Source organism: Faecalicatena orotica (assembly GCF_905197545.1).
In the GTDB taxonomy this organism is placed as follows: Bacteria; Bacillota; Clostridia; order Lachnospirales; family Lachnospiraceae; genus Faecalicatena_A; species Faecalicatena_A orotica.
Genome location: NZ_CAJJZH010000010.1, coordinates 1 through 57,671 on the forward strand (window position 1 = coordinate 1; position 57,671 = coordinate 57,671).

General features: G+C 45.4%; 50 protein-coding genes and 1 other RNA gene (1 of these 51 running past the window's edge). 46 read left to right on the forward strand and 5 right to left on the reverse strand.

What is annotated here, in order from left to right; all coding sequences use genetic code 11:
* Positions 1 to 129: 129 nt before the first annotated feature.
* The 3 genes from ABIN22_RS18645 to ssrA all read right to left on the reverse strand — a co-directional run bounded on the left by ABIN22_RS18645 (position 130) and on the right by ssrA (position 1,378).
* On the reverse strand, positions 130 to 549 hold the full coding sequence (locus tag ABIN22_RS18645; protein ID WP_346910447.1) for a hypothetical protein: 420 nt from the start codon (positions 547 to 549) through the stop codon (positions 130 to 132).
* Positions 509 to 856 carry a hypothetical protein gene (locus ABIN22_RS18650; protein WP_346910449.1) on the reverse strand — a complete coding sequence of 116 codons (348 nt, stop codon included), beginning with the start codon at positions 854 to 856 and terminating at the stop codon, positions 509 to 511. Before ABIN22_RS18650 ends, ABIN22_RS18645 begins: the two co-directional genes overlap by 41 nt.
* Before the next feature lie 177 nt (positions 857 to 1,033).
* Positions 1,034 to 1,378, reverse strand: a transfer-messenger RNA (tmRNA) gene (gene ssrA, locus ABIN22_RS18655).
* A 399-nt stretch (positions 1,379 to 1,777) separates the two neighbouring features.
* On the opposite strand from ssrA, the gene ABIN22_RS18660 reads away from it, so the two are divergent.
* From ABIN22_RS18660 to ABIN22_RS18705, 10 genes are all read left to right on the forward strand, one after another.
* The gene (locus ABIN22_RS18660) at positions 1,778 to 2,599 is read left to right on the forward strand and encodes a zinc dependent phospholipase C family protein (RefSeq protein ID WP_109731286.1); all 822 of its coding nucleotides are present in this window, start codon (positions 1,778 to 1,780) and stop codon (positions 2,597 to 2,599) included.
* A 61-nt stretch (positions 2,600 to 2,660) separates the two neighbouring features.
* Positions 2,661 to 3,911 (forward strand): MFS transporter, encoded by a 1,251-nt coding sequence (locus ABIN22_RS18665; RefSeq protein ID WP_346910452.1) that lies wholly within the window; start codon positions 2,661 to 2,663, stop codon positions 3,909 to 3,911.
* 212 nt (positions 3,912 to 4,123) lie between these two features.
* Positions 4,124 to 4,828 (forward strand): ABC transporter ATP-binding protein, encoded by a 705-nt coding sequence (locus ABIN22_RS18670; RefSeq protein ID WP_118621527.1) that lies wholly within the window; start codon positions 4,124 to 4,126, stop codon positions 4,826 to 4,828.
* Between the two features lie 9 nt (positions 4,829 to 4,837).
* A complete protein-coding gene (locus tag ABIN22_RS18675; protein ID WP_109731283.1) occupies positions 4,838 to 7,924 on the forward strand; it encodes an ABC transporter permease in 3,087 nt (1,028 codons plus the stop codon).
* Positions 7,925 to 8,035: 111 nt separating this feature from the next.
* A complete protein-coding gene (locus tag ABIN22_RS18680; RefSeq protein ID WP_109731282.1) occupies positions 8,036 to 8,716 on the forward strand; it encodes a response regulator transcription factor in 681 nt (226 codons plus the stop codon).
* Entirely contained in the window at positions 8,713 to 10,209 is a 1,497-nt protein-coding gene (locus ABIN22_RS18685; RefSeq protein ID WP_346910455.1) for a sensor histidine kinase, read from the forward strand. Before ABIN22_RS18680 ends, ABIN22_RS18685 begins: the two co-directional genes overlap by 4 nt.
* A 168-nt stretch (positions 10,210 to 10,377) precedes the next feature.
* Entirely contained in the window at positions 10,378 to 11,805 is a 1,428-nt protein-coding gene (locus ABIN22_RS18690) for an alanine/glycine:cation symporter family protein (protein ID WP_346910457.1), read from the forward strand.
* Positions 11,802 to 12,407 carry an imidazole glycerol phosphate synthase subunit HisH gene (gene hisH, locus ABIN22_RS18695; RefSeq protein WP_346910459.1) on the forward strand — a complete coding sequence of 202 codons (606 nt, stop codon included), beginning with the start codon at positions 11,802 to 11,804 and terminating at the stop codon, positions 12,405 to 12,407. The genes ABIN22_RS18690 and hisH overlap by 4 nt, the downstream gene beginning before the upstream one ends.
* An 11-nt stretch (positions 12,408 to 12,418) precedes the next feature.
* On the forward strand, positions 12,419 to 13,180 hold the full coding sequence (gene hisF, locus ABIN22_RS18700) for an imidazole glycerol phosphate synthase subunit HisF (protein WP_109731279.1): 762 nt from the start codon (positions 12,419 to 12,421) through the stop codon (positions 13,178 to 13,180).
* 44 nt (positions 13,181 to 13,224) lie between these two features.
* A complete protein-coding gene (locus ABIN22_RS18705; protein ID WP_109731278.1) occupies positions 13,225 to 13,893 on the forward strand; it encodes a uracil-DNA glycosylase in 669 nt (222 codons plus the stop codon).
* Positions 13,894 to 13,943: 50 nt separating this feature from the next.
* Here ABIN22_RS18705 and ABIN22_RS18710 read toward each other — a convergent pair whose 3' ends face one another.
* Entirely contained in the window at positions 13,944 to 14,921 is a 978-nt protein-coding gene (locus tag ABIN22_RS18710; RefSeq protein WP_346910462.1) for an aldo/keto reductase family protein, read from the reverse strand.
* Between the two features lie 127 nt (positions 14,922 to 15,048).
* Here ABIN22_RS18710 and ABIN22_RS18715 point away from each other — a divergent pair, with 127 nt between their 5' ends.
* The 13 genes from ABIN22_RS18715 to ABIN22_RS18775 all read left to right on the forward strand — a co-directional run bounded on the left by ABIN22_RS18715 (position 15,049) and on the right by ABIN22_RS18775 (position 31,861).
* On the forward strand, positions 15,049 to 15,456 hold the full coding sequence (locus ABIN22_RS18715) for a MerR family transcriptional regulator (RefSeq protein WP_346910464.1): 408 nt from the start codon (positions 15,049 to 15,051) through the stop codon (positions 15,454 to 15,456).
* The gene (locus ABIN22_RS18720) at positions 15,449 to 17,176 is read left to right on the forward strand and encodes a sensor histidine kinase (RefSeq protein WP_346910466.1); all 1,728 of its coding nucleotides are present in this window, start codon (positions 15,449 to 15,451) and stop codon (positions 17,174 to 17,176) included. Before ABIN22_RS18715 ends, ABIN22_RS18720 begins: the two co-directional genes overlap by 8 nt.
* Positions 17,164 to 18,681: a response regulator transcription factor gene (locus tag ABIN22_RS18725; RefSeq protein ID WP_346910469.1), complete on the forward strand. Its 1,518-nt coding sequence runs from the start codon at positions 17,164 to 17,166 to the stop codon at positions 18,679 to 18,681. The genes ABIN22_RS18720 and ABIN22_RS18725 overlap by 13 nt, the downstream gene beginning before the upstream one ends.
* Before the next feature lie 129 nt (positions 18,682 to 18,810).
* Complete coding sequence (locus ABIN22_RS18730; protein WP_346910471.1) at positions 18,811 to 20,124, forward strand: extracellular solute-binding protein; 1,314 nt, start codon at positions 18,811 to 18,813, stop codon at positions 20,122 to 20,124.
* Between the two features lie 64 nt (positions 20,125 to 20,188).
* Positions 20,189 to 21,061 carry a carbohydrate ABC transporter permease gene (locus ABIN22_RS18735; protein WP_346910473.1) on the forward strand — a complete coding sequence of 291 codons (873 nt, stop codon included), beginning with the start codon at positions 20,189 to 20,191 and terminating at the stop codon, positions 21,059 to 21,061.
* Positions 21,061 to 21,900, forward strand: a complete 840-nt coding sequence (locus tag ABIN22_RS18740; protein ID WP_346910475.1) for a carbohydrate ABC transporter permease — start codon at positions 21,061 to 21,063, stop codon at positions 21,898 to 21,900. The genes ABIN22_RS18735 and ABIN22_RS18740 overlap by 1 nt, the downstream gene beginning before the upstream one ends.
* A gap of 5 nt (positions 21,901 to 21,905) precedes the next feature.
* A complete protein-coding gene (locus tag ABIN22_RS18745) occupies positions 21,906 to 23,450 on the forward strand; it encodes an alpha-L-arabinofuranosidase family protein (protein ID WP_346910477.1) in 1,545 nt (514 codons plus the stop codon).
* Positions 23,443 to 24,822 (forward strand): carboxylesterase/lipase family protein, encoded by a 1,380-nt coding sequence (locus tag ABIN22_RS18750; protein WP_346910479.1) that lies wholly within the window; start codon positions 23,443 to 23,445, stop codon positions 24,820 to 24,822. The genes ABIN22_RS18745 and ABIN22_RS18750 overlap by 8 nt, the downstream gene beginning before the upstream one ends.
* Positions 24,819 to 25,670: an alpha/beta hydrolase fold domain-containing protein gene (locus tag ABIN22_RS18755; protein WP_346910481.1), complete on the forward strand. Its 852-nt coding sequence runs from the start codon at positions 24,819 to 24,821 to the stop codon at positions 25,668 to 25,670. Before ABIN22_RS18750 ends, ABIN22_RS18755 begins: the two co-directional genes overlap by 4 nt.
* A 13-nt stretch (positions 25,671 to 25,683) precedes the next feature.
* Complete coding sequence (locus ABIN22_RS18760; RefSeq protein WP_346910483.1) at positions 25,684 to 27,804, forward strand: glycoside hydrolase family 3 C-terminal domain-containing protein; 2,121 nt, start codon at positions 25,684 to 25,686, stop codon at positions 27,802 to 27,804.
* 458 nt (positions 27,805 to 28,262) lie between these two features.
* On the forward strand, positions 28,263 to 28,985 hold the full coding sequence (locus ABIN22_RS18765; RefSeq protein WP_346910485.1) for an ABC transporter ATP-binding protein: 723 nt from the start codon (positions 28,263 to 28,265) through the stop codon (positions 28,983 to 28,985).
* Complete coding sequence (locus ABIN22_RS18770; protein ID WP_118621543.1) at positions 28,972 to 30,477, forward strand: COG1361 S-layer family protein; 1,506 nt, start codon at positions 28,972 to 28,974, stop codon at positions 30,475 to 30,477. The genes ABIN22_RS18765 and ABIN22_RS18770 overlap by 14 nt, the downstream gene beginning before the upstream one ends.
* Positions 30,446 to 31,861: an ABC transporter permease gene (locus ABIN22_RS18775; protein WP_109731264.1), complete on the forward strand. Its 1,416-nt coding sequence runs from the start codon at positions 30,446 to 30,448 to the stop codon at positions 31,859 to 31,861. Before ABIN22_RS18770 ends, ABIN22_RS18775 begins: the two co-directional genes overlap by 32 nt.
* Positions 31,862 to 31,893: 32 nt before the next feature.
* Here ABIN22_RS18775 and ABIN22_RS18780 read toward each other — a convergent pair whose 3' ends face one another.
* Positions 31,894 to 32,160, reverse strand: coding sequence for a hypothetical protein (locus tag ABIN22_RS18780; RefSeq protein WP_118621545.1), 267 nt, complete (start codon positions 32,158 to 32,160; stop codon positions 31,894 to 31,896).
* Between the two features lie 132 nt (positions 32,161 to 32,292).
* On the opposite strand from ABIN22_RS18780, the gene ABIN22_RS18785 reads away from it, so the two are divergent.
* From ABIN22_RS18785 to ABIN22_RS18895, 23 genes are all read left to right on the forward strand, one after another.
* Positions 32,293 to 32,682 carry an RrF2 family transcriptional regulator gene (locus tag ABIN22_RS18785; protein WP_346910488.1) on the forward strand — a complete coding sequence of 130 codons (390 nt, stop codon included), beginning with the start codon at positions 32,293 to 32,295 and terminating at the stop codon, positions 32,680 to 32,682.
* 99 nt (positions 32,683 to 32,781) lie between these two features.
* Positions 32,782 to 34,665, forward strand: a complete 1,884-nt coding sequence (gene cooS, locus ABIN22_RS18790) for an anaerobic carbon-monoxide dehydrogenase catalytic subunit (RefSeq protein ID WP_346910490.1) — start codon at positions 32,782 to 32,784, stop codon at positions 34,663 to 34,665.
* Positions 34,666 to 34,680: 15 nt separating this feature from the next.
* Positions 34,681 to 35,127, forward strand: a complete 447-nt coding sequence (locus ABIN22_RS18795) for a 4Fe-4S dicluster domain-containing protein (protein WP_346910492.1) — start codon at positions 34,681 to 34,683, stop codon at positions 35,125 to 35,127.
* 4 nt (positions 35,128 to 35,131) lie between these two features.
* Positions 35,132 to 36,355, forward strand: a complete 1,224-nt coding sequence (locus tag ABIN22_RS18800) for an NAD(P)/FAD-dependent oxidoreductase (RefSeq protein WP_346910494.1) — start codon at positions 35,132 to 35,134, stop codon at positions 36,353 to 36,355.
* Positions 36,356 to 36,489: 134 nt separating this feature from the next.
* Positions 36,490 to 36,651, forward strand: a complete 162-nt coding sequence (gene rd, locus ABIN22_RS18805) for a rubredoxin (RefSeq protein ID WP_109731258.1) — start codon at positions 36,490 to 36,492, stop codon at positions 36,649 to 36,651.
* A 115-nt stretch (positions 36,652 to 36,766) separates the two neighbouring features.
* A complete protein-coding gene (locus ABIN22_RS18810; protein ID WP_346910496.1) occupies positions 36,767 to 37,441 on the forward strand; it encodes a response regulator transcription factor in 675 nt (224 codons plus the stop codon).
* 16 nt (positions 37,442 to 37,457) lie between these two features.
* The gene (locus ABIN22_RS18815) at positions 37,458 to 38,318 is read left to right on the forward strand and encodes a sensor histidine kinase (RefSeq protein WP_346910498.1); all 861 of its coding nucleotides are present in this window, start codon (positions 37,458 to 37,460) and stop codon (positions 38,316 to 38,318) included.
* A 232-nt stretch (positions 38,319 to 38,550) separates the two neighbouring features.
* Positions 38,551 to 39,327 (forward strand): ABC transporter ATP-binding protein, encoded by a 777-nt coding sequence (locus tag ABIN22_RS18820; RefSeq protein ID WP_346910500.1) that lies wholly within the window; start codon positions 38,551 to 38,553, stop codon positions 39,325 to 39,327.
* Complete coding sequence (locus tag ABIN22_RS18825; RefSeq protein ID WP_346910502.1) at positions 39,242 to 41,863, forward strand: ABC transporter permease; 2,622 nt, start codon at positions 39,242 to 39,244, stop codon at positions 41,861 to 41,863. Before ABIN22_RS18820 ends, ABIN22_RS18825 begins: the two co-directional genes overlap by 86 nt.
* A 387-nt stretch (positions 41,864 to 42,250) precedes the next feature.
* The gene (locus ABIN22_RS18830; protein WP_109731253.1) at positions 42,251 to 42,934 is read left to right on the forward strand and encodes a response regulator transcription factor; all 684 of its coding nucleotides are present in this window, start codon (positions 42,251 to 42,253) and stop codon (positions 42,932 to 42,934) included.
* Entirely contained in the window at positions 42,931 to 43,863 is a 933-nt protein-coding gene (locus tag ABIN22_RS18835) for a sensor histidine kinase (RefSeq protein ID WP_346910504.1), read from the forward strand. The genes ABIN22_RS18830 and ABIN22_RS18835 overlap by 4 nt, the downstream gene beginning before the upstream one ends.
* Positions 43,864 to 44,041: 178 nt before the next feature.
* Complete coding sequence (locus ABIN22_RS18840; protein WP_109731252.1) at positions 44,042 to 44,719, forward strand: ABC transporter ATP-binding protein; 678 nt, start codon at positions 44,042 to 44,044, stop codon at positions 44,717 to 44,719.
* A complete protein-coding gene (locus ABIN22_RS18845) occupies positions 44,719 to 47,175 on the forward strand; it encodes an ABC transporter permease (RefSeq protein ID WP_346910656.1) in 2,457 nt (818 codons plus the stop codon). The genes ABIN22_RS18840 and ABIN22_RS18845 overlap by 1 nt, the downstream gene beginning before the upstream one ends.
* Before the next feature lie 159 nt (positions 47,176 to 47,334).
* Positions 47,335 to 48,390 carry a PTS sugar transporter subunit IIC gene (locus tag ABIN22_RS18850; protein WP_109731250.1) on the forward strand — a complete coding sequence of 352 codons (1,056 nt, stop codon included), beginning with the start codon at positions 47,335 to 47,337 and terminating at the stop codon, positions 48,388 to 48,390.
* Between the two features lie 183 nt (positions 48,391 to 48,573).
* Complete coding sequence (locus tag ABIN22_RS18855) at positions 48,574 to 49,311, forward strand: GTP pyrophosphokinase (protein ID WP_109731249.1); 738 nt, start codon at positions 48,574 to 48,576, stop codon at positions 49,309 to 49,311.
* A 178-nt stretch (positions 49,312 to 49,489) separates the two neighbouring features.
* Entirely contained in the window at positions 49,490 to 51,883 is a 2,394-nt protein-coding gene (locus ABIN22_RS18860; protein ID WP_346910507.1) for a heavy metal translocating P-type ATPase, read from the forward strand.
* Positions 51,884 to 52,099: 216 nt separating this feature from the next.
* On the forward strand, positions 52,100 to 52,459 hold the full coding sequence (locus tag ABIN22_RS18865; protein WP_109731247.1) for an ArsR/SmtB family transcription factor: 360 nt from the start codon (positions 52,100 to 52,102) through the stop codon (positions 52,457 to 52,459).
* A 66-nt stretch (positions 52,460 to 52,525) separates the two neighbouring features.
* The gene (locus ABIN22_RS18870) at positions 52,526 to 54,382 is read left to right on the forward strand and encodes a heavy metal translocating P-type ATPase (RefSeq protein WP_346910509.1); all 1,857 of its coding nucleotides are present in this window, start codon (positions 52,526 to 52,528) and stop codon (positions 54,380 to 54,382) included.
* 12 nt (positions 54,383 to 54,394) lie between these two features.
* Positions 54,395 to 54,952, forward strand: coding sequence for a tetratricopeptide repeat protein (locus tag ABIN22_RS18875; protein ID WP_118621558.1), 558 nt, complete (start codon positions 54,395 to 54,397; stop codon positions 54,950 to 54,952).
* Positions 54,953 to 54,972: 20 nt separating this feature from the next.
* Entirely contained in the window at positions 54,973 to 55,539 is a 567-nt protein-coding gene (mnmM, locus tag ABIN22_RS18880; protein ID WP_346910511.1) for a tRNA 5-(aminomethyl)-2-thiouridylate-methyltransferase MnmM, read from the forward strand.
* A 136-nt stretch (positions 55,540 to 55,675) separates the two neighbouring features.
* The gene (locus ABIN22_RS18885; protein ID WP_109731243.1) at positions 55,676 to 56,089 is read left to right on the forward strand and encodes an RrF2 family transcriptional regulator; all 414 of its coding nucleotides are present in this window, start codon (positions 55,676 to 55,678) and stop codon (positions 56,087 to 56,089) included.
* A gap of 55 nt (positions 56,090 to 56,144) precedes the next feature.
* Positions 56,145 to 57,386, forward strand: coding sequence for a GTPase HflX (gene hflX / locus ABIN22_RS18890; RefSeq protein WP_109731242.1), 1,242 nt, complete (start codon positions 56,145 to 56,147; stop codon positions 57,384 to 57,386).
* Between the two features lie 10 nt (positions 57,387 to 57,396).
* On the forward strand, positions 57,397 to 57,671 hold the 5' portion of the coding sequence (locus ABIN22_RS18895) for an MATE family efflux transporter (protein WP_343828385.1). It continues 1,078 nt past the right edge of the window; the window shows 275 of its 1,353 coding nt (coding positions 1-275); the start codon lies at positions 57,397 to 57,399; the stop codon falls past the right edge of the window.

The window sequence follows — 57,671 nt, forward strand, 5'->3', positions numbered from 1 at the left end:
TAAGCAAACAAGTTTTTATTATTTCACTTGTCTACCTAGAAGGGAGCATATCAATTGATGCGACAGCCCCTTTTTGAATGGGTATATCTTAAGCTGTTCCTATGGGTGCAGGGACGCTTTAGTTTATATTTATTCTCCTACAGGAACTAATTGTATGGATGCACCAGAAACAGAAAGTACAGTACCTTCTTCAAAAATTGCATTATTATATTGTGATATGCTAAACCCTGCTTCTGCTGGATTTCCCATAATTTCATTCAAACCACCCTGATACATATTATCGGAACTTACATTTCCACTGCCGCTGGTAGCAATCAGATTATATGTCCCGGCAGGAAAATCAGTTCCTGCCGTATAGTTTCCAGCACCTAAATCAATTGGAGTAGCATCGGCAACAGTCCTTGGAGTAACTGAGGAAACTTCGGCATCTTCAGAAACTAAATGAATAGTTACAGTACTGCCCAGTGTTAATGTGACACCAGATTCCATTTTCAATCCGTTAAAAGAATCAATGGAATACCCTTCTTCGGCAGGAGAGCCCATTCTCATTTAAACCTCCGGTAAACATATTAGATGAAGAGACATTACCGGATCCCCCGGTTGCTGTTATATTGTATGTACCTACAGGGATATCGGTACCTGCGATATAATTTCCGGCAGATAAATCTATTTCATAATGTTCTTTCGCTACATCTGCTGGTTTTTCCTCCTCTTTTCCAGAAAGGTCTTTCAGTGTATCCCCTAACTTTTCTTTGACATCTTCAGCGGATGTTGATTTGCCATCTGAAGTTCCGCATGCAGTAAATGAAAATGCCATAGCAGCGGCCATAATAATTGCTAATAATCTCTTTTTCATAAAATTCCTCCCTTATCCATAATCTAATTATACAATAACATATTTGAATTAACAAAGTAAATGGAAAGTTATGCAAAAGAATAAAAGGAGGTGAGTATGAAGCCATATCTGGTCTAATTATAAAATAGCTAAAATCTTAAAAAGGGGGAACAGGCGAATGTTCGCCGTTCCCCGCAATAGTGGACCTGGCGGGAATCGAACCCGCGTCCAAAAACCTATCCCATGTACTTCTACTATCATAGTCAGTTCTTTTTCATTCCCTCTGCCGCACGGGAACTAACACCCTTACGGTTTCAGTAGCTTCATGATACGCCTATCGGCTCAAAGCTTTGCCAATATCGTTTCTCACATCGTTGATGCCGGATTTCCGTGGTGTGAGTGCCACAGAGCCGACATGCGGCAATTAGGCCGCAGCTAATTCGAAATTATCGTTAGCGTTTAATTTTAAGTTTGCGATTTAACGCATCAGCCTGCGGATAGCTTCTCCATCTTCAAGATCCCTGTCGAAACCAGTACAAGCCCTTAGATGTTTCTGCATATCCATTCTATAGAAAAGGTCCCGTAAAGTCAAGGCATTCAGGGAAAATTACATTTCTTTCCTTAATGTGACAATTTTTAGAGCGTTATAGTTTACCTGAATTTTACATAAAATAGTGGTTTCATGAACAGAAATGTGTGATAGTATGTAAAAGGATTTACTTTGCGTTATATTTGTTGAACTATTATCCTTATATAAGGTATAATGATGTAGACAGTATGAAGTTTTTGGAATGAAGTTCTGTCAAGAGGGGGACAACTGAGAATAGAAAGCTGTGGATACTGCTCACATGCCGGATATTTTTTACATAGCATGAAGATGCCGCGAATAAGGGCATTAAGTGCTTACAATGATAATAATAAGAGGAAAAGAGGTCTTTTACTATGCCAACAACGTATGCACATTACAAATTCGGAAAAGATGTAATCAGCGCCCTTCCGAGACCGCTTGAGACATCGGTTGAGAACAACAGGGCACTGTTTGATATAGGGCTGCACGGGCCGGATATTCTGTTCTATTATAAAGCGCTTTCTGAGAATCCGGTGAGTGCGCAGGGGTATGCACTCCATGATAAGATGGCCGATGAGTTTTTCAAAAATGCAGTGGATGTGATCGAAAAGTCTGAGAATCCTGCGGCGGCAAGAGCTTATATGTATGGTTTTATCTGTCATTTTGCACTGGACAGTGAGTGCCACAAGTACATTGAAAAGATGATTCAGGTCAGCGGAATCAGTCATTTTGAGCTGGAGATGGAGTTCGACCGTTATCTGCTGACAGAGGACCATATCAATCCTCTCACATATCTTGGGACGAAGCATATACATCCGGATATGGAGAATGCGAAGGTTATCGCTCCGTTTTTTGACGGACTGGAGGCAGAGACGGTCAAGAAGGCATTGAGCTCCATGATTACGTTTCATAAGCTTCTGATGGCACCGACCAAAGGACGGAGAAAGGTACTCTTTACGGCGATGAAGGCGGCCAGATGTTATGATTCCAAGCATGGCATGGTCATGAGTGAGGAGCCGAATCCGGCATGTGCAGAGTACTGCCTGCTTCTGAAGAAGCTTTATGCAGGAGCGGTGCCTCTGGCTGCAGGACTGATCATTCAATATCAGAAGACACTGTTTCAAAAGGCAGAACTGCCGGGACGGTTCCATGAGACATTCGGTGCCGGAGACAACTGGGAATCACTGCCGCTATAGGCGGGGATGACCGGAAGCATTTGTTTTTCAGGAAGACTCAAATGATGTGAGGGGGAAGGCTATGAAATTTAAAATGACGGCTTTGGAGAAGAAGTGGGTACTGTATGATGTGGGGAATTCAGCATTCGTTATGCTGGTAGCAACGATTTTCCCAATTTATTTTAACCACCTTGCCGATCAGGCAGGGATATCATCAGTCAATTATCTGGCATACTGGGGATATGCAACATCGATCTGCACCCTGCTTGTTGCAATTTTGGGTCCTACACTGGGAGCTGTTGCGGATACGAAGAATTACAAGAAGGTTATTTTTTCTGTCTGTCTGGGTGTGGGTGTCATAGGATGTGTTGTTATGGGGTTTATATCCTCCTGGATCTGGTTTCTCGGTATTTTTATTCTGGCTAAGACAGGATATTCCTCCAGCCTCATTTTTTATGATGCCATGCTTACAGACGTGACCGAGCCGGAGAGGATGGACATAGTATCCTCACAGGGGTTTGCATGGGGATATATCGGGAGCTGTATTCCGTTTGTGGCGAGCCTCGGGGTGGTGCTTGGCGCCGGAAAGCTCGGGCTTGGGATGCAGACGTCGATGGCCATCGCCTTCCTGATTACGGCGGTCTGGTGGCTGCTGTCAGCCTTTCCGCTGCTTAGGTCTTATAAACAAAAGTATTTTGTGGAGACAACAGAACATATTGTGAAGAACAGCTTCAGCCGTCTGGGGCATACATTTAAAGATATCGCGAAGGAAAAGCATATTCTTATTTTTCTGATTGCATTCTTTTTCTATATTGACGGCGTTTATACAGTAATTGATATGGCTACGGCCTATGGTCAGGCACTGGGGCTGGACAGCACGGGGCTGCTGCTTGCACTGCTTTTAACGCAGATCGTTGCTTTCCCCTGTGTACTTATTTTCAGCAGGCTGTCAAAGAAGATATCATCCACAACGATTATCACAATCTGTATTGCGGCATATCTGGGGATCGCTATTTATGCATACTGGCTGGATACGCAGCTTGATTTCTGGATACTGGCAGTGCTTGTCGGAATGTTTCAGGGGACGATTCAGGCCCTGTCACGTTCCTATTTTGCCAAGATCATTCCGGCGGAAAAGTCGGGGGAATATTTCGGTATCTATGATATCTGTGGGAAAGGGGCTTCTATATTCGGAACTGCATTTGTATCTGTATTGAGCCAGCTTACCGGCAATGTGAATATTGGGGTGAGTGCGTTATCTGTCATGTTTTTGGTGGGACTTCTGCTGTTTCGTAAGGCTGTAAAGGCTAACGGGCAGCTTACAGGGAATTAAATCAGAGACGGAGGATATTCTGCCTGATCTGGGGACCGGCTGCTAATTGAAAATAAAAGGATTTAGAATCAACCGTTTAAATAGCTGAACGGTTGATTTTTTTGCTTAAATTTTTTATTAAATAATAACGAATTCACACTCTCTTTTGCAACGGTTCATGTTATAATATCAATATTTAACGGGGGAATATCAGACAGACGAGGAGAAGCATTATGAATGATTTCGTAAAACTTGAAGAAATAACGAAAGTATACAAAATGGGGGAAGTGGAAATCCGCGCAGTAGATGGCATTAACTTTGCAATCAACAAGGGGGAATTTGTCATAATCGTAGGTCCCAGTGGTGCCGGAAAGACGACGGTACTGAATATTTTGGGCGGAATGGATACGGCCACGGACGGCAGGATTACTGTCGACGGGGAGGATATCACAGGTTTTAATTCGAGACAGCTTACGGGATACCGCAGGAATGATATTGGTTTCGTGTTCCAGTTTTATAATCTGGTGCCGAATCTGACGGCACTGGAGAATGTTGAGCTTGCCCTGCAGATTTGTAAAAACCCACTGGATGCAAGAGAGGTTCTGGAGGAAGTGGGACTTGGGGACCGCCTGGATAACTTTCCTGCACAGCTCTCAGGCGGGGAGCAGCAGCGGGTATCCATCGCCCGGGCACTGGCAAAGAACCCGAAGCTTCTGCTCTGTGATGAGCCGACAGGGGCGCTGGATTATAATACAGGGAAATCTATCTTAAAACTGCTTCAGGACATGTGCCGGGAGCGCGGCATGACAGTGATCGTTATCACTCATAATTCAGCACTTGCACCAATGGCAGACAGACTGATCAGGATCAAGAACGGAAAAGTTTCAAGCATGGAAGTGAACGAGAATCCGAGATCAATAGACGAAATTGAATGGTAGGGCTAAGATATGAGTAAGAAGGCACTGAGAAAAGATTTTTATATGGAAATACGCCGCAGCCTCGGGCGTTTTCTTTCTATATTTTTTATTGTTGCAATCGGGGTTGCATTCTTCTCCGGAATCCGCTCTGCGGAGCCGGATATGCGTCTCTCGGGCGACGCTTACTTTGATGAGAAGAATCTGATGGATATTAAGGTAGTCAGCACACTGGGCCTGACAAAAGACGATCTGAAAGCGCTTCAGGAGGTCGACGGTATCCAGAAGGCTGAGGCCGGTTATTCAACGGACGCGTTGTGCAGTGTATATGACAGCAAAAAGGTAGTACATATTACATCGCTTCTTCCTTCCATGAATGAAGTAACTGTGGAAGAGGGGCGGCTTCCGCAGAAAAGCGGCGAGTGCGCTGTGGATGTGGATTTCTTATCTTCCAGTGAGTATAAGATCGGCGACAAGATTACATTTACATCCGGTAATGACGATGACATTAAGGATACGCTGAAGAATGACACTTTTACAATTGTGGGGAGTGTGAGCAGTCCGTGCTACATTTCTTTCCACAGAGGCAGCAGTACGATCGGGACAGGTTCCGTCAGTGGATTCGTTTGTGTCCCTGAAAGCAGTTTTGATATGGATGTGTATACGGAGCTGTATGCAGCAGTCGACGGGGCGAAAGAGCTGACTGCATTTACGGATGAATATGATGACAGAGTTGAGGCTGTGATGGATGAAGTCGAGAAGATCCGTAAGACGAGGGAAAATGCTAGGTACAAGGAAATTGTAGATGAAGCCAATGAAAAGCTGGACGATGCCAAGAAAGAATTAGACGATGCCAGACAGGAAGCAAATGAGAAGCTAAATGATGCAAAAGCAAAGCTGGACGACGGCAGAAACAAGCTGAATGATGCAAGGACCGAGATTGCAGACGGTTACGCAAAACTGGAAGATTCCAGTAACCAGCTGAATGAGAAGCAGGCAGAGGTAGATCAGGGCTATGCAGATTTAAATGCACAGACTGATACGTTGAATGAAAAGATTGAAGAGCTGAACCAGGCGAAGGAACAGTACGCCGCACTTGTTTCAAGCGGGATGACAGACCCGCAGACGCTTGGGACGCTTCAGGTGATGGAGGCGTCAATAGCCGAAGGTGACCAGCAGATCGAGGCTGCCCGCGCCCAGATTGAGGAGGCAGCCGCCCAGCTCAATGACGGACAGCAGCAGATCAATGACGGATGGGCTCAGGTTGAACAGGGACGTAATGATCTTGCTGATGCAGAGAGTGAGATTTCCTCAAAAGAGCAGGAATTAAATGATGCACAGAAAGAGTATGACGACGCGAAAAAAGAAGCGGACACGAAGATTGCGGATGGCGAGAAGAAGATTCAGGATGCAGAAGATGACATCAGAAAGATTGACCATGCAAAATGGTACATCTATGACAGGAGCACCCTGACAGAATACACAGGGTATGGGGAAAATGCAGACCGTATGAAGGCGATCGGCCAGGTATTCCCGGTATTGTTCTTCCTCGTGGCTGCACTGATCAGCCTGACAACCATGACACGTATGGTGGAGGAACAAAGGACTCTGATTGGTACGCTGAAAGCACTGGGATATGAGCGGCATTCGATTGCCGGGAAATATCTCGGCTATGCCTGCCTGGCAACCGTCAGTGGAAGTATTTTGGGAATTCTGATTGGTGAGAAAATACTTCCTTATATTATTATTACTGCATACGGGATAATGTACCAGCATATGCCGAACGTCGAGATCCCGTATAATATGTTCTACGGTCTGACTGCATCGGCAGCCGCACTGGCGTGTACGCTGCTTGCAACGATTTTCTCCTGTTTTAATGAGATGAGGGAACAGGCGGCAGAACTGATGCGCCCGCCGGCACCGAAGCAGGGAAAACGTGTATTTATGGAAAGGATTCCATTTATATGGAAGCATCTGAGTTTTATCTGGAAGGCAACCGTAAGAAACCTGATCCGTTATAAAAAGAGGTTTTTCATGACCGTTTTTGGAATCGGCGGCTGTATGGCACTGCTTTTGGTCGGATTTGGACTGAAAGACTCAATCTTTGATATTGCGGTATTCCAGTATAATGATATTCAGCTCTATGACGGAAACATCATTCTTGATGAGGATGCATCCAATGAGCAGAAAGAGGAATCCTTCGACATATTGACATCCGACTCACGGGTGGAAAGCACGGCGGAGAACCTTCTCCAGCAGATAGAGGTCAGCCACGGCAAGGTAACGAAGGATGTATATCTGAATGTACCGCGCAATGTGGAGGGATTTTCAGATTTTGTCGTGTTTAAGAACCGGATTACGGGTGAACATTATAAACTGGATGACAAGGGCGCCATCCTGAATGAAAAGATGGCAAAAACACTGGACGTAAAAGCCGGTGATACTATCAGGATTAAAGATGATGATAAGGGTGAGATTGAGGTCAGAATAGAAAATATATGTGAGAACTACATGGGGCATTATCTCTATATGACACCCGGATTATATGAGGAACTTTACGGGAAAGCCCCGGACTATAATTCGATCTACTATAAAATGAAGGCCGGAAAAGAGGGCCAGATAGAAAAGGTTGGAGAATCTATTCTGGAGACGAAAGGGGCTTTGAGTGTCAGCTATACAAATACACTTCAGGACCAGTTGGACAGCATGCTTAGCAGTCTGGATATCGTTCTGATTGTACTCGTGATTTCAGCAGGAATGCTTGCCTTTGTCGTACTCTATAATCTGAATAATATCAACATTACGGAACGGCAGAGAGAACTGGCCACATTGAAAGTACTGGGATTTTATGATAATGAAGTATCGGCTTATGTGTACAGGGAGAATATCATCCTGACTGTGATTGGTGCCCTTTTCGGAATGTTCCTTGGAAAATTGCTGCATCAATTTGTCATCGTAACGGTTGAGATTGATTCGGTGATGTTCGGCCGGGAGATTGATCCGAGTAGTTTTGTTTATAGTTTTTTGATTACAATCGGATTCTCGCTTTTCGTTAATGCGGTGATGTATTTTAAACTTAAGAGGATCAATATGGTTGAATCTTTGAAAAGTGTGGAATAAAAGTTACTGTTTATGCCCGCAGGGCGCGTATTTTCACAGTTTTGCCATATTTACCTGTTATGATACAAAAAGTAATAAACAGAGTAATCATGCGGATAGGAGACGATCAGGATGGAAAAAGTCAAAGTTTTAGTTGTAGATGATGAAAGCAGGATGCGTAAGCTTGTGAAGGATTTCCTGACAAGGGAAGGATATATTGTGCTGGAGGCCGGAGACGGCATGGAGGCTATGGATATTTTTTATGAGGATAAGGAAATTGCCCTGATTATACTGGATGTTATGATGCCAAAGATGGACGGATGGCAGGTTTTAAGGGAGATCAGGGAGCACTCTAAGGTGCCTGTTATTATGCTGACCGCACGTTCCGAAGAACGGGATGAACTCCAGGGATTCGATCTGGGAGTCGATGAGTACATTTCAAAACCGTTTAGTCCGAAGATCCTTGTGGCGAGAGTGGAGGCCATTCTCAGGCGGACGAAAGGGATTGAAGCCTCAGATGTGATAGATGCAGGCGGTATTATGATAGATAAAGCTGCACACATCGTTAAAATAGACGATAAGGCTATTGACTTAAGCTACAAAGAATTTGAACTGCTCACATATTTTGTTGAGAATCAGGGCATTGCACTTTCCCGGGAGAAGATTCTGAATAATGTATGGAATTATGATTATTTCGGGGATGCCCGTACCATTGATACCCATGTCAAGAAGTTAAGGAGCAAGCTCGGCGATAAAGGGGAATACATTAAGACCATCTGGGGGATGGGATATAAATTCGAGGTGGAAGCATGAAACATTCCATAAGGCGGCAGATGATGGTTGTCTTTGTCGGTCTGATTGTGTTTATACTCGTGCTGATGTTTGTCGTGAACTCCGGGTTTCTGGAGGAATACTATATCGTCCATAAACAGGCGGACCTGACGAATATGTACAGTTCTATCGATAAAGCGATCAAGCAGAACGAGATCAGAGATGATTCAGTGACGGAGAAGCTTGGGAGGCAGACAGAGAAGAGTAACATCTCTGTTATAGTCGTGCAGACTGACGGGTCCATCGTGTTTTCTACAGTAAGGGACGGGAGCAGCCCGCTCTATGTGAAGCTGCTGGCGTATATTTTTGATAAAAACCAGGATAATGGTAAGACACTGAAAAGTACGGATACTTACAAAATCTATAAGACAAAAGATTTCGTGAATGGTACGGAATATCTTGAGATGTGGGGGAACATGTCTGACGATTCTATATTTGTCATGCGGAGTCCTCTGGAAAGCATCCGGGAGAGCGCAGATCTGGCGAATAAGTTCCTTGTTTATATGGGGGCAATCGCTATCCTGCTTGGTGGGATTCTGGTATGTTTCTTCTCCAGAAAGATAAGCGAACCGATCAAGGAACTTGCCATCTTGTCACAGCGTATGGCGAATCTGGACTTTGATGCCAAATATACAAGCGGCGGTGATAATGAGATCGGAGTCCTGGGCAGGAACTTCAATGTGATGTCCCAAAGGCTGGAAAAGACGATATCTGAGCTGAAAAGTGCGAATAACCGGCTTCAGAAGGATATTGAACGGAAAGAAAAACTGGAAAATATGCGTACGGAATTCCTCGGGAATGTTTCTCATGAACTGAAAACACCGATTGCGCTGATTCAGGGGTATGCGGAAGGGCTGAAGGAAGGTGTGAATGACGATCCGGAGAGCCGTGACTTTTACTGTGATGTCATCATGGATGAAGCAGCGAAGATGAATCAGATGGTCAAGAACCTGCTGATTCTGAACCAGCTCGAATTCGGGGATGATGACGTGGAATTCGAACGGTTTGACATTGCAGGACTGATACGGGGGGTACTCGCAAGCTGCGAGATTTTAATACAGCAGGCAGAGGCGACGGTCGACTTCATTGCAGACGAATCGGTCTGCGTATGGGCGGATGAATTTAAGACAGAACAGGTAGTGCGTAATTATATTACGAATGCGATCCACCATGTTGAGAATGAAAAGCGGATTGAAATCCGGATAACATCAAAGGAAGAGACTGTAAGAGTCTCCGTATTTAACAGCGGCAAGCCAATACCGGAGGAAGATCTCGGGAAGCTCTGGGATAAGTTCTACAAAGTGGATAAGGCCCATACCCGGGAGTATGGCGGGAATGGAATCGGGCTCTCAATAGTTAAGGCGATTATGGAATCTTTTCACCGGGATTATGGTGTCAGAAATTTCGAGAACGGGGTAGAATTCTGGTTTGAACTGGATTCCGGGAAAATGGAACCGGTAAGTAAAAAATCTTGAAAAACGTAAGAAAATGCGTTAAAATGCTACTATTAAGGCATACAACGTGCCAACTGGCAACAGTCGGTATATTGTATGCCTTATTACATAATAAGTGCTGTGTGAACAGTGGTTTCAGACTGTCTCATTTTTTGGAAAGTCATTGAGAGGATGAGAGAGGAGATTATTATGTATCAGACATTAAATACAATTATAAAGTCAATTAATGATGTAGTATGGGGATGGGGTATGATTGCACTGCTCCTTGGGACCCATGTTTTTCTTACGATCCGCACAGGATTCATCCAACGCAAAACGATTTCAAAAGGAATCCGTCTGTCCGTGTCCAAAGATCCTGATGCAGAGGGGGAGGTCAGTCAGTTTGGGGCATTGACAACGGCCCTTGCTTCTACGATCGGGACGGGGAATATCATAGGTGTGGGTACGGCAGTGGCCCTTGGAGGACCGGGAGCTGTGCTCTGGTGCTGGCTGACGGGCGTGTTCGGGATTGCTACCAAATATGGGGAGTCACTGATAGCAGTGAAATTCCGGGTTAAGACAGCGGATGGCAGAATGCAGGGCGGGGCAATGTACGCTCTGGAGAGAGGATTGAATATGCGCTGGCTCGGCATGATCTTCGCTGTTTTCGCAGGATTTGCTTCTTTCGGGATTGGCTGTGCGACACAGGTCAATGCAATTGCAGCGGTCTGTGAGGAGAATCTGGGGATCAAACCGTGGATGGTAGGGCTGGTAACAGCGTTTTTGACAGCGATTGTCATATTCGGCGGGATCAAAAGTATTGCCAAAGTCTGTGAGAAGCTGGTCCCCTTTATGGCTATATTTTATGTCATCGGATGTATTGCAATTTTATGCATTAATTATGATTATATCATTCCTGCGGTTACGACGATCTGCCGGCTTGCTTTTACGAAAGGTGCAGCAGCAGGCGGGCTTATTGGCGGGGGACTCAGGCTGGCAATACAATATGGTGTGGCAAGAGGACTGTTTTCCAACGAATCAGGCATGGGATCGGCACCGATCGCGGCAGCGGCTGCCCAGACGAGAAATCCGGTCCGCCAGGCGCTTGTATCCTCGACAGGGACTTTCTGGGATACGGTGGTTGTCTGTCTGATGACAGGACTGGTCCTTGTATCGACGATTATGAAGAATCCCGCGATTAATGCCAATGAGATTGCAAACGGGGGTATACTGACCTCAAAGGCTTTTGCACAGATTCCTTATGTGGGGCCTATTATTCTGGTGGTGGGGATCATATCCTTTGCCTATTCCACGATTCTGGGATGGGCATATTACGGGGAACGGTGCGTGGAATACTTTGCAGGGAAACGGGGATTAATCCCTTATAGAATCCTCTATGTGCTTGTAGCGGCTATAGCACCTGTTGTGGCACTTGATCTGGTGTGGCTGATAGCGGATACACTGAATGCACTTATGGCGATTCCCAACCTGATTGCGGTACTGCTTTTGTCTCCGCTCATTGTGTCGGAGACAAGGAAATATATCAACGATCTGGATGCGGTTGACACAGCCCCGGTGCCTGTAATCGGGACCGGCAATACGGACACGGATAAAAGGGGAAAGGATGAAAACTTATGATAGCAGTAATTGATTATGACGCGGGCAATATAAAGAGTGTGGAAAAAGCACTCCTGCTGCTCGGACAGGAAGTTGTGATAACGAAAGACCGGGATACGATTCTCAAGGCAGATAAAGTAATCCTGCCGGGAGTAGGGGCTTTTGGTGATGCTATGGCGAATCTGAGAGAGAGAGGCCTTGATAAAGTGATTCATGAAGTTGTGGCCAGGGAGATTCCGTTTCTTGGAATCTGCCTTGGACTCCAGCTTTTATTCGAGCGGAGCGATGAATCTCCCGGCGTAAAGGGACTTGGAGTTCTGAAAGGAAAGATTCTGCGCATTCCGGATCAGGAAGGGCTGAAGATTCCGCATATGGGATGGAACTCACTGGAACTTAGGGGGAATGGCAGACTGTTTCAGGGAGTGCCGCAGCAGTCCTATGTTTACTTCGTGCATTCCTATTATCTGAAGGCGGAGGATGAGAACATCGTGAAGGCTTCCACGGAATACAGCACCCATATCCACGCTTCCGTTGAATCGGGAAATGTGTTTGCCTGCCAGTTCCATCCGGAAAAGAGCAGTGACGTAGGCTTAAAAATACTGAAGAATTTTGTGGAACTTTAGGAGGAAGGGCGATGTTTACAAAGAGAATCATTCCCTGTCTGGATGTGAATGCGGGCAGAGTTGTGAAGGGCGTTAATTTCGTGGATTTAAAGGATGCGGGGGATCCGGTTGAGATTGCAAAGGCCTATGACAAGGCCGGGGCGGATGAACTGGTATTTCTCGATATTACGGCGTCCTCCGATGCAAGGGAGACGGTTGTGGATATGGTCAGGAAGGTGGCGGAGTGTGTATTTATTCCGTTTACAGTAGGAGGCGGAATCCGCACGGTAGAAGATTTCAGGGCACTGCTTCGTGAAGGAGCGGATAAGATTTCGATCAATTCTTCTGCAATCAATACTCCGGAACTGATCCATGACGCAGCGGAAAAGTTCGGCAGCCAGTGTGTAGTTGTGGCAATCGACGCGAAGAAGCGGGAGGATGGCAGTGGATGGAATATCTATAAGAACGGCGGCCGGATCGATGTCGGTATAGATGCAGTCGAATGGGCCAGAAAGGTCGAAAGCCTCGGAGCGGGAGAGATTCTTCTGACGAGCATGGACTGTGACGGCACAAAGGCAGGCTATGATCTGGAACTGACACGTACGATTGCGGAAAATGTTTCGATCCCGGTCATAGCATCAGGCGGCGCCGGCAGACTGGAACATTTTAAAGAAGCGCTGACAGAAGGGAAGGCAGATGCCGCACTGGCAGCTTCACTGTTCCATTATAAAGAACTGGAAATCAGGGAAGTGAAGGAATACCTTCAGAAGGAAGGCATTTCAGTAAGGCTGTAGAGAGCCTTCGATTAATTAAACATAAAAGATAGGAGTAAATGAACATGGCTGGGATAAATGGCGATTGGTATGAAGCACTAAAAGATGAATTTAAAAAGGATTATTACAAGAACTTATTCCAGACGGTGAATCAGGAATACCATACCCGTCTGATATTTCCGCCCGCAAATGATATATTCAATGCGTTTCATCTTACACCACTTAAGGATGTAAAAGTTGTGATTCTGGGGCAGGACCCGTACCATAATAACGGTCAGGCACACGGGCTGTGCTTTTCTGTAAAAAAAGGTGTGGAGGTCCCGCCTTCACTGGTGAACATTTATCAGGAGCTTCACGATGACCTCGGCTGCGAGATCCCCAATCACGGTTGTCTGACAAAATGGGCCGAACAGGGTGTGCTGATGCTTAATACCGTTCTCACGGTTCGGGCACATCAGGCTAACTCCCACAGGGGAATCGGCTGGGAGGAATTTACGGATGCAGCGATTAAAGTACTTAATGCGCAGGACCGGCCGATCGTGTTTATTCTGTGGGGAAGCCCGGCGCAGCGGAAAAAGGTGATGCTGAATAATCCAAAGCACCTGATTCTTCAGGCCCCCCATCCAAGCCCGTTGTCTGCATACAGGGGATTCTTCGGGAGCAAACCGTTTAGCCAGACAAACCGTTTTCTGGAGGAGAACAATGTGGAGCCGGTAGATTGGCAGATTGATTAAAAAGAAGGGGATGCGGCACTAATTACTTCATGCCGCATCCCCTGTGTGATTTATCCTACATGCCGTTCATATTTTTTAAAGTCTAAAATTTCTTCAATTTTCTCGAGAATAGGCTGCGGAATCGTATAATCGCTTGCAGACAAGTTGTTTTGCAACTGCTGCGGTGAACTTGCCCCCGTGATGATGCAGCTGATTTCTTTTTTCTGTAAAATCCATGCCATTGCCAAAACTGCCAAAGGAATATTCAGGTCATCAGAAATGGCTGTCAGTTTTTCCACAATTTCAAAGGTATGGTCTGTCAGGAGGTTTTCAACCTGGTGATCCGCCTGATGGACAGCTCTTGAACCTGCGGGATATGCCTGGCCGCGTTTGTATTTTCCGGTAAGGATGCCCTGTGAAAGTGGTGAAAAAGATGTGATTCCGATACCATATTTTCGGCAGGTATCAAGCAGGGAATGCTCAATATAGCGGTCCAGCATATTATATTGGGGCTGTATCACTGTAAGGGGGTACAGATTGTAACGTTCAATAATCCTCTGGGCTTCCTCGATTCTGTCACTCCCCCATTCCTCACTCACACCATAGTATAAAATTTTACCCTGAGAAACAAGGTCGCTCATTGCCCGCAGTGTTTCTTCCATAGGAGTCCCGGTGTCATAGCGGTGGCAATAATATAGATCAAGATAATCTAACTGCATATTTTTTAGGGTAGCGGAGCAATTTTCTAAAATATGTTTTCTGGACAATCCCCGGTCGTTGATGCCGGCTCCGGTGGGAAAATACACTTTGCTGGAGATAACAAGTTCGTGGCGCGGATAATCCTTTAATGCCTGCCCCAGAAAACGCTCGGCTTCCCCGCTGCTGTATGCATCTGCGCAGTCGAAGAAATTCACACCGGAGTCAAAGGCGAGCTTTATTGTTTCTCTGGCTGTTTCTACAGCAGATGGATGGGCCAGATTTGTCATCCAGCTTCCAAGAGCGATTTCACTTACTTTTAAACCACATTTACCTATGTTTCGATACTTCATATTTTGATTTCTCCTTTTTGAATATTTATTTTCTTTACAAATCGTATCATTTGAAGTAGACTTTAAGTCAACAGCATTTTGAAATGTTATGCTTTTTCTGCTCAAAATTATAGTTTAGGAGGAGAATATGAAGCAATACAGTATCAGGGTTATATCGGAAATCACACAATTTCCTGCGTCGACACTTAGATATTATGAGAAATTAGGCCTGCTTAAAGGTGTAGAAAGAGATAAGAATGGATTGAGGATTTACAATGAGGTTCATTTACAGCAGCTTACAAGTATAAAATGTTTTAAAGACTGTGGAATGTCCCTCAGTGAGATATGTAAATTTTACAAGTATGAGAATGATCTTGAAGGCAATATTGAGGAAATTCTTGATCTTATTCTGAACAGTGAAAAAGAATTAACAGACAGAATCGGCGAAATGCAGGAACAACTATTGCATATACAGCATAAAGTGCGTTATTACCAAGGAATAAAGCATGCAATTGTCCATCACGAAAAATGGGGAAGATTTGAAGATTATGCTTAATTTGAAACTAAGCCTTAAAATTTCATTTTTACTGAGTATCATTATTTTTTTCAGCATATTTGTGTATTTAATGATTTATATCCGGCACTATCAACAGTATGAGATTGAAACTGTCGGACAGGAGAACATTGCCACACTCCATTCAATTGATACATCTTTGATTACTGTATTTGAGAATGCCGATAATTATTCTAAATTGATCCTGGCGGACAGTGTAGTTCAGGACCAGATGAAAAGTGGAAATATCGTATCAGATTTTAATAAACAGCAGATTCTGATCAGCAGGATCTATTCGGTTATGCAGTTCTCGGAAAGTATTGATACTGCCTGGCTGATTGACCGTAATGGACAGAAACTGACTGTCGGCGAGCATGCTGATTCTTATTCGGAAAATACAACAGAGTATGACTGGCTAAAAGATAAATATGGCAGGGTCCAACTCCTCACAGAAAAGAGAGAGGGGCAGAATTATTCCGTGCTTGTAAGGCCATTTAATGACCTGAATACTTTTGAAAGCCGTGGTGTGATAGGGGTACAGATTGATAATCAAAAAATAAAATCGCTTATTTCAGAGAGTGTTATTTCTGGGAAAGATGGGATTATCATTTTAAATGAAAACAACGATGTAATCTTCAAAGAAGGAGACATAAGCCCGGCTGACAGTATTCTGCAGACTGCCAGTGAACTGGAAACTTCGGACGGTGAACTGCTGCGTTTGGAAAATATTGACGAAAAGCCATTCTTTTTATCAGGAATTATTAATTATGAGAAGGGCTGGAAAATCATCAGGTATTCTCCCGTAATAAAAACGGATAGTTTTCAAAAAATCTTACAGTTTAATATCATCCTCATCATTGTACTTGGAATTTTGATTATAGGAATTTCGGTCACAATTGCAAATATTCTGACAAGACCGGTACAAGCCCTGCTGGACAGAATGAAAAACGTGGAACACGGAGAACTCACCAAAATCAGTGAACGGACATATTTAAGCGAATTCCGCGTATTGTTTGACGGGTACAATAAGATGGTCGATGAGATTAAACGATTGATCCATGAAGCTGTTTTAAGGCAGAAGCGCATTCGGATTGTAGAAATGAATGAAATGCAGGAATTAATGAAGCCACATTTTCTTTATAATACACTGGAAACATTAGAGGCGCTTATTCTTACGGAAAACATGCGGGACAGCGCAAAACTTGTCGAGGCGCTTGGTGATTTTTATAGAAAATCTGTCAGCGGCGGCCGGGAATTTCTTTCAATCAGTGAGGAAATACAGATTGCCAGGGATTATGCGGATATCCTTAAAATAAGGTTTGGGGAAACCTTCAAATTTGATGTCCGTCTGGATGAAGCATGCGCTAAGTACAATATTCCAAAATTGACGATTCAGCCGCTGGTAGAAAATTCGTTTCAGCATGGAATCCGGCAGCGGAAACAATATGGGTACATTCAGGTTTGTGTTGAGAAAATTCAAGATAAGATACATATCTGCGTGAGAGATAATGGGAAAGGAATCCCAAAAGAGGTTATGGATGAGATATCTTCCTGCAAAACATACAGCGAGAAGCGCAGTCTGGGCTTAAGGGGAACCATCCAGAGACTGAGCCTTTTGTATGAAGATGCGTTTTCATATGAGATATTAAATAGCGATATGTCAGAGATACATATTTATCTGGAAAGCGATGTTTTGGGGGAATATGAATTATGGAAAAACTGAAGGTAATTCTTATTGATGATGAAATGCTGATTAGAAAGCTAATCCGCATGAAAATGAACACAGACAGGTTAAATCTGGAAATTATAGGGGAATATTCAAACGGAGCCGATGCATTTGCGGATATTCAGAACGTCAGACCGGATATCGTTATCAGTGATATTTGTATGCCGGAGGAAGACGGACTTTCATTCAGTGAAAAGTGTGTGCAGATACTGCCGGAAGTTAAGATTATACTTGTAACGGGCTATGATGATTTTGAATACGCCAGAAGAAGTATCAAAGTGGGAATTTTTGACTATCTTTTAAAGCCGGTGCAGGCAGATGAACTGAACTCTGCCCTTGAGCGTGCCACAGAAGAAATTAGAAAGCTTCGCGAGCAGAAGGAAAAGCATAACCAGTTCCGGGATGAAATAGAAAAACATAAAACGGCCTTTCGGGATATTTATATTAACAAGATTTTAGCAGAAGACGATATAGAAGAAGATGTAGAAGCCAAACTTCTGGAGTATGGAGTAACCATTGACAGAACAGGTTGTGATAAAGTCAGAATTGCGGTTCTGGTCGTTCAGGAAGGTTTTTATGAAGTGGCTTTGATTGCCCAGGTGCTGGATGAAGCGAGTGCATTTTTTGAAAGCGATGAGGGGGTTGTTGTATTAAAAGATCTGTGGAACCGGATTGTGATTATTTCTGATAATGCAGAAATTCCTTTTGTGGAATGTATAGATATTTTAAAATTACTGATCCGGACAAAATTAGGATGCCATCTGTTAGCCGGAGTATCAGAACCGTTTGAAGGGTGGGGGATGCTCCGCGCGGCATATCTGGATGCACTTGCCTTTATACGGGAGAAACGGCAGGAAGAGAAAATTGAAGGCGCGAAAGCACTGCCCGGATGGGAAGATTTAAAAGAAGCAGTCCAAAATGGCAGCATGGAAAAAGTACAGGAAATCGTGAAAGGCTGTATTCCGGATGAAGAAGATCTTTATGAACTGCGCAGAAAGATACATATGAGCTGCCAGAAACTTTGTATTGATTTGGAAATCAATCAGTGTGGCCTTGTGTTTGATAAAGAGTTGTCCTGGTGTTATACGGCAGAGCATCTGAAGTACTGTCTGGGGAATATTGCGGTAGAAATAGCTGTCAGAAAAAAAATCGAACGTGGAGACAGCAATGGAATGACAATACAGAAAATATTGCTGTTTATGCTCAGTCAAATTGACAGGGAAGAATTGAGTTTAAATTATTTGAGTACAGAGTTTTCTGTCAGCAACAGCCATTTGAGCAAGATGTTGAAAAGTTTTACAGGAAAAAAGTATGTAGAAATACAGTCTGACATGAGGCTTTTGAAGATGCTCGAGCTCATCCATACAACGAATCTAAAAGATTATCATATTGGCAGGCAGATCGGAATACAGGATGCCCATTACCTGAGTATCTGGTTCAAGAAAATGATGGGGTATTCGATAACAGAATATAGAAAATTGATTGAAACAAAATCAAAATAATGAAATATTGAGATGAAAAAGAACAAGAAAATGAAACATTCCTGAAAGGTTTATGAATGTATTTGCTTGTTCTTTTTCATTATAATTAATTATACAAGAACAAGCTATCGTTCATAAGGAGGTAATGAAATGAAAAAGGTAATGAGAAAGGTGGGAGCAATGCTTCTTGCAGCTTCCATGACAGTTTCGCTTGCAGCCTGCGGTTCATCAAAGGATGAATCAGGTTCGGCAAAGGATTCAGATGGACAGATCACACTGACAATCTGGCATCAGTCGGTGGCAGACACAGATCCGGTAAAGAAGATTATCGAAGATTCTGTAGAAGAATATCATGAGCTGCATCCAAACATAACGATTGAACAGGATGGTGTTACGGGAGAACAGTATAAAACGAAGATTAAAACTGCATTTGCAGCGGGAGAGGCACCGGATATCTCATATATGTTCAGCGGGGGAAGTTTTGTGAAGCCTTATATTGATGCGTCATATCTTCTTCCTATCGATGATTATGTGAGTGAAGATACTTTGAATAGTGTTCTGCCGGGGATGCTGGACGGATGTACGTTTGATGACAAGTTATATACACTTCCTACAGTGACGTTTCTCGCAAACCTGTACTGCAATACAGAAATGTTTGAAGCAGCAGGCGCGAAGATCCCTACAACCTGGGAGGAACTGCTGGATGCAATTGATAAACTGAAAGCAGCCGGATATACCCCGATGATTCTGGGAGAAAAAGACAGATGGCCTGGTATGTATATGTATGATATTATTTCCGCAAGAACTGCAGGGAATGCAGGACTGGAAGAAGCTTTTGGCGATCCTTCAAAATTTAATTCCAAACCGTTTATAGAAGCGGCAGAAAAGCTTCAGGAGCTGGTGAATGCAGGTGCTTTTAACAAAAATATGATGAGCATGAGCTACGATGAAATGGTGGAAGGATTTGCGGCAGGACAGGCAGCAATGCTTTATCAGGCAAACTGGGTACATCCATCCATTCAGGCAGAGGATTCACCGACAAATGGTAAGGTGTCTTGTGTTGCATTCCCGGTAATTAAAGATGGTGCAGGCAGTATCACAGAATTCTCCGGCGGCAGCTCAGACGGATATTATATCAATGCGAATTGTGAACATCCAAAGGAAGCAGTGGAATATCTTGAATATTTGAGCAAGAAGATCGGTCAGGTTGGTTATCAGCAGGGAGCAGGACTTCCGTGCTGGGATACAACGGGTGTGGATACTTCAGGGCTCACACCACTGGATACCGAGTCTGCAGGTTTGATGGGAACAGGAACATCTTATATTTCATGGTGGGATAATATTCTTTCATCAGAAGATTCTGAAACCTATAAAGATTTGCTGGCTCAACTGATTGGATTACAGATTACACCAGAGGAATTCTGTGAGAGTATGTCAAAATTGAGTCCTTCAGATTTTTATTAAAGACTAAGGTATAAAAAGGGGCTGCATTTTATTGTAGCCCCTTTACTGTAAGGAGAGCATTAATATGCAAAAAATATTATCTAATAAGAAGGCAATCGCGTTGTTCCTGTTTCCTACCCTGTTTTTGATGGCTGTCTTTGTTGTTGTCCCGATTTGTATGTCAGCTTATTATAGTCTTTTGGATTGGGATGGTATCGGAAAGGGAACGTTTATAGGATTTCAGAACTACATAGATTTGATTGCAGATGAAAGATTTTTAAATTCCGTTAAGAACTCATTACTCTACGCCGCATGTTCCCTGCTTATTCAGCTGCCCATTTCTCTGATTTTGGCAATTATTGTGACAAATGTACGCAGAGGAGAAAAAATATACCGTACAACCTTTTTTATACCTGTTATTATTTCCAGTGTTGTAATCGGACAACTATGGCAGAAAATTTTTAATGGGGACTATGGCCTGCTAAATGCCTTTCTCTCCATGCTGGGAATACCGGGGCAGGATTGGCTGGGACAGGAAAGTACCGCACTGGCAGCGGCATTTATTCCAAACCTCTGGCAGTATATCGGATACCATATGCTGATTATGTATGCGGGAATTAAATCCATTTCCCCCGATATCAATGAAGCCGCAAGGATTGACGGGGCGAACAAAGTCCAGATTGCATGGAAAATTACAATACCATTATTAAAGCCGATTTTACAAGTTTGTGTTACTTTTTCTTTGATTGGAGCTTTGAAAATATTCGACCTTATCTACGTTTTGACAGGCGGCGGTCCATTCTTTGCAACAGAGGTACCGACTATTTATATGTACAAAACGATTTTTGACTCATTTAAATATGGTTATGGAAGTGCAATCGCTATCTTCGTAATTATTGAGTGTATGATTCTTACGTTTGTGCTTCGTCTATTTTTCAGAGATAAGGAGAAGGATTAATGAATAAAAAAATTACAGGCAGGGCGAAGAGTTGTATTACGCATGTTTTTCTGATTATTTTCGCATTTATTCAGGTATATCCGCTTTTTTGGCTGTTTGAGTTTTCGTTAAAAGATAATAGTGAGATTTTTGGAGGGAATATAGCGGGACTTCCAAAGCACTGGCGGTTTGGAAATTATGTTACGGCTTTTTTTAAAGCAAATGTTATGAAGTATTTTTTTAACAGTGTGCTTGTTACGGGGATTACGATTGCCGTTACTCTTATTGTATCAGCGATGTCGGCATATGCGATTTCACGAATGATATGGAAAGGGAGAGAGACAACATTAAAGATTATATTGATGGGAATGATGGTACCGATTCATGCGGCATTGCTGCCATTGTTTATTATTTTGAGTAAAACCCATTTATTAAATTCCTATGCGTCACTGATTATCCCGTATATCGCGTTTGGTTTGCCGATGGCGATTTATCTGTTTACAAGTTTTATGGAATCATTGCCAAAGGAGATGGAAGAAGCCGCTGCAATTGACGGATGCGGAATTTACAGGATGTTTATGCTGATTGTTTTTCCATTAATCAGACCGGCAGTTGCGACAGTAAGTATTTTCACATTTATTTCTTCCTGGAATGAATTGATGTTTGCAGTTACGTTTATCAATAAGGCAGAGTTCAAGACTCTTACAGTAGGTATCATGTCAATGGTAGGAGCGTATACAACAAAATGGGGTGAAATCGGAGCAGGCTTGATGATAGCGACGATTCCTACAGTTATTATGTATTTATTATTGAGTGAACAGGTACAAAAAAGCCTCGTTGCAGGAGCAGTGAAAGGATAAGTAGTATGACAAAGAATGCGAAATTGACAATATATGCGGACCACACAAGAAATAAGATTAGCAAACATATCTTCGGGCATTTTATGGAGCATGCAGCAGATGTTATTTATGGGAGTGTGTATGACCCGGACAGCCCGATGGCAGATGAAGATGGATTCCGAAAGGATGTGATTCAGGCACTGAGGGATGTGCATGTTCCGATGCTGAGATATCCGGGAGGAAATTTTGTTTCCAATTATCATTGGGAAGATGGAATCGGCAAAAAGGAACAAAGACCGAAGAAATTCGATTATGCCTGGGTTGCAGAGGATGATAACCGGATGGGGACAGTAGAGTTTATCAAACTCTGCGAAAAAACAGGAGCCGAACCATATTTATGTGTGAATATGGGAAGTGGCACCGCCGAAGAAGCAATGAACTGGGTGGAATTCTGTAATGGCACGGGTGACACAAAGTATGCTAATATGAGAAAAAGTCTTGGATACGAGAAGCCGTTCCATGTAAAATACTGGGGATTAGGAAATGAGTTGTATGGAGACTGGCAGTTCGGTTCAATGAATGCACAGGATTATGCAAAGAAGGCGCTGAATTTTGCGAAAGCAATGAAATGGGCAGATCCTTCTATCAAATTAGTTGCCTGTGGGTATGATCTGGGGAGTGACTGGAATTATGAGGTTGCACGTGTTTTAAAACCGCTCATCGACCATGTGGCGATCCATCATTATTCGATTGGTTACGGCATTTTTACAGATGAAGATTATAATCAGTGTATGTATATTCCAGATTATATTACAAAGCTCACAGAGGTTGCCCGGGCATCTATCGTATCAGGCACAAATGATGCATTGACGAACATTAAGGTTGCCTGGGACGAATGGAATACCTATGCGTGGGATTTCGAGAAAGACGCGGATGATACCAGATTTACCCTTAAAAATACGATTTTGACGGCAGGGATTTTGCATTCATTTATCAGAAGCAGTGATATTGTAGAAATAGCAAGTTACTCACCGTTCGTAAATGTGTGCGGAGCCATTTCCGTTAAGAAGGACCATGTTTTGAGACGAGCACAGTATTCTGTGTTTGAGCTGTTAGCAAAAGTATTCGCGGCATGTGACTGTTATGTAGAAACCCGGATGGAAAGTGAGCAGTTTGAACTTCCAGAAGTAATTGATTATTCGAACCGGATGGCTGAAGCAAAATTCGCACTTGACGCGAAGAGTGAAAAACGTATGGTAAAGACCAGCTATATCGACTGCGTGGCGGCAATGAATGAGGATGGTACGAAAATGGCGGTATCTCTCATTAATAAAAATTTAGACAAAGATTATGAGGTGGAATTATTCGTGCTGGGCAGTGATGCCGTGTGGGATCAGGCCTTATGTTATCAGATTTATCACCCGGATTTCAATGCATCCAATACGTCAAAAGAACCGGAAAATGTTGTTGCAAAAGAGGTAAAGGATATATTAAAGGCGGGGAAAATACATTTGGACAGGCATTCAATCACAGTAGTTACAGTCGGTCTGGAGAAGAAGGCCAATGGTTAAAATCACAAAAATTAAAAATGGTTATGTCAGGGGATCTGCGGCAGCAGATCCCAGAATTATATCTTTTAAAGGTATTCCATATGCCTGTGCCCCGGTCGGGGAAAATCGGTGGCGGGCGCCCAAACCTTGCAAGGACTGGGATGGTGTCAAAGAGTGTCTTGAATTTTCACCGATACCAATGCAGAGTATTCCGGGTTTAGATAAGGAAAATATTTATACGAGAGAATGGAATGTAGATTGTGAAATTTCCATGAGCGAAGATTGTTTATATTTAAATGTGTGGACTCCGGCATCCTCCCGGGAAGATAAACTTCCAGTGTTTTTTTGGATACACGGGGGAGCGCTCCAGTGGGGGAACAGCGCAGAGATGGAATTTGACGGAGAGCGTCTGGCGCGCAGGGGCATCGTTGTAGTTACCATTCAATACCGTTTAAATGTATTTGGTTTTTTTGCACACCCTGATATGATGGGAGAAAATGCGGCCGGAGAATTAAATATTGGAAATCTGGACCAGCAGGCCGCCCTAAAATGGACAAAGGAAAATATCCAGGCTTTTGGGGGAGATCCGGACTGTATAACAATCGGAGGACAGTCTGCGGGCGGAGGAAGTGTCCTCACCCAGTTGAACTGTCAGGAAAATAAAGACTGCATCAAGGGGGCAATTGTTTCCAGCGGGATATTCGGAGATCCATTTCACGACGAGTTCTCGGTTACTCTGGAAGAAGCAGGAGAAAACAGCATCAGGTTTTTAGAATTTCTCGGAGTTTCTTCCGTGGACGAAGCAAGAAAACTTCCGGCAGAGTATATAAGAGATAAAAATGATCAATATGGAAAATTCTGGGTGACTGTGACAGACGGGAAGTTTCAAACGGATACATGGCGCCACAATATCCGAAAACATCGTTTCCTTGATGTTCCGGTTCTTTTAGGATGGACGAATCATGAATTTTTGAGAGGGACAGTGAACTCTATAGAAACAGGTTCCAGAATGTTCTGTTCCATAGAGCATGACGAAGGGTATACATATCCCAAATATGTCTATGAATTTGGGGCTGAAATACCGGGGGAAGATGATCCCGGGGCGTTTCACTCATCTGATTTATGGTTCTTTTTTGAGACACTGGCAAAATGCTGGAGACCGTTTGTTGGAAAACACTATGATCTCGCAAGACATATGTGTAACTATTGGGTGAACTTTATTAAGACCGGGGATCCCAATGGGGAGGACAGTACAGGGGCGCCGATGGAAACATGGCATCCGTTTGACCATGCCGCTTCAAATATCATGCATTTTTATGATATGCCGGAAGAAAAAAAGAAACCAGAAACAGAAATACAGAAGAATTACATCGATTATTTAAAGAGAGTATGATAAAGATGACAGAAACGAAAAAGAATCCTTATGAATATTTGTGTCATATTACACGGGTTAATTTCTACAAGCGCGGCTTAAATTATATGTCTGGTGTATATTATGCAGACGAGCACCCGAGGCAGTATATGGAGTGTTTTTATAAGGAAGGCTGTACAGACATGCCAGTTATCATTTGGATACATGGCGGGGCATGGGATGATGAATTTCTTACAGCGTCCTACCGGCCGGAGGAAACACTTGCAAAATTGGCGGAGGCAGGTTTTTTCATTGCATGTCTGGAATACCGCCTTACCAGACATGCTGTTCTGCCGGCATGTTTGGAAGACTGCCAGATGGCAGTCCGGTACCTGAGGGAACATGCAGAAAAATATCATATCAACCCGGAAAAAATCGGGCTTTGGGGTGAATCGGCAGGGGCGCACATTGCGTGTATGGTTGGGAGTGATTACAGTGGCTGCAAAATGCAGCCGGTACAGTGTGTTGTTTCTTTTTACTGCCCGTCAAATTTAAATACATTAGTGGAAGATATGAACCATGAGCTTGGATTTGTTGTGAATGTACTGCCGTCCCCCAAATTGGAGGAAGAAGAGATAACAAAGATTCTAAAAGAGATGAGCCCGGTCAGCTATGCGCATAAACAAGGTCTGCCTCCCATGCTTTTGTTCCACGGAGCGTGTGATGAGGTTGTTTCATGTAATCAATCTATAGAATATGCGGGCAGATTGAGAAATGCCGGGAATGAGGCAAAACTAGTCATTGTCCCGGGGCAGGGGCACGGATTTTTTTCAGGAAGTAAATACTATGATCAAGTGACAGATTTTTTTAACCAAAATTTGTCTGAATAAACGGAGGCTGTATATGAATAGAAATGAAGCAAGAAAGAGGGCGCAAGAGTTAGTTGCCCAGATGACGGTAGAGGAAAGGGCTTCTCAGTTAAAATTTGACGCTGATGCAGTCCCACGCCTGAATATACCGGCATATAACTGGTGGAATGAAGCACTGCACGGAGTTGCAAGGGCGGGAACTGCCACTGTTTTTCCGCAGGCGATCGCTCTGGCGGCAGCGTTTGATACCAATATGATGGAAGAAATCGGAGATGCAGTTGCTGTTGAGGGTCGTGCAAAATATAATGAAAATTTAAAGCAGGGTGACAGAGATATCTATAAAGGGCTTACATTTTGGGCACCAAATGTGAATATATTCCGTGACCCCAGGTGGGGAAGGGGACATGAGACATACGGGGAGGACCCATACCTTACATCCCGCCTCGCAGTCCGTTTTATTAAGGGCCTGCAGGGGAATGGTGAATATTTAAAAACAGCAGCGTGTGCAAAACATTTTGCAGTTCATTCCGGCCCGGAAGAAAAGAGACATTTTTTTAATGCTGTTGCTTCCAAAAAGGATATGGAGGAGACATATCTTCCGGCCTTTGAAGCTTGTGTAAAGGAAGCTGATGTGGAAGCAGTGATGGGCGCATATAACCGTACAAACGGAGAACCATGCTGTGCAAGTGAAACATTAATGAAACACTACCTCAGGGGAAAATGGGGATTTCAAGGGCATTATGTTTCTGACTGTTGGGCAATCCGCGATTTCCATGAGAACCATAAGGTGACAGAACGCCCGGAACTGTCAGTTAAAATGGCGCTTGAGGCAGGATGCGACCTGAATTGCGGATGTACCTACCAGAAGATATTAAATGCATATCAGGAAGGGATTATAGATGAAAAGTACATTACAGAGTCTTGTGTGAGATTGTTTACAACCCGTTTTTTACTGGGCATGTTTGATAAGACAGAAATGGATGATATCTCTTATTTGGAAGTTGAGTGTGACAAACATATCAGGCTCTCTGTAACAGCGGCGCAGAAAAGTATGGTATTACTGAAGAACAACGGTATTCTGCCATTAAAAACGACGGATATTCATACAATTGGCGTGATCGGGCCGAATGCAGACAGCAGAAAAGCCCTGATTGGAAACTATCATGGAACATCTTCAGAGTATATCACTGTCCTTGAAGGAATTCGGCAGGCGGCAGGAGAGGATGTGCGCATTTTATATTCAGAAGGATGTCATTTGTGGAAGGATACGGTCGAGCACCTTGCAGATCCAAAGCAGCCTGACCGGCTTGCAGAAGCATTGACAGTCGCCGGGTATGCAGACGTAGTGATCCTTGTTGTCGGGTTAGATGAGACTCTGGAAGGGGAAGAAGGAGATACCGGAAATTCGGATGCGTCAGGGGATAAGCGGGATTTAAGTTTTCCTCCGTCCCAGAGAAAACTTATGGATGAAGTGTTAAAATGCGGGAAACCTGTTGTCGTGCTTAATATGACGGGAAGTGCAATGGATTTAAGAGCAGCAGACAAGAATGCGGATGCAATTCTCCAAGTGTGGTATCCGGGCGCAAGAGGAGGAAAAGCAGTGGCGGATATCCTGTTTGGCAAAGTATCTCCTTCCGGGAAATTGCCAGTAACTTTTTACAATGATATAGAAGATCTTCCGGATTTTGAAGATTATTCTATGGTGGGCAGGACATACAGATATTATAAAGGAGATGTATTATACCCATTTGGCTATGGACTGACTTACGGAAAATGTGCAGTTGAAAGTGTGGCTGTGGAAGTAAAAAAATCTGCGGAAGGTGTTTTTGACGGAGCAGAAATATTAGCGGAAGTTGAGAATAAAGGTGACGTGCCGACAGACGAAGTGCTTCAGGTTTACGTGAAAGATACATACACAGAGTTTGTTCCCCCGTCTGCTTCGCTGGCAGCATTTTCGAGAATCTATCTGGATGCAGGGGAAAAGAAAACAATCCGTATCAAAGTTGACAGAAAAGCATTTACCAGTGTGGATGAAAATGGAAATAGAGCACTGTATGGCAGTAAATTTGAGTTATATACAGGATTTTCCCAGCCGGATAAAAAAAGTGAAAAACTGACAGGATGTTCCTGTAAGAAAGCTTTAATCACAATATAGACAGAAATTAAGCCCGGAAACAGGTATGGTTCCAGGCTTATTTTTTATGGTGGGAAAGGAGCTAAAAAAGGTGAGGAGATTAGCTCCTTCATTAAGTAAACTACTGAAAGTGAAAAAACTTACGGAATATTTAAAAATTTTGTGAATAAATATTATTTTATTCCGACAAAAAAGTGCGGATCTGATTTTTTTTCTGCCGTGTATCTGCATCATGGAAGAATAAGCGAATATTATGCCGGCCGGGCAGATAAGTCCCTCAGAAACAGGTTTGCAATAAAATTAAGAATTTCTTAATAAATTACACAGTTAAATATTCTAATTACATAAGTATGATGTTAAAATAGAGTATACTTATTGGCCTGCTGGTGTTAATTGGGCATATATGGGGGCGTGCTGTCAGACAGGCCCTGCATGCAGCCGGGCATTGGGTATACGGTACAATATGAAGGAGGGACACCGTGAATAAAGTCATTGAGGTAAAGAACTTGTATAAGCTGTACAAGGTTGGCGATTCGGTGGTGCGGGCGCTCAATGGAGTCGACTTTGAGATAAATGAAGGAGAATTCTGTGCAATTGTCGGAACATCCGGTTCGGGAAAATCGACACTTCTAAATATGCTCGCGGGTCTGGAGAAGCCGACAAGAGGTGAAGTAATTATAAACAATGAGCACATGGAGAATTTAAACGAAGACGGACTGGTCAGGTTTAGGAGAGAGAATATCGGATTTATCTTTCAGTCGTTTAACCTGATTGGAACGATGAATGCACTGGAGAATGTGGCGCTTCCGTTAAGTTTCCGGGGAGAAGCAAAGAGCAGCCGCCTGAAAAAGGCCAACCGGATGCTTGACCTGGTCAGCCTGAAAAAGCATAAGAAGCATCTGCCGAACCAGATGTCCGGAGGGCAGCAGCAGAGAGTTGGCGTGGCAAGGGCACTTGTCGTAGATCCTAAGATTATATTTGCGGATGAGCCGACCGGGAATCTGGATTCACATACGTCAGAAGAAGTGATGAAACTGATGCAGAAAGTCGTGCGTGAGCAGAAGAAGACACTTGTCATGGTTACCCATGATAATCATCTGGCTACATATGCAGACCGTATATTCCATATTATAGACGGGAAAATCGTAAAAATAGAAGATAACCATGAAAAGAGGGAGGAAAAGGAACATGAGACCATTTAAAAAAATTGCGGGGATCGCGATGAGCCTTGCTTTGACAGCAGCTATGATACTGCCGGCGGGGGTACGTGCAGAGGATACGGTGGAGCCGATACCGGATATCAAAATATCGGTATCAGAAGGACAGGATGCACCGTCATATCAGGCAGGGGATTCCGAACAGGAATTGAAGATTACTTTAGAGAATACCGGAAAAGCAGATGCTAAAAATGTAAAGATAATCCCAGTATTGAACGATGCCTCAGAATGGCCGTTTAATATTGAAAATATGACGAATGAAGTCACGGTTGGCGATATAGCTTCCGGGCAGAGTGCAGAGGCTGTTTGGGATAAACTAACAGTACGTTCGGATGTAGGAAATAATACGGTGAGACTGTTTTTTAAGATTACCTGTGATGATGGGATTCAGAATCAGTTCCAGACGAATAAATATGTATTTGTAAGGACAAAAGAAAAGCCGAAGGAAGAAAAACCTGAGGAGCCAAAGCCGGAAGAAAACGGGGAACCAGAAGGCGGAGAAGCCGGTTTTTCAAACAGTGACCCTGTCGTTTCAGGCGGCGGGGGCGGTTCAGAATCCGGTAAGGATGCCGTACCGAGGGTCATTGTCACTGGATTCAATACAGATCCGGGGGCAGTGAATGCAGGCAGCGACTTTAAGCTGATTATCCATTTGAAGAATACTTCTACAAAAACGGCGGTTTCCAACATGCTGTTTGATCTGCAGGCACCGTCATCAGGGACCGAAGCAGCAGCGGAGGCACCGGCATTCCTGCCGTCATCAGGATCCAGCTCTATTTATCTGGACTACATCCCGGCAGGCGGGACACAGGATATCTCCATTGCGTTGAATGCAAGGGCGGATTTGGTTCAGAAGCCATACAGTATTGCAATGACGATGAAATATGAAGACAGCAATGCTACACAATATGAGAGTTCTTCAAGTCTGGCGATTCCTGTGAAACAGGCGGCAAGATTTGAATTCAGCGAACTCGAGATTGCACCTGAGGCAGTAGCGGTAGGCGAGGAGGCTAATATTACATGCAGCCTTTATAATACAGGCCGTATTAAATTATACAATGTAAAAGCAAAATTCCAGGGGGATGGAATCGAAGGTAAAGATGTCTTTGTCGGAAATGTGGATTCAGGTGCGACAGGTTCTATCGACGGAATCGTTACAGCTACACAGGAGATGGCGCCGGACCAGAAGTGTAAGATGATTGTCTCATACGAAGATGAATCTGGAAAAGCATCAACCGTAGAGAAGGAATTTTCACTGACGATCACACCGGAGCAGGCACCGATGGATATGTCGCAGATGGTTGATATGCCGGCTGAAAAAGGATTTCCGGTTTTACCGGTTGTAATAGGAGCCGTTGTAGTTGTGGCAGCGATTGTCATCTTGATTATCGTACTCAAGAGAAGAAAGAAAAAGAAGGAGTCTGTAGAAGAGGAGGACTTGTTGGATGAGGTGGATCGATTTACTGAGGATGAGTAGTGGCAACCTCAAGCGAAGAAAGCTTAGAACTTTTCTCACCATCCTGGGAGTCGTTATCGGAACAGCATCCATTGTGGTCATGATTTCTCTGGGGCTTGGAATGCAGGAGTCCATGTACCGTGAAGTCGAGCAGTCCGGCGGAATTACGAACCTGACAGTCACGGGAAAGCAGACAGAAGGTTCCATGTATTATATGTCTTCCGGTGATTCCGACCAGCAGGAGCCAAGTAAGTATATTACGGATGATGTCATTAACCAGCTAAAGCAGTTGGAGCATGTAAAGAGTGCAAATCCAATTCTGGATGTCAGCGCGATTGCATTAAAGGGCAAGTACATGGGATATCTGCAGCTGCGTGGGATGACGCCGGAAGCACTTAAGGAGCAGAATATAAAACTGGCTGCCGGAGGAAGGCTTCCAGACCCTGACAGTGCCAATCTGGAACTTGTTTTTGGAAACGGCGTTCTTACCAGTTTCTATGAGAAGACAACCGGTAAGGGATACTGGGAAACCGGGGAAATACCGGATGTGGATCTGGCACATGACCAGATGTTTCTGATTCTGGACCAGGATGGCTATTTTCAAACACAGAATCAGGGTGCCGGGATGTCGGCAGGGGGCGGTGAAGGAGGAGCGAATCAGACACCGGTTAAACCGCCGAAAAAATATGTTGTCCAGTCCAGCGGAGTAGTGGAAGGGGATATCGATACTTATAATGCTAATTTTTACTATGTTTACTGTGACATAGATAAATTAGAGGAACTGCTGAAGAAAGAGTTCCGCGGCAGAGTAATTCCCGGACAGCCCAGCACGAAGTCAGGCAAGCCGTATAAACAGTTTGTATACAGTTCTGCAAGCGTGCAGGCGGAAAATCTGGACGATGTGGATGAACTGTCCGCTACGATCAGAAATATGGGATATCAGGTTACAACGAATGCAGAATATATGGAGAGCATGAAAAAGCAGTTTGCAATGATTCAGGCTGTTCTCGGGGGAATCGGGGCGGTATCTCTATTCGTAGCTGCAATCGGTATTGCAAATACAATGATGATGTCGATATATGAACGTACAAAGGAGATCGGTGTTATTAAAGTATTGGGATGCGGTCTGAAGAATATTAAACAGATGTTTCTTATGGAGGCGGCATTTATCGGGTTTATAGGAGGTGTAGTGGGGAATATCCTAAGTTTCCTGCTGTCCTTCATTATCAACTTCCTGACGCAGAGCGGCAATGCGATGGGAATTGACGGAAATATTTCCTATATCCCGCCGTGGCTTGTGCTTGCCTCGATGGCATTCGCGGTGTTTGTGGGAATGGCAGCCGGGTATTTCCCGGCGCTGAGGGCGATGAGACTGAGCCCGCTTGCAGCCATACATAACGAGTAATAGAAACGAAGAGTAAGGGAGGTTTTGTTCCCTTACTCTTCTTCTATAATCTGGATTTCAAGGTAATCGAAATCGATGGAATCTACAAAATTATCCTGGTAAAATCTTGCTTTGGCATGTTTCTTGAAGTCATTTATTGTCTTATCGAGCCAGATTGGTTTGCTCAGATCAAATTCATAGCAGATTGCATCGAGTGCATGAAATACTTTATGTGTGCGTGTGTCGTCCGTGTCATCACAGATGACCGTATCACGCAGCATTCTGTTGTCTTTAAATTCTTTACCCCATAAACGGAACATAATTCGACCTCTTTCTTGGATTGGATAGTTACCAGTATATCATTCTTCGAAAAGCTTGTAAATGTTCATATTTAAAGTTGACAAAAAAAGTCCAGTATGCTAAAATTTTAACAAAAGATGAGAGGTGCTTTCATGCTTTTAACAAGAGAGAATGATTATGCGATTCGTATGCTTCGTTCCATGAGAGACGGGGAAAAGCATACGGTAAAAGAGATATGTCAGGCGGAAGAGATTCCGGAGGCGTTTGCTTATAAGATATTGAAGAAGCTTAGGAGAGCCGGCCTGATTGAGGTTGGGCGGGGTGCTTCGGGCGGGTGCCGGCTGAATCAGCCGCTTGAGGAACTGAATCTGTATGATGTGGTGACAGCAGTCGATGAGGAGCCTTTGATCATGCCATGCCTCAGAGAAAGCTGCAGCAGGAATTCCGGTGGCAGCAGGTGCAGGGTACATACGGAGCTCGCAAAGATACAGGGCGTATTGATGAAGGAATTAAGGGCACGGAAACTGTCAGACCTTTTTTAAACTGCAGAGATGATTTAAGGAAATAATCCCTCTTTTTCGGAGGGAAAATTTTATAAAACAAAGTGGACTAAAATTATCAAGTATTGAGGAGGTACAACTATGAATCAATGTTATGGATGCACTACATGTAAGAGCGCTGATAAGCCATTAGAAGGCTTTATTGCCGGACTGCCGATGGAGACGTCCCACCATCGTGTGGAAGGACAGAGCACGAAATGTGCATTTGGGCTTCAGGGAGTCTGCTGCAGGCTCTGTGCTAACGGGCCGTGCCGCATCACACCGGAGGCCCCGAGAGGAATCTGCGGGGCAGATGCTGACACAATCGTAGCCAGAAACTTTCTGCGGGCTGTCGCTTCCGGTTCAGGGTGTTACATACATGTCGTTGAAAATACGGCACTGAATGTTAAGAACGTTGCAAAGTCAAAAGGTGAAATCAAAGGACCGGATACCCTGAACAGGCTGGCCGCGATTTTTGGCATTGAGGAAGAGGACATCCACAGGAGGGCCGAGGCGGTTGCAGACGCAGTGCTGAAAGACCTTTACCTCCCTGAATATGAGAAGATGCAGCTCACGGAAAAAATGGCATATGCTCCGCGTTATAAGAAATGGAAAGAACTCGGAATTCTCCCGGGTGGTGCGAAGTCGGAAGTGTTCCACGGAGTTGTAAAATGTTCTACAAATTTGAACTCAGATCCGGTCAATATGCTGCTGGACTGTTTAAAACTGGGGATTTCCACAGGAATTTACGGACTGGTACTGACGAATCTTCTTAACGACGTAGTGCTTGGGGAGCCGGAGATCCGTTTTGCACCGGTTGGACTGCGGGTCATTGATCCGGATTATATTAATATTATGATTACGGGACACCAGCATTCGATGTTCACCTTCCTGCAGGACCGTCTGACGGATGAGGATGTTGTAAAGAAGGCAGAAAAGGCCGGGGCGAAAGGCTTCAAGCTGGTCGGGTGTACCTGTGTAGGACAGGATCTGCAGCTGCGCGGCGCCCATTATGAGGATATCTTTGATGGTCATGCAGGCAATAACTATACAAGTGAAGCGATACTGGCAACGGGTGGGATTGATGCTGTTATTTCGGAATTTAACTGTACACTGCCGGGGATCGAACCAATCTGCGAAGAATTAAAGATTAAGCAGATATGTATTGACAATGTGGCGAAAAAGGCAAATGCAGAGCTGAAGGAATTTGATTTTGAGAACCGTCCCGCTGTGACAGAGGAGATTATTGATGAGGTGGTTGCGGCTTACAGTGCACGCAGAGGCAGCGTACCGATGAACCTGATGAAAGAGCACGGTTATGATAACACGCTGACAGGTGTCAGTGAAATCTCCCTTAAGAAATTCCTTGGCGGAAGCTGGAAACCGTTGATCGACCTGATTGTATCAGGGGATATAAAGGGTGTTGCCGGCGTGGTTGGGTGTTCTAACCTGACTGCAGGCGGGCACGATGTACTGACGGTAGACCTCGTGAAGGAGCTGATTGCGAAGGATATCATTGTCCTGACGGCCGGATGTTCTTCAGGGGGAATTGAGAACTGCGGACTTATGACACCGGAAGCGGCAAAATATGCAGGGCCTAAGCTGAGAGCTGTCTGTGAGAGCCTTGGCATCCCGCCAGTATTGAACTTTGGACCATGTCTTGCAATCGGCCGCCTTGAGATCGTAGCAACTGAACTGGCAGAAGAACTGGGCGTAGACCTTCCGCAGCTGCCGCTTGTACTTTCTGCGGCACAATGGCTGGAAGAGCAGGCGCTGGCTGACGGGTGCTACGGACTATCACTCGGGCTGCCACTGCACCTTGGGCTGCCGCCATTCATGACTGGAAGTAAGGTGGCTGTAAAAGTGCTGACAGAGGATATGAAGGAGCTGACCGGGGGACAGGTGATTATTAACCCGGATGCAAAGGAATCTGCGGAGATTCTGGAAGAGATTATTCTGGAAAAACGCCGGGGACTTCAGATTTAGAAAGGGGCGGTAAAAATGAAACGTATCATGATCGATTATGAGAAATGCGACGGCTGTAAGAACTGTTCCGCCGCCTGTATGCAGGCGCACAGGGAAACGCCGGGGACGATATATGATCTGGATTTGACAGACCCTAAAAATGAGTCCCGTAATTTTATCCTAAAGGATGCAGAGGGACACTACAAACCCTTGTTCTGCCGGCACTGTGCTGACCCGGAATGTGTGAAATCATGCATGAGCGGGGCGCTTCGCAAGGATGAGGAAAGCGGACACGTATTTTACGATGAAACCCGGTGCGGGTCCTGCTTTATGTGTGTGATGAACTGCCCGTTCGGCGTTTTAAAGCCGGATCAGGTGACGAAAAGTAAAGTGATTAAGTGTGATTTCTGCGTAAATGCGGGAGGGGAACCATCCTGTGTAGCCTCCTGTCCGAAAAAAGCGATTTATGTAGAGGAGGTGTAAAAGTATGAAGCATGTGATTATAGGTGCCGGTGTTGCCGGTACAGAAGCCGCGAAGACGATCAGGGGGCTGGACGATAACGCCGGGATACTGCTGATTTCCGCGGATACACAGATTCATTCCCGCTGTATGCTGCATAAGTTTATCGGGGGAGAGCGCGATGAAAAGAGCCTGAATTTTACGGAAGATGATTTCTTTGAAAAGTATCGTGTTGACTGGAAAAAGGGGGTCCGGGTCGTAGAAGTCTGTCCCGGTGAGAAGGAAATTCATCTGGACACAGGAGAAAAAGTGGGGTATGACAGGCTTTTGATTGCGAATGGCGCGGACAGCTGTATTCCCCCTGTGGGAGATTTAAGAAAGGCTTCCAATGTGTATGGGCTGCGGAATCTTTCCGATGCCCAGGATATTGTAAAGGAAGCAGAAGAGGCAGAAAATGTGCTGATCATCGGTTCCGGACTCGTTGGGCTGGATGCGGCCTACGGACTGCTTGAGAGGGGGAGGAGAGTTACCATTGTAGAAATGGCCCCCCAGATTCTGCCGGTACAGCTCGATGCCCACGGCGCCCAGAGCTATCAGGAACTCTTTGAAAAGGCCGGTGTCCGTTTCCTCCTTGGAAGGCGGGCCAGTGAAGCACAGTGTGGTGAGGACGGCAGGATTCATGAAGTCGTTCTGGACAACGGTGAAAAAGCAGCATGCGATATGATCGTAGTCGCAGCCGGTGTCCGTGCATCAACCGGGTATCTCGAAGGCAGCGGCATCATGTGTGAACGTGGAGTATGCGTGGATTCCTATTTGCAGACAAACCAGCCTGACATCTATGCGGCAGGTGACATCACAGGCCTGTCAGGAATCTGGCCGAATGCAGCCGATCAGGGAAGAGTGGCGGGAAAGAACATGTGCGGTCTAAAAACAGAGTATGCAGACCGCTTTGCCATCAAGAACACGATCAATTTCTTCGGACTTTTAAGCTTATGCGTAGGAAGAATCTGCGAGGAAGAAGGTGATGAAATACAGGTAAGAGAAGATAAAGAGCATTATAAGCGCGTCATCCTAAGAGACGGAAAAGTAGAGGGAATCCTGCTTCAGGGAGATATCTCACATGCCGGGACATGGCAGTACCTGATCAAGAACCACATAGATATACGAGGTACCGGAAAAGATATATTTAAAATCAATTATGCCGACTTCTATCAGGTAGGAGACGGCGGAAAATACGAATGGGCAATTTAAAAGGAACCTTAAATATACCTCTGAATTTGGAAATTTATGCATGACAGAGGTGTGAATAGGGAAAGCTAATGTAACTGTTCAGTACAGGACTGTGCATTTACAAGATAACATGAAAGAAATAGGAGGAGTTTGAAATGAAAAGATATGTATGTGAACCATGCGGATATGTATATGACCCGGAGGAGGGCGATCCGGACGGGGGAATCGAGCCGGGAACCGCATTTGAAGATATACCGGATGACTGGGTATGCCCGATCTGCGGACTTGGAAAAGACGTATTTGTAGAGGAAGAGTAGAGAACATTAAGAAAAAGGCTGTGCATTGAAATGTACGGCCTTTTTTGATAAGATGAAAAGGGGTCAGACCCTTTTGCGGTCCGTATTCAGAATTTTCAGATAAAAGGAGCATAATATGACGGATATCTTGATCGTTGAGGATGATTCAGCATTAAATGAGGGAATTGTTTTGGGTCTTGGAAAAACTTCATACCGTTTCACCCAGTGTTACACGCTGCATGAAGCGCGTTCTGCTGTACAGGGGAATGAGTTTGGACTTGTTATTTTAGATATTAACCTCCCCGACGGGAATGGATATGATTTTCTGAAGGAATACCGCCAGTCGAGCTCACGGCCGGTGCTGATGCTGACGGCGAATGACCTGGAGGTGAATGAGGTGATGGGGTTTGAACTGGGGGCGAACGATTATGTGACCAAGCCGTTCAGCCTTGCAGTTTTGAGAGCGAGGATCGAGAATCTTCTGCGGCTGTCTTTTTCTGATCATGGCAGAGGGCGGTATGAGGATGAGCATCTCTTGCTGGATACGGTAAAAATGGTTTATAAGAGAGATGGACAGAGTCTTGTATTAAGCAGGACGGAGCAGAAGCTTTTGCAGGTCCTTTTGGAGAACCGGGGAAATACCATACCCCGGGATGTTATGATAGATAAGGTATGGACAGACGGAATGGAATATGTGGATGAAAATGCACTTCCGGTTGCAGTCAGCAGGCTTCGCGCAAAGCTGGAAAAGGAACCTGCAAACCCGGAACATATTTTGAACGTATATGGAGTAGGGTATGTCTGGAAATAGAGAGGCGGGAATATAAATGGGGCTGCGGTTTAGGAAAAATACTTATGAAACGCTGAATATGATGCTGGATGAGGCCACTTCGGGAAACTTTCAGGAGTCTGACTATGACGAGAGCGAACTGTCCAAGCTGGAGGTAAAGTGGAAGCGGTTTCTCGGTGCATCTGCACTCAGCAGGCAGAATGTGGAGAAGGAAAAAAAGGCTGTCAAGGAACTGGTTTCAGATATCTCACATCAGGTGAAGACACCGATTTCTAACATCCGGCTCTACGGGGAAATTATTGAGGAAAAACTGGAAGGAGAAGACAAGGAACTGGCAAAGAGACTGATGGCCCAGACAGACCTGTTGGAATCCCTGATTCAGTCCCTTGTCAAGATGTCACGCCTTGAGACGAATATTATACAGGTATACCCTCAGAAGCAGCCGCTTAAGCCGATGCTGGAAGAACTGGTCCTGCGCGGGAAGGAGAAACAGGTGAAACGGGGAATCCAGATTGTAAAGAAGGGATGGACCGATGAATGTCAGGCCTGTTTCGACAGAAAATGGACATCAGAGGCCGTCTATAACATTCTGGATAATGCGCTGAAATACACAGAAGAGAAAAGCTGTGTGACCGTAGCCATCAGAGAATATCCCATGTTTGTCAGTATCTGCATACAGGATGAGGGACCGGGAATTACGGAGGAAGAGATCCCTAAAATCTTTCAGCGGTTTTACCGTGGAAGTCAGTTTCAGGAGAAGGAAGGCGTGGGGCTCGGCCTGTATCTGGCGCGGGAGATTCTGAAAAAGGAACACGGTTATATCAAAGTAAGCACGACGAACCAGACAGGTGCGTCTTTTGCCGTATATCTGCCGCGTGAAAACTTTCAGAACTGTTAGATTTCGGAAAGAGTCTGGAAAGATTCATATGTTAAAGTCTATTCATAGAAGTGAATAGGCTTTTTATTATTTCATAGGAAAGTACGTCCTATGAAATAATAAACCCTCCGGGGGATGCGCACTGCGGCGTATAAGGTAGATGTCGCGATGCGACCGCCGCAGGCGCGAGTTTCGCAAGCGAAACTCTATTTTAGCGTTTTCTAAAATTACATGAATAAAAAGGAGGCAGAATATGAACGGAATATTGAGAACAGAGGAACTCAAGAAATATTATGGATCAGGTGAAAATACAGTAAAAGCATTAGACGGCGTCAGCCTGTCTGTCATGGAAGGAGAATTTGCCGCAGTTGTCGGAACTTCCGGAAGCGGAAAATCAACCCTGCTCCACATGATGGGAGGTCTGGACAGGCCTACATCGGGAAAAGTATATGTGGATGACAAAGACATCTTTTCGCTGAAGGATGATGCGTTGTGCATTTTCCGGAGACGAAAGATTGGATTTGTCTTTCAGAACTACAATCTGGTACCAGTACTAAATGTGGAAGAAAACATCACACTCCCTATAGAACTGGATGGAAATAAGGTGGATAGAAAATACATCCGTGAGATCGTACAGGTACTCGGTCTGGAACAGAAATTGGACAGCCTGCCAGGACAGCTCTCAGGGGGCCAGCAGCAGAGAGTGGCGATTGCACGGGCACTGGCCGCAAAGCCGGCTATCGTGCTCGCGGATGAACCGACAGGAAATCTGGATTCCAATACGAGCCAGGATGTACTGAGCCTGATGAAAGTGACCAGCGACCAGTTCGGACAGACAATCGTCATGATTACCCATAATGAGGAAATCGCACAGATGGCTGACAGGATTATCCGCATAGAAGACGGAAAGGTCAGAAAAGCAGGACAGTTCAGCGACATACCGGATGACCGCATTCCGCAGACAGGCAGGCGCACAACATCCCGGCCGTCAGGGAAAACAGAAGGCAAGGGTGGTGGATACCGTGGCTAGAGTGAAAAATAAAAAGATCATTAGAAAGCTTTCAGCCCGGACACTGGGGGCCCGGAAAAAGAAAAATATCATCAGTGTGCTGGCAATTGCCCTGACTGCCGTCCTTTTTACGACGATCTTTTCCATTGGGGGCAGTATCATGCAAAGCAGTACAGAATCCAGTCTGCGCCAGGTCGGGGGAAGGAGCCATGCAGGGTTCAAAAATTTTACATGGGAAGAATACGAAACACTAAAGGAAGATGGCAAAATCAGAGATTTATCCTACAACATCGTAGTAGGTTTTACTGAAAATCCAGAACTAAATAAAATACAGGGGGAGGTCCGGTATTTCGAAGATCAGGATGCAAAAAACAGTTTTTCTTACCCGACAACAGGAAAGATGCCGGAGAAAATAGATGATATTGCGATGAGCACCATTGTATTGGACGCACTGGAGATCCCGCATAAATTGGGGGAAAAGGTAGAACTTCAGATCAGGGTCCACGATGAAGTAGTGGAACAGACCTTCCGTCTGTGCGGATACTGGGAGGGAGATAAAGCACTTCGTGCACAGGAAATACTGGTATCCCGTCAATACAGCGATAAGACGGCCCCGCTGGAAACGACCCCCTTTTATGAAGCGGAAAATAGCGGGGATTACAGTGGTTACATGAATCCCAATTTTAACTTCAGCAGTTCCTGGGATATCGAAAAACAGATGCTTCAGCTCTGCGAGCGATGCGGATTCGATACGACAAAAGTAGACTATGGTGTGAACTGGGCATATGGATTCTCCTCGGTCGATCCAACAACAGTGATGATGCTTGTAGTAGTTATGGTGTTGATCATGCTGTCAGGCTATCTGATCATTTATAACATCTTCTACTTGAATATTTTTAGTGACATCCGTTTTTACGGCCTGCTAAAAACCATTGGTACGACGGGAAAACAACTGAAAAAACTCGTGCGAAGACAGGCGTGGATGCTGTGCTTATTAGGAATTCCCACCGGGCTGCTGCTTGGTTTTCTGACGGGCAGGCTGCTGGCTCCATCGGTACTCAGCCTTTTAACAAATGATGTACAGATCTATTCTGCAAATCCGCTGATATTTATAGGGGCCGCTGTTTTTACAATCGTAACTGTTTATATCAGCTGTATCAAACCATGCCGGATCGCAGCAAAGGTATCACCGGTGGAGGCTGTGAAATATACAGAAAAACAAAAAAAGGGAAAAAAGAAGCGGACAAAAAAAGCATCCCCATTCCATATGGCGATGGCCAATGTTAAACGGAATCCTAAAAAACTGGTTCTTGTCGTTTTATCCCTGTCCCTGAGCCTGATACTCCTGAACAGCGTTTACACGATGGTGAAGGGGTTTGACATGGATAAATACCTGTCTACTTATATGGTTTCAAATTATATGGTTACAGATGCGTCCATGACAAATTTTGGAAGCCAATATACAAATACGGCAGGCGTTACAAAGGAATTTCAGCAGGAACTTGTGAAGCAGGATGGTGTGAAGGACATCGGAAACATATATATCCATACTGAATATCATTCTTTTTTGGATACTGAATGGAATAATATGGAGACCTATATGCAGGAGTACAAAAAATTCTTTTCCAATCAGGATGTCGCCGGCGAAATCCGGCAGATGAGGGAGTCAAAGGCCAGTAACATCGATATATATGGCGTAAATAAGGAAGCAGCAGACAAGATAAATCTGGCAGATGGAAAGCTGGACTGGGAAAAATTTAAGACTGGGAATTATGTGATTGTCAATTCATTTGAATGGGGTGACCACACCAGTTTTGAGCACCCGTATCTGAATATAGGAGATACAGTTATGCTGGAATCCAGCAGCGGAGAAAGTAAAGCTTATGAGGTGCTGGCCGTAGGAGAACTTCCATATGCCCTGCAGTCACAGTGGTACCATTCTTCTATGCCGGTCGCTTATATCATGCCGGATACTGAGTTTATGGCCCGGTATGGGGAGACGCAGCCGATGAAAACGATTTTTGATGCAGAGGAGGGAAAAGAGGCAGAGATTACTTCATGGATGAAGAACTACTGTGAAAAGGTAAATACGGATCTGGACGGGAAAACGAAGGCAGATTACGTGGCAATGTTTGATAATCTGAAAAACGTGTATGCACTGGCCGGGGGATTTTTAAGCTTTATCCTTGCACTGATCGGAATACTGAACTTTGTAAATGTAACAATCACCTCGATTCTTTCACGGAAGAAAGAGCTGGCTACGCTCGAAGCCATCGGTATGACTGGGCAGCAACAGAAAAAGATGCTGCAGTTTGAGGGACTGCTGTATGCAGTGCTCACCCTGCTGGTGACCTGTACTGTGGGAATGGCTGTCGGTTATGTAATCGTAAATGCCGTAGCCGGGCAGATGGCAATATTCACATGGCACTTCAGGATCCTGCCGGTTCTGCTATGCACACCGGTACTGCTGCTGATATCTGTCATCGTTCCGATACTAAGCTATAAGGGAGCTGTAAAGAACACAGTCGTTGAAAGACTGAGGATTGCGGAAGATTAAAAGCCCCATGATTCATATTCTGTTTATGGAGTACAGATATATTTTATACTCTTAAGATTATCTTTAAAAAGAATCATAAATAGTTAATCTGATGCTCACAGTCATGTCACATTTCCTTTGTATAGTTATATACATCAAAGGAAAACAACCTTTTGATTTTTGAATAGATAGCATAAATTTCATAATTTTCCCTCCCGGGGCTGGAAGTGATTCCAGCCCCTTTCTCCATGTTACAGCCCCCTCAGGATTCTTTGACAAACACGAATGCCCCATGCTAAAATATGTACGGGCAGAAGAGAGGAAACAGGGCGTATATCCGCCCGGTACATCGGCTGACGATTATCTGTCTGTTACTTATTATACGGTGTATTAGAATGATGAACTGTGATGGAAAATATATTGATTATAGAAGACGATGAAATGCTCAATGACGGCCTGTGTTTTAATCTCCAGAGGGCCGGGCTTCATCCGGTCCCGGCATATAACTTAAGACAGGCCCGGGCATATATGAAAGAGCAGGAGTTTCAGATGTTTTTGCTGGATGTAAACCTGCCGGACGGTGACGGGTTTCATTTTTCAGAAGAGATACGCAGTGGGAGCAGCGCGCCTATTGTATTTTTAACGGCCCACGATATGGATGAGGATATGATACGCGGCTTTGAGGCCGGTGCTGACGATTATATTACGAAACCTTTTAACATACGGATTGTGCTCCAGAGGATTCAGGCAATCCTGAGGCGCTGTGAGCCGGCAAAGGAGGAACAGGTACACAGGTGCGGCAGTCTTGAGGTGGATCTTGAGAACCGGACCGTGTCAAAGAACGGGGAAGTACTGACCCTTACTCCGACAGAATTTAAGCTGCTTCAGGTATTCATAAGGAATCCGGGGCAGGTCCTGACAAGACAGGTTCTTCTTGACAAGCTGTGGGATCAGGACGGAAACTTCGTGGATGAACACACACTTACCATTAATATCAGCCGTCTCAGGGGCAAGATCGAGGATGATAACAATTCCTATATCAAGACTGTTTACGGCATGGGATACCAGTGGATGGAGGAAAATAAAAGATGACGATTAGTCTGGGAGCGGCAGTGGTGATTCTGGCAGCAGGCATGTCGGCGGCAGCGGTAATAAGCTTTCTGGTATTCAGGAGAAAGTACCGGAAGCTGACGGGGTATATCAGTGATACGCTGGACGATATGGTCGCTGGGAAAGAACCATCCAGAAATACGGACCTTGAAACGCTTTCATCCAAGCTTGCGATGAAGGTGGAGAAGCTGGGGGAGGTCACCAGATTGTCCGGCGAACAGAATCTCCGCCAGAAACAGGAGATACAGGGAATGGTGTCAGACATTTCTCATCAGCTGAAGACTCCCATTGCGAATATTATGATGTACAGCGATACGGTCAGCATGAGCCCGGATCTGGGGGAAGAAGACAGAAGACTCTTGTCGGTGATGGAAAATCAGGTAAATAAGCTGGACTTTCTGGTACGTTCACTCGTGAAAATGTCACGGCTGGAGAGTAACCTGATTACACTGAAAAAAGAAAATACGCCTCTGTTCCAGACCATATCCGGAGCCGTTTCGTCTGTACTCCCCAAAGCCGAAAAGAAAAAGATTCAACTGGAAGTGCACTGTCCTGAAGCTCTGAGGCTTTTTTATGATCCGAAATGGACGGAAGAAGCGATATTCAATGTATTGGACAATGCAGTGAAATATACGCCTGATGGAGGAAAGATAATTCTTGATGTAGATCACCGGCAGATGTACACGCGGATCAGAATCCGTGATACCGGAACCGGCATAGATCCGGAACACATCAATGATATCTTTAAACGGTTTTACAGGGAAGAGGCCGTTCGTAAGGAAGAGGGCGTCGGAATCGGCCTGTACCTGACAAGGGAGATTCTGATGAAGCAGTCTGGGTATATCATGGCAGAGTCGAGGAAAGGCGAAGGCAGCACATTTTCCCTTTTTCTTTCAAATGAGAGGCCTTAAAAAGGCGGCTAAAATAGTTTCCCATCCCGGGAGGCTATTTTTTTCACACTTTTACAGAATGAAATGTTACAAAACTGATACCTTTTTCTCTTTTTATGAGAGGGTCCTGTAACATTGTGATGATAGGATTGGATTATAAAAAACAACAAGACAATGAAACAGGGATAAGGAGAGAACGATGAGTATTTTAAAAACAAAAGGATTGAAAAAATATTATGGCAGCGAACCATCTATTGTTAAGGCATTGGACGGAGTTGATTTAGAAGTGGAACAGGGGAGTTTTGCGGCGGTCGTGGGAACAAGCGGAAGCGGTAAATCGACACTTCTCCATATGCTGGGCGGTCTGGATAATCCGACAGAAGGCAGTGTCATGGTAGCGGGAAGGGAACTGTCAGAGATGAATGACGATGAACTTACGATTTTCAGGCGCAGGCAGATTGGATTCGTGTTTCAGGCCTATAATCTTGTACCGGTGCTCAATGCATATGAGAATATTGTGCTTCCAATTGAATTGGACGGCAATCAGGTGGACCGGGACTATGTGATGGAAATCGTCAGGATGATCGGAATGGAAAAACGTCTGAAGAACATGCCGAACCAGATGTCCGGTGGAGAACAGCAGCGTATTGCAATTGCAAGGGCCCTTGCTGCAAAGCCGGCGATCCTTCTGGCCGATGAACCGACAGGAAATCTGGACAGCCGTACAAGCCAGGATGTGCTTGGCCTCCTGAAGACCACAGGCGCGCGGTTTGGACAGACAATTGTCATGATCACGCACAATGAAGAAATCGCCCAGATGGCAGATACGCTGATACGCATCGAGGACGGGAAGATCAGAGAAAGCAGGTGGCAGTAATGAAAATGGACCGGAATGTAAATAAGTCTGTGATCCGCCGGCTTGCGAACAAAAGCATGGAAAACAGCCGTACAAGGAATCTCTTTACATGTCTGACGATTGCCCTGTCCGTGGCATTGGTGCTGACATTTATACTGTATGTGTTTGGGAGTTCCAAAGAGAAATTAAGACTTCTGGAAGATTCGCCGCAGGTGTCTTATATGGATATTACACCTGAACAGGCAGAGCAGCTAAAGACGGATGAAAGAGTGAAATGGGCGGCAGCAGACAGTAAGGCAGGCAGCGGAAAGGTCGGGAATAACCGTCTTCTTGTGATGTACCAGGATGAGACTTTTATGGAGCGGGACCAGATCGAATACACAGGAGAACTCCCGGAAGAAGACCATGATATCATGCTGCCGGCAGATTATATAGAGCAGCTTGGACTATCCGTGCAGCCGGGGGATACTGTATCACTCGACCTTGGAAACAAAAAAGTCAGGGAATACCGGGTCACGGCCATTGTAGATACGCCGTCCAAAGCAAAAAATAGTCACAAGATTTATGTATCACTTCCCTGTGCCATGATGCTCAAAGGGGAAAGCGTTCCGACAGTCAGTGCGTCTGTTAATATGAAGGGTGCTATGGATATGGATCTGGGTACAGCCAGACAGAGTGCTCTTAAGATCGGGGAGGCGGCTGGAATACCGGAAGGCCAGATCAAGGTAAACGATGGTTACTTTGGCCAGGCAGGTGTTTCGAGGCTTACAACAGGCAGCATCATTACTCTTGTTCTGGTGGCACTGCTGATACTGGCAGCGGCAGGCCTTGTCATCCATAATATTTTCTACATCGCAGTGGCAGGGAAGGTCCGGGAATACGGACAGATGCGTACACTCGGTATGACGAGGCAGCAGGTGCGTACGCTCGTATCGAGAGAAGGAATGATTCTGGCGCTGAAGGGGATGCCTTTTGGTATTCTGCTTGGAGGTGTGATGGGATATGCCCTTGTCCCGAAAGGCTGGGATACGTTCACATTTTTAGGGGCAGCACTTGTCTGTCTGCTTCTGGGAATGGTTTCCGTTGGCATTTCTGTCAGGAAACCGGCTAAAATTGCGGCGGCAACATCACCGATTGAGGCGCTTGGTTATACCGGTTATACAGAAAAAATGAAGGAATCCACGGTACTGAAACGCCGGCTGACACCTAACAGCCTGGCAGGGATTAACTTAAAAAGGAACAGGAAGAAAAGTATCCTGACGATGAGTTCACTTGTACTTGCAGGAGTACTTTTAGGGACGATTGCCACTTTCATCGTATCTTATGACCCCGGAGCTTCTGCGGATAACTTTTTCCCGGAAGGAGAATATCAGCTACAGCTGACTGCGGAATCTGGTTATGATAACAATGATACAAGTCTTGAAGGGCGCGTGAAAGCCTATGCACAGCTTCAGGCAGAAGATGTGATGGGGGAGGGCCTTAAGGAGGAACTGGAGAGCATAGACGGCGTGATATCTGCGAAACCGTGGAAATATCTCACGATAGCCGCAAATATGTTCGGGGAAGAACAGCAGGAAGGTGTCAATGGTTTTACAGAAGCAGATTTTGCATTACTCAAAGAGATGGACTATGACGGGCCGGAAACATATGACGAACTTCTGGACGCACCGGGAATGGTTGTAGAAACCGAGAGCAATAGTAACTTTAAAGAACATCCTATTAAAAGAGGGGATACGATTTCTGTAGTTTACTATAATCAGACAGGCGAGAGGATAGAAGAGAATGTGCCGGTACTGGCCACCATTAAAATGATTTCGTGGAACAAGAAGAATGTCGAGGAGGGGCGGGATGTAAGACTTCCGTTGTCTGTCATGGGAAGCACCCTCCTTATGCCGGCTAAAATGCTGGACCAGTGGACTACGATGAATACAACCTACGGCTATGAAATCGCTGTGGAACCGGAGGCGGAAAAAGCGGTTGGCAGAGAGCTTGACAAACTGTTTGGGGCAGAAGAAAATATGTATCTGTCATCCAAAACCGAAACACGGGAGTATCTGGAGAATGAGAGTTTCGCCATGAAAATGATTCTCTATGTGCTGGCTGTATTCCTCGTGGCATTTGGTGTGATCAACCTGATGAATACGATCATGACCAATCTGTTTACGCGTAAAAAAGAACTGGGAATCCTGCAGGCAGTCGGAATGACGAAGGAGCAGATAAGGACTATGTTAAGCAGGGAGACCTTGAGTTATGTCGGTGTTTCCGCCATATGTACGCTTGTGTTCGGCGGGGGTCTCGGATACGGCCTGGTGCGCGCATGTATACAGCTGGGACTGGGGGTAAGCTATACTTTCCCGTGGATACCGGTCCTTCTGTACATCGTACTGCTGGCGGCTATGCAGCTGATTATGACACAATATGGCGTGAAGATGCTTCAAAAAGAAACATTAGTGGAGAGAATGAAAGAAACAGATTAAATAAAGGGCTGTGCAGTATCCTTAAGGGAGGATTGCACAGCCTTTTACATGAAGCTTTTTTAAGGTTTTTTAAGTGTGAAAAAAAGTGACTTTTCAAACGGTTTATGATAAAATGGCGGGGAGTGACAAGACAGATGTAAGTGCAGGAGGAACGAAGGGATGAAAAAGTTACTGGACAGGATCTTTATAGACGGTCTGGGCGGAATGGCCCAGGGGCTGTTTGCTACTTTAATCATAGGGACGATTATACAGCAGATTGGTACCTTTATGGGCGGGTCGACAGGAAATATGATTTTTGCCGTGGGGAAAGTTGCGGCGGCGATGACAGGCGCCGGGATAGGTGTCGGCGTGGCAAGGAAGCTGGATGCCAGCCATCTCGTGATTGTGTCTGCGGCCACGGCGGGAATGACAGGTGCCTTTGCGAGTAAGCTTCTGGCGGGGCAGGTGATTCAGGACGGTACAATGGTATTTGCGGGCCCCGGAGAGCCGCTGGGGGCTTTTGTGGCCGCATACATAGCGATAGAATGCGGAATCCTGATTTCAGGGAAGACAAAGCTGGATATTATCCTCACACCGCTTGTGTCAATCGGGACAGGCTCTGCTGTGGGACTGCTGTTGGGGCCTCCGATTTCACGGTTTATGAACTGGCTGGGGTCTCTGATTAACTGGGGAACAGAACAGCAGCCCTTCCTGATGGGAATTATTGTATCGGTGCTGATGGGGATGATTCTGACACTGCCGATCAGTTCAGCCGCGCTCGGGATTATTCTGAATTTGTCCGGTCTTGCGGCAGGCGCGGCAACGATCGGATGCTGCTGCAACATGGTCGGATTTGCAGTGGCCAGCTTCCGGGAAAATAAAATCGGCGGTTTTCTGGCGCAGGGAATCGGAACCTCCATGTTGCAGGTCCCGAATATTGTCAGAAAACCGATTATATGGCTGCCGGCGATACTGTCCAGTGCGATACTGGGCCCGGTCGGTACGATGGTGCTGCATATGACCAGCAACGCGACAGGGTCAGGTATGGGGACGGCCGGGCTGGTAGGACAGATTATGACATGGCAGGTTATGACACAGAATGAGGCCCAGCTGATCGTATTAATAAAGATACTAGTGATCCAGATATTATTGCCGGCATTTGTGACACTGGGAATATCCGAGTTTATGAGAAAACGAAAGTGGATCAAGTTCGGGGATATGAAACTGGAATTGTAGGGGAATATGGCTGCAAGAAGAGTTACGTATGCTTTCTTTTGCTTATGGTACATTATCTTTTCCAGTTTATTCCTTGCCTTTGAATTCTTAAAAAAGAATGAACTGGCTGACATAAAGCGTGTTTTATGATATACTGAAAAAGGCTGGGAAAGGGGGATTTCCGACGTGAGAGGAGAGCAACAGATGCATGACGCTATCAAGAATTACGAAGACGTAGATAGCTGGAAGACGGTTATTTTTCTGTACAATGCCGCATTAAAAGAAGTAGGGACAAAGCTGGAGATTCTGAATGATGAATTTCAACATGTTCACCAGTATAATCCCATCGAACACATCAAGACGAGGATCAAGACTCCGGAGAGCATAGTCAAGAAGCTGAAGAGATACGGCTATGAGACTTCGATAGAGAATATGGTAAAGTACATAAATGATATTGCGGGAGTCAGGCTGATCTGTTCGTTTACTTCAGATATTTACCGTCTGGCGGAGATGATCGGGAACCAGAGTGACCTGAAGGTGCTTTCTATCAAAGACTATATTAAGAATCCAAAAGAAAGCGGCTACAAGAGCTATCATATGCTCGTGTCAGTACCGATTTTTCTTTCCGACAGTGTCGTGGATACGAAGGTAGAGATTCAGATCAGGACAATTGCAATGGATTTCTGGGCAAGCCTGGAGCATAAGATTTACTATAAGTTTGAGGGAAATGCTCCGGATTATATCAGCCGCGAACTCAGGGAATGTGCGCAGATGGTCGCCGAACTGGACGATAAGATGCTGTCATTGAATGATGCCATTCAGGCATGTCTTCTGAATGCCGGTGATAACACAAGTGGCAAAGACAAGCTGGAAGAGATAGCGGAGAATGTAATAGGAAATAAGCGGGCACAGAACAGTGTGCATTTTGTAGACGAAAAGTAAGCGAAATTAAGGGCCGGAACAGGCAGGATATGGAGAAGATTTCCATGTTCTGCGGTTCCGGTTTTTTCTTTATAAAATATATCTTTTTTCATGAAATTCTATTGACAAATCGGCTTCAATGTGATTATATGAACATATGAACAGTTATTCATATGTTGTTTATGATGGAGGGATAGATATGGCACAACAGGCAGTTAATAGAAAGGTTTATCATGCGCATCCTGAATGTGGGTGCGGACATGAGCACCATCACGGGGAAGAACATGAACACGGCCATCAACATGAACACAGCCACCACCATGAACATGGGGAGGAATGTGGGTGCGGGCATGAGCACCATCATGAGGAAGCGCATGTCCACGGTCATCACCATGAACATGGGGAAGAATGCCACTGCGGGCACGATCATGGGGAACATGACGGGCATGTGCATGAGGCCGTGGAACGGCGCCAGGTAAATCATGCATTTGACAACGTCAAGAAGCAGGTATACATTCTGGAAAACCTGAGCTGTGCGAACTGTGCTGCAAAGATGGAGAGAAAGATTCAGGAGCTTCCCCAGGTTGATTTTGCAAACATTACTTATGCAACAAAACAGCTTCAGGTAGTGACGAATACGGAGGAAGAACTGCTCCCTGTTTTCCAGAAAATCTGTTCTTCAATAGAAGGGGAAGTTACGGTATCTAAAAGGGAAAGAAAACCTGTGGCTAAAGAAGAGAGAAAAGCAGGAAAATTCAGTGAAAACAGGAAAGATTTTGTGGAGATCGGTCTTGGGGCGGTTTTCCTGATTGCCGGAAAACTGACAGAACCGGTAAATGGCTATCTTTCTTTCGCATTGTTCATCCTTGGATATCTCATTCTGGGAAGGGCGGTTTTATTTACAGCTGCTAAGAATCTCGGCAAAGGGCATGTGTTTGACGAGAATTTCCTGATGAGTATCGCCACGCTGGGAGCGTTGGTGATCGGGGATTATGCGGAAGCAGTGGGTGTTATGATGTTTTACCGCGTAGGAGAGCTTTTCGAGGAGATTGCGGTGGCAAGGAGCCGCAGCCAGATTATGGATGCTGTGGATATGCGCCCGGAAGTGGTAAACAGGATGAACGGTGGCGATGTTGACGTGATTCCTGCGCAGGAGGCTGTCATCGGAGATGTTCTTTTGGTCAGGCCCGGAGACCGGATTCCGCTGGATGGTACGATCGTGGAAGGAGAGAGCCGGATTGATACTTCACCGGTAACAGGTGAGCCCGTACCCGTTGCTGCAAAAGTGGGAGACAGTGTGACATCAGGCTGTGTGAATACATCGGGCCTGCTGAAAATCCGTGCGGATAAGGCGCTGGAAGATTCTATGGTTACCAGAATTCTGGATTCTGTAGAAAATGCGGCGGCAAACAAGCCTAAGATTGACCGTTTTATTACAAGATTTTCGAGAGTGTATACACCGTTTGTAGTAGTACTTGCTGCTGCAACGGCCATCATTCCGTCCATCGTAACCGGAAACTGGAATTACTGGGTATACACAGCGATTACGTTCCTTGTAATCAGCTGCCCATGCGCACTTGTGTTAAGTGTACCGCTGGCATTTTTCTCGGGAATCGGAGCCGGATCGAAGAAAGGGATTTTATTCAAGGGAGGCGTGGCTATCGAAGCACTCCAGGGTGTGAAAGCGATTGTCATGGATAAGACGGGAACGATTACCGAGGGAAACTTTGTTGTGCAGGACATCGTTCCGGCGGCAGGCGTAGACCGGGAAGAACTACTTAAGCTTGCTGGCAGCTGTGAACTGACTTCTACCCATCCAATTGGAAACAGCATTGTGACTGCGGCTGGGGAAAAAGGGATTGAACTGAAGAGGCCGGCGGCAGTGAAAGAGATTTCTGGTAAAGGAATCAAGGCGGAATTACCAGAGGGTACGGTATTGTGTGGAAATAAAAAACTGCTTGAAAACTACCAGATTGATCTGGCAGAGTGTGAGGATACCACATATGGCACAGAAGTCCTGCTGGCGTTAAATGGCAGGTATGCAGGAAGAATTGTGATTGCCGATACAATCAAGGCGGATGCAAAACAGGCGGTTGCGTCACTGAAAAGGCTTGGCATCCTGACGGCTATGCTGACGGGTGATGCACAGAAAAGTGCGGAAAGTGTCGGGAAAGAGACTGGGATTGATGAAGTGCATGCAAAACTCCTGCCACAGAATAAGGTGGAGGAATTGCAGAAGATCCGCTCAGAACATGGAAGTGTGATGTTTGTCGGCGACGGCATTAATGATGCCCCGGTACTTGCGGGGGCGGATGTGGGTGCGGCAATGGGCAGCGGCGCGGATGCGGCGATTGAGGCGGCAGATGTAGTATTCATGACCTCTTCTATGGAAGCGATTCCGCAGTCACTGAAAATTGCAAGGACAACCGGCGTGATTGCAAAGCAGAATGTAGCCTTTGCCCTCATAGTCAAGGCACTTGTCATGATTCTGGGACTTGCGGGCATGGCGAACATGTGGATGGCCGTATTCGCGGATACAGGGGTGGCTATGATTTGCATCCTGAATTCGATCCGGGTACTTTATAAAAAGTAATTTCAAAAAACGAAATATACGGGTGCACAGGGCTTCCGGCAGAAGGGGTTATTTCTTCGGCCGGGAGTCATTGCTATATCCGGAAGGCCCGCATATTTTTATTCGTTTAATAGGGTGCTGCTGTCCATTTAAAGTCGCCTGCGGCAGGGTGCAGCGCTTGACCTGATGGTGGATTTCACGTATAATAAATTCTGAACTTGAAGGGAGATTCCATATATGGAAAAAATAGAAGTAGAACATTGTGATTTTGTTCATGTACATGAGGATGTGGTGGAGAAGGTTCAGGCACACATGCCGGAGGCGGAAGAACTTCAGGATCTGGCAGATTTTTTTAAGGTGTTTGGAGATTCTACCAGAATCAGAATTCTGTACGTACTGTTCCAGTCAGAGATGTGTGTATGTGATCTGGCACAGACGCTGAATATGACACAGTCTGCGATCTCACACCAGCTTCGTGTACTTAAGCAGATGAAGCTGGTTTCAAACCGGCGGGAAGGGAAGACGGTGTTCTATTCGCTTGCCGACGGGCATATAAAGACAATTATGAATCAGGGAATGGAACATATCAGAGAGTAAGCGCGGGGATATAACCTGACAGCATGCCCCGTATAAGACAGCATGTAAGAAAAAGAGGGGGCCGCAATGGCAAAAGAAGTAAAAAAGAAATGCATTGAAATCGGGATCGGTCTGGTTTTATACATCAGTGCATTATTGGCAGTCAGACACTGGGATCTTTTTGGGAAGACAGAGCTGATATTGTATTTACTGCCGTATCTGGTGGTGACGGTTGGGATTTTTCAGGATATGGCAAAGAACTTCAAAAAACTGCATATTTTTGATGAGAACCTGTTGATGCTGCTGGCGACGATCGGGGCATTTATTATTGGAAAATATACGGAAGCTGTAGGGGCGATGCTTTTTTTCCAGTTTGGAAAGATGGTGGAAGTGATTTCTCTGACAAGGACGAAGAAGTCGATTGCCAGATTTATGGATATCCGTCCTGAGTATGCAAACCGCAAGACACATGGCCGTGAAGAAAAGGTACATCCAAGGGAACTTAAGCCGCGTCACATTATTGTGATCAGGCCCGGGGAGAGGATACCGGTGGATGCGGTTGTTACGATGGGAACAAGCATGGTGGATACTAAGGCGCTGACAGGTGAATCAGAGCCATGTGAAGTAAAGATCGGAGACAGGCTTTACAGCGGGAGCATTAATATCAGCGGTGTGCTTGAGGCTCGCGTTTCAAAGGTTTATGCGGATTCCACCGCATCCAGAATTATTAATCTGGTGGAGAACGCGAATAATAATAAAGCGAAAAGCGAGAACTTTGCGGACCGGTTTACGAGGTTTTATACACCGGCAGTTACCTTGCTCGGGATTCTTGTCATGATCCTTCCTCCGATGATGATATCAGGAGATGCGGAGACGTGGGTATACCGCGGTCTGATTTTTCTTGTGGCAGCCTGTCCATGCGGACTGCTTGTCTCTGTTCCGCTTGCGTTTTTAGGAGGGATCGGGGCGGCATCCAGACAGGGTGTGCTGATTAAGGGGAGTAATTTTCTGGAAGCACTCTCAAAGACAGAGACTTTCGTATTTGATAAAACCGGAACACTGACCGAAGGTGTTTTCCATGTAAAAGAGATATGCCCGAAGCATATGGATGCGGATGAACTTCTCGAGCTTACAGCATACGGGGAAGCATATTCAAACCATCCGATCGCAGTTTCGCTTAGGGAAGCCTATGGAAAAGAGATCGACGGCAGGAGAGTGGAAACGATTAAGGAGTATTCTGGTTTCGGTGTCAGGGCCTATATTGACGGGAGACAGGTCTGCATCGGCAATTCGAAGTTCATGAACCGGCAGGGATTATTCTATCAGCCGGTGCAGGCGATTGGGACTGCCGTGCATGTAGCTGTGGATGACCAGTATGAGGGATATATCCTGATAGCGGATGTTCTAAGGGACGATGTGAAGTGGACGATCCACTGGCTGCAGAGGCACCAGCTTGAGGCTGTCATGCTGACAGGGGACAATGAGCGGGTTGCAGATGATGTGGCGAAGCAGCTCGGGATAGATTATGTCTATGCGAATCTGATGCCGGAAGAAAAGGTGGAACAGGTCAGAGAGTTCATGGAAAGCCAGATGGAAGAGGAGAAGCTTGCGTTTGTAGGGGATGGCATCAACGATGCCCCGGTACTGGCGCTTGCTGATATTGGCATCGCAATGGGCGGTCTGGGAGCGGATGCTGCCCTGGAAGCGGCGGATGTGATCCTGATGGAGGATGAACCCTCGAAGATCGTGAATGCCATTAAGATATCGAAAGGAACCATCCGTGCCGTGAAGCTGAACTTGGTATTTGCAATCGGGATGAAGGTAGTTCTGCTGCTGTTAGCGGTTTTCGGATATGTAACCATGCAGAATGCGATTATTGCCGATATGGCAGTGATGCTGATTAATATATTGAATTCTTTCTGGGTACTGAAGTACCCGGAATAAGAGGAGAGCTATATGAAAAAAGGGATTGTTTGTATGATTCTTGCTGCTTTTATGCTGACCGGCTGCAAGGACAAGGTAAATTATATAGAGCAGGGGACGCAGCAGATGGAGGAGCAGCAGTATGAGGAAGCCGTATCTTCTTTCCAGAAGTCTTTAGAGGAGAAGGAGGATGCCGCGGAAGCATACAGGGGGCTTGGCATGGCCTATTATGAGCAGCAGGATTATGAGGCGGCGAAAGAAGCGTTTCAGAATGTTCTGGACAATGAAGGGGATGAAACCCCGACACTCTATAACTTTATCGGCGTATGTTCCATGCAGCTTAATGATGTGGAAGGGGCGCTGGATGCATTTCAGAAAGGAATAGCGCTTTCCGGGGAAACGGGCGGGAAGAAAGATGAGGATGCCCCTGATTATACCGAGGTTGTCCGGGAAATGAAGTATAACGAGATTGTCTGCTATGAAAGGCAGCAGGATTGGGAGACTGCGGGGGCGAAGGCAGAGGAATATCTGGCTGCGTATCCGGATGATAAGGATATGCAGAAGGAAGCAGAATTTTTAAGAACAAGATAGTTGCATTCTGGGAGTTTCATATGAAATATAGTTATAGGATTACAGATTACTGCCACCGGTTTCTGAAGCAGTATATAGAGCCGGGGGATATTTGTGTGGATGCCACTGCGGGGAACGGCAATGATACAGAGTTCCTCTGCAGGCTCTGTGGGGAAGACGGCATGGTATATGCATTTGATATACAGGAAGAGGCGATTCTTGGCACAAAAGAACGGCTGGAGAAATGCGGTTATGAAAACAGATTCTGCCTGATACATGACGGGCATGAAAAGATGGGAGAATACGTGAAAGAAAGCGTATCTGCCATCGTTTTTAATTTTGGCTATCTGCCGGGGGCGGACCACACAGTTTCGACAAAGCCTGACACGAGTATCCGTGCGGTCGGGGAGGGGCTTAAGCTTCTAAAGAAAGACGGGATTATGAGTCTGTGTATTTACAGTGGGAAGGATACAGGGTATGAAGAACGGGATGCTTTACTTTCCTATTTAGAGTCTCTGGACCCGAAACGCTGGCTGGTCATTGTTAACCAGTATTTTAACCGGAAGAACGACCCCCCGCTGCCGGTATTTATTATCCGGTTAAAATAGACGTTACTGTTTACAGGCTTGCCTGTGAAAATAAAAATTAGGGTGGTATTTTTTAAAAAATGAATTATAATATAAAAGGAAAACTGTTACCAAAAAGTTAACGGTTAGAATACAGTATGATTAGGAGTGGGAGAAGATGACAAGTGAATTTTCGGTTGCAGTGCATGCCCTTGTATTTTTAAATCATAAAGGATGTGTATATTCCAGTGAGGGACTGGCAGAAAATATCTGCACGAACCCTGCAAGAATACGCAAGGTTATGGCAAAACTAAAAAAGGCAGAGCTGGTAGAGACAAAAGAGGGGATCGAGGGCGGCTATCATTTTGTAATGGACAGCAAAGACGTGACGCTATATATGATTGCAGATGCGCTGGACTTTACCTTCGTATCATCAGGCTGGAAAAGCGGCAGCTCCGAGATGAAATGTCTGATAGCTTCAGGAATGGGCGGACTCATGGAAGAAGTCTATGAAGACTTGAACCAGCGGTGTCTGGCGCGTTTGAAGGAAATAACCATAGCAGATCTGGATAAAAAAATATTCAAATCTTGAGAATATTCTGAAAATGAAGGGCAAAGGGGTCAGACCCCTTTGAAAAGGTTAATATATGCCGGTATATGAAATGCAGGAACAGGAAGAACGTATGGTTCTTGTTGGTATTCAGGTGAATGAGTATGAGAAGACGGAGGAATCGCTGGATGAGCTGGCGGAACTTGTGAAGACCGCGAATGCGTCTGTGGCGGGACGGCTGATCCAGAAGAGGGAGGCAGTCCATCCGACTACTTATGTGGGAAAAGGTAAGATTCTGGAACTGAAGGAGCTGCTCTGGGAGACGGAGGCGACAGGGATTGTCTGTGACGATGAGCTGAGCTCTGTGCAGCTTCATAATCTGGAGCGGGAGCTGGAATGCAAGGTGATCGACAGAACGCTTTTGATCCTGGATATTTTTGCGGCCAGGGCGACCAGCAGCGAAGGAAAGATTCAGGTGGAACTGGCCCAGTTGAAGTACCGGGCGGCCCGCCTTGTGGGGCTCCGGGATTCGCTGTCGCGTCTGGGCGGAGGGATCGGCACGAGGGGACCCGGGGAGAAGAAGCTGGAGATGGACCGGCGCCTGATCAGGGGGAGAATCGGCAAGCTGAAAAGGGAACTGGAAGAAGTCGAGCAGCACAGGGAACTGATCCGTACACAGAGGAAGGATTCCCACATGAAAGTGGCGGCGCTTGTCGGCTATACATCTGCCGGAAAGAGCAGTATTGAAAATGCATTGACTGATGCCGGGATTCTGGCAGATGCAATGCTCTTTTCTACGCTGGATACCACGACAAGAGTGCTGGAACTGGACAAGAAGCAGGAGATTCTTCTGACGGACACGGTCGGGTTTATTAATAAACTCCCGCATCATTTGATCGAGGCTTTTAAGAGTACGCTCGAGGAAGCAAAGTATGCAGATATCATCATTCATGTGGTAGACGCATCCAATCCCCAGATGGATAATCAGATGTATGTGGTCTATGAGACACTCAGGCAGCTCGGTGTGGAAGGAAAACCAGTTGTCACGTTGTTTAATAAGCAGGATAAGCTTGAAGGGACAGGTAATTTCCGGGATTTTCAGGCGGACTATTCGATCCTGACTTCGGCGAAGACGGGACAGGGGCTTGAAAAGCTGAAGGAAGTGCTGCTGGAGATTATACGGAAGGAGCAGATCTATATAGAAAGGCTGTATCCGTTTACAGATGCAGGTAAGATTCAGCTTATTCGTAAGAATGGACAGCTGCTGGAAGAAGAATATGTGCCTGAGGGGATTTCCGTGAAGGCATACGTTACAAAAGAAATTTATGGAAAGATTTGAGAGTGATTAAATGAGTGAAAAACAAAATCCACTGGCATCAGCGCCTCTCGGAGGGCTGATTGCCAAGTTTGCAGTGCCGGCAGTGATCAGTATGCTGGTGAGTGCATTATATAATATTGTAGATCAGATATTTATCGGACAGGGCGTTGGTATGCTGGGAAATGCGGCAACCAATATTGCATTTCCGGTTTCCATTATAGCAACGGCGACGGCACTCCTCCTCGGAATCGGAAGTGCATCCAACTATAATCTGGAGATGGGGGCCGGAAAAGAAAAGCGGGCCAG

Bases quoted from the DNA above. Each gene is read 5' to 3' on its own strand.
- ABIN22_RS18645 (WP_346910447.1), bottom strand. From the start codon at position 549: ATGAGAATGGGCTCTCCTGCCGAAGAAGGGTATTCCATTGATTCTTTT.
- ABIN22_RS18650 (WP_346910449.1), bottom strand. From the start codon at position 856: ATGAAAAAGAGATTATTAGCAATTATTATGGCCGCTGCTATGGCATTT.
- ABIN22_RS18660 (WP_109731286.1), top strand. From the start codon at position 1,778: ATGCCAACAACGTATGCACATTACAAATTCGGAAAAGATGTAATCAGC.
- ABIN22_RS18665 (WP_346910452.1), top strand. From the start codon at position 2,661: ATGAAATTTAAAATGACGGCTTTGGAGAAGAAGTGGGTACTGTATGAT.
- ABIN22_RS18670 (WP_118621527.1), top strand. From the start codon at position 4,124: ATGAATGATTTCGTAAAACTTGAAGAAATAACGAAAGTATACAAAATG.
- ABIN22_RS18675 (WP_109731283.1), top strand. From the start codon at position 4,838: ATGAGTAAGAAGGCACTGAGAAAAGATTTTTATATGGAAATACGCCGC.
- ABIN22_RS18680 (WP_109731282.1), top strand. From the start codon at position 8,036: ATGGAAAAAGTCAAAGTTTTAGTTGTAGATGATGAAAGCAGGATGCGT.
- ABIN22_RS18685 (WP_346910455.1), top strand. From the start codon at position 8,713: ATGAAACATTCCATAAGGCGGCAGATGATGGTTGTCTTTGTCGGTCTG.
- ABIN22_RS18690 (WP_346910457.1), top strand. From the start codon at position 10,378: ATGTATCAGACATTAAATACAATTATAAAGTCAATTAATGATGTAGTA.
- hisH (WP_346910459.1), top strand. From the start codon at position 11,802: ATGATAGCAGTAATTGATTATGACGCGGGCAATATAAAGAGTGTGGAA.
- hisF (WP_109731279.1), top strand. From the start codon at position 12,419: ATGTTTACAAAGAGAATCATTCCCTGTCTGGATGTGAATGCGGGCAGA.
- ABIN22_RS18705 (WP_109731278.1), top strand. From the start codon at position 13,225: ATGGCTGGGATAAATGGCGATTGGTATGAAGCACTAAAAGATGAATTT.
- ABIN22_RS18710 (WP_346910462.1), bottom strand. From the start codon at position 14,921: ATGAAGTATCGAAACATAGGTAAATGTGGTTTAAAAGTAAGTGAAATC.
- ABIN22_RS18715 (WP_346910464.1), top strand. From the start codon at position 15,049: ATGAAGCAATACAGTATCAGGGTTATATCGGAAATCACACAATTTCCT.
- ABIN22_RS18720 (WP_346910466.1), top strand. From the start codon at position 15,449: ATGCTTAATTTGAAACTAAGCCTTAAAATTTCATTTTTACTGAGTATC.
- ABIN22_RS18725 (WP_346910469.1), top strand. From the start codon at position 17,164: ATGGAAAAACTGAAGGTAATTCTTATTGATGATGAAATGCTGATTAGA.
- ABIN22_RS18730 (WP_346910471.1), top strand. From the start codon at position 18,811: ATGAAAAAGGTAATGAGAAAGGTGGGAGCAATGCTTCTTGCAGCTTCC.
- ABIN22_RS18735 (WP_346910473.1), top strand. From the start codon at position 20,189: ATGCAAAAAATATTATCTAATAAGAAGGCAATCGCGTTGTTCCTGTTT.
- ABIN22_RS18740 (WP_346910475.1), top strand. From the start codon at position 21,061: ATGAATAAAAAAATTACAGGCAGGGCGAAGAGTTGTATTACGCATGTT.
- ABIN22_RS18745 (WP_346910477.1), top strand. From the start codon at position 21,906: ATGACAAAGAATGCGAAATTGACAATATATGCGGACCACACAAGAAAT.
- ABIN22_RS18750 (WP_346910479.1), top strand. From the start codon at position 23,443: ATGGTTAAAATCACAAAAATTAAAAATGGTTATGTCAGGGGATCTGCG.
- ABIN22_RS18755 (WP_346910481.1), top strand. From the start codon at position 24,819: ATGATAAAGATGACAGAAACGAAAAAGAATCCTTATGAATATTTGTGT.
- ABIN22_RS18760 (WP_346910483.1), top strand. From the start codon at position 25,684: ATGAATAGAAATGAAGCAAGAAAGAGGGCGCAAGAGTTAGTTGCCCAG.
- ABIN22_RS18770 (WP_118621543.1), top strand. From the start codon at position 28,972: ATGAGACCATTTAAAAAAATTGCGGGGATCGCGATGAGCCTTGCTTTG.
- ABIN22_RS18775 (WP_109731264.1), top strand. From the start codon at position 30,446: ATGAGGTGGATCGATTTACTGAGGATGAGTAGTGGCAACCTCAAGCGA.
- ABIN22_RS18780 (WP_118621545.1), bottom strand. From the start codon at position 32,160: ATGTTCCGTTTATGGGGTAAAGAATTTAAAGACAACAGAATGCTGCGT.
- ABIN22_RS18785 (WP_346910488.1), top strand. From the start codon at position 32,293: ATGCTTTTAACAAGAGAGAATGATTATGCGATTCGTATGCTTCGTTCC.
- cooS (WP_346910490.1), top strand. From the start codon at position 32,782: ATGAATCAATGTTATGGATGCACTACATGTAAGAGCGCTGATAAGCCA.
- ABIN22_RS18795 (WP_346910492.1), top strand. From the start codon at position 34,681: ATGAAACGTATCATGATCGATTATGAGAAATGCGACGGCTGTAAGAAC.
- ABIN22_RS18800 (WP_346910494.1), top strand. From the start codon at position 35,132: ATGAAGCATGTGATTATAGGTGCCGGTGTTGCCGGTACAGAAGCCGCG.
- rd (WP_109731258.1), top strand. From the start codon at position 36,490: ATGAAAAGATATGTATGTGAACCATGCGGATATGTATATGACCCGGAG.
- ABIN22_RS18810 (WP_346910496.1), top strand. From the start codon at position 36,767: ATGACGGATATCTTGATCGTTGAGGATGATTCAGCATTAAATGAGGGA.
- ABIN22_RS18815 (WP_346910498.1), top strand. From the start codon at position 37,458: ATGGGGCTGCGGTTTAGGAAAAATACTTATGAAACGCTGAATATGATG.
- ABIN22_RS18820 (WP_346910500.1), top strand. From the start codon at position 38,551: ATGAACGGAATATTGAGAACAGAGGAACTCAAGAAATATTATGGATCA.
- ABIN22_RS18825 (WP_346910502.1), top strand. From the start codon at position 39,242: ATGACCGCATTCCGCAGACAGGCAGGCGCACAACATCCCGGCCGTCAG.
- ABIN22_RS18830 (WP_109731253.1), top strand. From the start codon at position 42,251: ATGGAAAATATATTGATTATAGAAGACGATGAAATGCTCAATGACGGC.
- ABIN22_RS18835 (WP_346910504.1), top strand. From the start codon at position 42,931: ATGACGATTAGTCTGGGAGCGGCAGTGGTGATTCTGGCAGCAGGCATG.
- ABIN22_RS18840 (WP_109731252.1), top strand. From the start codon at position 44,042: ATGAGTATTTTAAAAACAAAAGGATTGAAAAAATATTATGGCAGCGAA.
- ABIN22_RS18845 (WP_346910656.1), top strand. From the start codon at position 44,719: ATGAAAATGGACCGGAATGTAAATAAGTCTGTGATCCGCCGGCTTGCG.
- ABIN22_RS18850 (WP_109731250.1), top strand. From the start codon at position 47,335: ATGAAAAAGTTACTGGACAGGATCTTTATAGACGGTCTGGGCGGAATG.
- ABIN22_RS18855 (WP_109731249.1), top strand. From the start codon at position 48,574: ATGCATGACGCTATCAAGAATTACGAAGACGTAGATAGCTGGAAGACG.
- ABIN22_RS18860 (WP_346910507.1), top strand. From the start codon at position 49,490: ATGGCACAACAGGCAGTTAATAGAAAGGTTTATCATGCGCATCCTGAA.
- ABIN22_RS18865 (WP_109731247.1), top strand. From the start codon at position 52,100: ATGGAAAAAATAGAAGTAGAACATTGTGATTTTGTTCATGTACATGAG.
- ABIN22_RS18870 (WP_346910509.1), top strand. From the start codon at position 52,526: ATGGCAAAAGAAGTAAAAAAGAAATGCATTGAAATCGGGATCGGTCTG.
- ABIN22_RS18875 (WP_118621558.1), top strand. From the start codon at position 54,395: ATGAAAAAAGGGATTGTTTGTATGATTCTTGCTGCTTTTATGCTGACC.
- mnmM (WP_346910511.1), top strand. From the start codon at position 54,973: ATGAAATATAGTTATAGGATTACAGATTACTGCCACCGGTTTCTGAAG.
- ABIN22_RS18885 (WP_109731243.1), top strand. From the start codon at position 55,676: ATGACAAGTGAATTTTCGGTTGCAGTGCATGCCCTTGTATTTTTAAAT.
- hflX (WP_109731242.1), top strand. From the start codon at position 56,145: ATGCCGGTATATGAAATGCAGGAACAGGAAGAACGTATGGTTCTTGTT.